At 69.9% G+C, this 57671-nt stretch carries 49 protein-coding genes, 1 tRNA gene and 2 pseudogenes (2 of these 52 running past the window's edge); 26 read left to right on the top strand and 26 right to left on the bottom strand.

Annotated elements, in window-relative coordinates; all coding sequences use genetic code 11:
• Positions 1-1202, bottom strand: the 5' portion of a protein-coding gene (locus C7C45_RS16500; protein ID WP_110564538.1) for a CehA/McbA family metallohydrolase. 310 nt of this gene lie to the left of the window's left edge; only the first 1202 of its 1512 coding nucleotides appear in the window; the start codon lies at positions 1200-1202; the stop codon falls past the left edge of the window.
• A gap of 1099 nt (positions 1203-2301) precedes the next feature.
• Here C7C45_RS16500 and C7C45_RS16495 point away from each other — a divergent pair.
• Positions 2302-3300, top strand: a complete 999-nt coding sequence (locus C7C45_RS16495; RefSeq protein ID WP_110564537.1) for an aldo/keto reductase — start codon at positions 2302-2304, stop codon at positions 3298-3300.
• 45 nt (positions 3301-3345) lie between these two features.
• Here the strand turns inward: C7C45_RS16495 and C7C45_RS16490 are convergent, their stop codons facing one another.
• Entirely contained in the window at positions 3346-4095 is a 750-nt protein-coding gene (locus C7C45_RS16490) for a thioesterase II family protein (protein ID WP_167454732.1), read from the bottom strand.
• A complete protein-coding gene (locus tag C7C45_RS16485) occupies positions 4092-5357 on the bottom strand; it encodes a cytochrome P450 (protein WP_244200412.1) in 1266 nt (421 codons plus the stop codon). The genes C7C45_RS16490 and C7C45_RS16485 overlap by 4 nt, the downstream gene beginning before the upstream one ends.
• 347 nt (positions 5358-5704) lie before the next feature.
• On the opposite strand from C7C45_RS16485, the gene C7C45_RS16480 reads away from it, so the two are divergent.
• The 10 genes and pseudogenes from C7C45_RS16480 to C7C45_RS35710 form a co-directional block, all read left to right on the top strand.
• Positions 5705-7102: a condensation domain-containing protein gene (locus C7C45_RS16480; protein ID WP_280101382.1), complete on the top strand. Its 1398-nt coding sequence runs from the start codon at positions 5705-5707 to the stop codon at positions 7100-7102.
• Positions 7099-7443 (top strand): acyl carrier protein, encoded by a 345-nt coding sequence (locus tag C7C45_RS34455; protein WP_208641186.1) that lies wholly within the window; start codon positions 7099-7101, stop codon positions 7441-7443. The genes C7C45_RS16480 and C7C45_RS34455 overlap by 4 nt, the downstream gene beginning before the upstream one ends.
• Positions 7444-7554: 111 nt before the next feature.
• Complete coding sequence (locus C7C45_RS16475; RefSeq protein ID WP_208641185.1) at positions 7555-10944, top strand: non-ribosomal peptide synthetase; 3390 nt, start codon at positions 7555-7557, stop codon at positions 10942-10944.
• On the top strand, positions 10937-12091 hold the full coding sequence (locus tag C7C45_RS16470; RefSeq protein ID WP_110564534.1) for a cytochrome P450 family protein: 1155 nt from the start codon (positions 10937-10939) through the stop codon (positions 12089-12091). Before C7C45_RS16475 ends, C7C45_RS16470 begins: the two co-directional genes overlap by 8 nt.
• Positions 12088-15729: a type I polyketide synthase gene (locus C7C45_RS16465; protein ID WP_110564533.1), complete on the top strand. Its 3642-nt coding sequence runs from the start codon at positions 12088-12090 to the stop codon at positions 15727-15729. Before C7C45_RS16470 ends, C7C45_RS16465 begins: the two co-directional genes overlap by 4 nt.
• A gap of 16 nt (positions 15730-15745) precedes the next feature.
• Positions 15746-17023 (top strand): MFS transporter, encoded by a 1278-nt coding sequence (locus tag C7C45_RS16460; protein ID WP_167454731.1) that lies wholly within the window; start codon positions 15746-15748, stop codon positions 17021-17023.
• Positions 17020-18294, top strand: a complete 1275-nt coding sequence (locus C7C45_RS16455; RefSeq protein ID WP_110564531.1) for a cytochrome P450 family protein — start codon at positions 17020-17022, stop codon at positions 18292-18294. The genes C7C45_RS16460 and C7C45_RS16455 overlap by 4 nt, the downstream gene beginning before the upstream one ends.
• Positions 18295-18311: 17 nt before the next feature.
• The gene (locus C7C45_RS16450; RefSeq protein WP_110564675.1) at positions 18312-19022 is read left to right on the top strand and encodes a thioesterase II family protein; all 711 of its coding nucleotides are present in this window, start codon (positions 18312-18314) and stop codon (positions 19020-19022) included.
• Positions 19006-20826 (top strand): amino acid adenylation domain-containing protein, encoded by a 1821-nt coding sequence (locus C7C45_RS16445; protein WP_110564530.1) that lies wholly within the window; start codon positions 19006-19008, stop codon positions 20824-20826. Before C7C45_RS16450 ends, C7C45_RS16445 begins: the two co-directional genes overlap by 17 nt.
• 126 nt (positions 20827-20952) lie before the next feature.
• A pseudogene (locus C7C45_RS35710) lies at positions 20953-21093 on the top strand (transposase); the annotation flags it as partial.
• Positions 21094-21177: 84 nt separating this feature from the next.
• On the opposite strand, the pseudogene C7C45_RS35705 reads toward C7C45_RS35710, so the two are convergent.
• Together C7C45_RS35705 and C7C45_RS16430 are read right to left on the bottom strand one after the other, a co-directional pair.
• Positions 21178-21851, bottom strand: a pseudogene (locus C7C45_RS35705) (nucleotidyl transferase AbiEii/AbiGii toxin family protein).
• Positions 21852-21853: 2 nt separating this feature from the next.
• Positions 21854-22420: a hypothetical protein gene (locus C7C45_RS16430; protein WP_110564529.1), complete on the bottom strand. Its 567-nt coding sequence runs from the start codon at positions 22418-22420 to the stop codon at positions 21854-21856.
• Positions 22421-22882: 462 nt separating this feature from the next.
• Here C7C45_RS16430 and C7C45_RS16425 point away from each other — a divergent pair, with 462 nt between their 5' ends.
• Together C7C45_RS16425 and C7C45_RS33630 are read left to right on the top strand one after the other, a co-directional pair.
• Positions 22883-23512, top strand: coding sequence for an RNA polymerase sigma factor (locus C7C45_RS16425; protein WP_244200409.1), 630 nt, complete (start codon positions 22883-22885; stop codon positions 23510-23512).
• A complete protein-coding gene (locus tag C7C45_RS33630) occupies positions 23509-24300 on the top strand; it encodes a hypothetical protein (protein WP_146247334.1) in 792 nt (263 codons plus the stop codon). The genes C7C45_RS16425 and C7C45_RS33630 overlap by 4 nt, the downstream gene beginning before the upstream one ends.
• Before the next feature lie 46 nt (positions 24301-24346).
• Here the strand turns inward: C7C45_RS33630 and C7C45_RS34450 are convergent, their stop codons facing one another.
• Positions 24347-24907: a hypothetical protein gene (locus tag C7C45_RS34450; RefSeq protein ID WP_208641184.1), complete on the bottom strand. Its 561-nt coding sequence runs from the start codon at positions 24905-24907 to the stop codon at positions 24347-24349.
• Between the two features lie 428 nt (positions 24908-25335).
• On the opposite strand from C7C45_RS34450, the gene C7C45_RS16400 reads away from it, so the two are divergent.
• The gene (locus tag C7C45_RS16400) at positions 25336-26526 is read left to right on the top strand and encodes an IS110 family RNA-guided transposase (RefSeq protein WP_110564527.1); all 1191 of its coding nucleotides are present in this window, start codon (positions 25336-25338) and stop codon (positions 26524-26526) included.
• 403 nt (positions 26527-26929) lie between these two features.
• Here C7C45_RS16400 and C7C45_RS16395 read toward each other — a convergent pair whose 3' ends face one another.
• The 5 genes from C7C45_RS16395 to C7C45_RS16375 all read right to left on the bottom strand — a co-directional run bounded on the left by C7C45_RS16395 (position 26930) and on the right by C7C45_RS16375 (position 32884).
• On the bottom strand, positions 26930-28192 hold the full coding sequence (locus tag C7C45_RS16395; RefSeq protein ID WP_110564526.1) for an ATP-binding protein: 1263 nt from the start codon (positions 28190-28192) through the stop codon (positions 26930-26932).
• A gap of 221 nt (positions 28193-28413) precedes the next feature.
• A complete protein-coding gene (locus C7C45_RS16390; RefSeq protein WP_244200408.1) occupies positions 28414-28962 on the bottom strand; it encodes a hypothetical protein in 549 nt (182 codons plus the stop codon).
• Between the two features lie 288 nt (positions 28963-29250).
• On the bottom strand, positions 29251-31989 hold the full coding sequence (locus C7C45_RS16385; protein WP_244200407.1) for a helix-turn-helix transcriptional regulator: 2739 nt from the start codon (positions 31987-31989) through the stop codon (positions 29251-29253).
• Positions 31956-32150 (bottom strand): hypothetical protein, encoded by a 195-nt coding sequence (locus tag C7C45_RS16380; RefSeq protein ID WP_110564524.1) that lies wholly within the window; start codon positions 32148-32150, stop codon positions 31956-31958. The genes C7C45_RS16385 and C7C45_RS16380 overlap by 34 nt, the downstream gene beginning before the upstream one ends.
• Before the next feature lie 299 nt (positions 32151-32449).
• On the bottom strand, positions 32450-32884 hold the full coding sequence (locus tag C7C45_RS16375; RefSeq protein ID WP_110564523.1) for a VOC family protein: 435 nt from the start codon (positions 32882-32884) through the stop codon (positions 32450-32452).
• A gap of 855 nt (positions 32885-33739) precedes the next feature.
• Here C7C45_RS16375 and C7C45_RS16370 point away from each other — a divergent pair.
• Positions 33740-33812 (top strand) — tRNA-Arg (locus C7C45_RS16370).
• 82 nt (positions 33813-33894) lie between these two features.
• Here the strand turns inward: C7C45_RS16370 and C7C45_RS16365 are convergent.
• Positions 33895-34830: a quinone oxidoreductase family protein gene (locus C7C45_RS16365; RefSeq protein ID WP_110564672.1), complete on the bottom strand. Its 936-nt coding sequence runs from the start codon at positions 34828-34830 to the stop codon at positions 33895-33897.
• An 81-nt stretch (positions 34831-34911) separates the two neighbouring features.
• Between C7C45_RS16365 and C7C45_RS16360 the strand changes: the two genes are divergently transcribed.
• Positions 34912-35352, top strand: a complete 441-nt coding sequence (locus tag C7C45_RS16360; RefSeq protein ID WP_110564522.1) for a MarR family winged helix-turn-helix transcriptional regulator — start codon at positions 34912-34914, stop codon at positions 35350-35352.
• Positions 35353-35445: 93 nt separating this feature from the next.
• Here C7C45_RS16360 and C7C45_RS16355 read toward each other — a convergent pair whose 3' ends face one another.
• The 4 genes from C7C45_RS16355 to C7C45_RS35700 all read right to left on the bottom strand — a co-directional run bounded on the left by C7C45_RS16355 (position 35446) and on the right by C7C45_RS35700 (position 38135).
• Positions 35446-35796 (bottom strand): DoxX family protein, encoded by a 351-nt coding sequence (locus C7C45_RS16355; protein WP_110564521.1) that lies wholly within the window; start codon positions 35794-35796, stop codon positions 35446-35448.
• 250 nt (positions 35797-36046) lie between these two features.
• Positions 36047-36817, bottom strand: coding sequence for a hypothetical protein (locus C7C45_RS16350; protein WP_110564520.1), 771 nt, complete (start codon positions 36815-36817; stop codon positions 36047-36049).
• Between the two features lie 85 nt (positions 36818-36902).
• Positions 36903-37502: a ClpP family protease gene (locus tag C7C45_RS16345; RefSeq protein WP_110564519.1), complete on the bottom strand. Its 600-nt coding sequence runs from the start codon at positions 37500-37502 to the stop codon at positions 36903-36905.
• Between the two features lie 135 nt (positions 37503-37637).
• A complete protein-coding gene (locus tag C7C45_RS35700; RefSeq protein WP_110564518.1) occupies positions 37638-38135 on the bottom strand; it encodes a helix-turn-helix domain-containing protein in 498 nt (165 codons plus the stop codon).
• A 194-nt stretch (positions 38136-38329) separates the two neighbouring features.
• Between C7C45_RS35700 and C7C45_RS16335 the strand changes: the two genes are divergently transcribed.
• The gene (locus C7C45_RS16335) at positions 38330-39343 is read left to right on the top strand and encodes a potassium channel family protein (RefSeq protein WP_110564517.1); all 1014 of its coding nucleotides are present in this window, start codon (positions 38330-38332) and stop codon (positions 39341-39343) included.
• 36 nt (positions 39344-39379) lie between these two features.
• Here the strand turns inward: C7C45_RS16335 and C7C45_RS16330 are convergent, their stop codons facing one another.
• Positions 39380-39862 (bottom strand): MarR family winged helix-turn-helix transcriptional regulator, encoded by a 483-nt coding sequence (locus C7C45_RS16330; protein ID WP_110564516.1) that lies wholly within the window; start codon positions 39860-39862, stop codon positions 39380-39382.
• A gap of 82 nt (positions 39863-39944) precedes the next feature.
• Between C7C45_RS16330 and C7C45_RS16325 the strand changes: the two genes are divergently transcribed.
• Positions 39945-40589, top strand: a complete 645-nt coding sequence (locus C7C45_RS16325) for an FMN-dependent NADH-azoreductase (protein WP_244200406.1) — start codon at positions 39945-39947, stop codon at positions 40587-40589.
• A 65-nt stretch (positions 40590-40654) separates the two neighbouring features.
• On the opposite strand, the gene C7C45_RS16320 is transcribed toward C7C45_RS16325, so the two are convergent.
• From C7C45_RS16320 to C7C45_RS16310, 3 genes are all read right to left on the bottom strand, one after another.
• A complete protein-coding gene (locus tag C7C45_RS16320) occupies positions 40655-41689 on the bottom strand; it encodes a 2-oxoacid:ferredoxin oxidoreductase subunit beta (protein WP_110564514.1) in 1035 nt (344 codons plus the stop codon).
• On the bottom strand, positions 41682-43529 hold the full coding sequence (locus C7C45_RS16315) for a 2-oxoacid:acceptor oxidoreductase subunit alpha (RefSeq protein WP_110564513.1): 1848 nt from the start codon (positions 43527-43529) through the stop codon (positions 41682-41684). Before C7C45_RS16315 ends, C7C45_RS16320 begins: the two co-directional genes overlap by 8 nt.
• A 333-nt stretch (positions 43530-43862) precedes the next feature.
• Positions 43863-45311, bottom strand: a complete 1449-nt coding sequence (locus C7C45_RS16310) for a hypothetical protein (RefSeq protein ID WP_110564512.1) — start codon at positions 45309-45311, stop codon at positions 43863-43865.
• Positions 45312-45440: 129 nt separating this feature from the next.
• On the opposite strand from C7C45_RS16310, the gene ndhC reads away from it, so the two are divergent.
• Entirely contained in the window at positions 45441-45818 is a 378-nt protein-coding gene (gene ndhC / locus C7C45_RS16305; RefSeq protein ID WP_110564511.1) for an NADH-quinone oxidoreductase subunit A, read from the top strand.
• Positions 45819-45885: 67 nt separating this feature from the next.
• Here ndhC and folP read toward each other — a convergent pair whose 3' ends face one another.
• Positions 45886-46755 (bottom strand): dihydropteroate synthase, encoded by an 870-nt coding sequence (gene folP, locus C7C45_RS16300; protein ID WP_110564510.1) that lies wholly within the window; start codon positions 46753-46755, stop codon positions 45886-45888.
• 156 nt (positions 46756-46911) lie between these two features.
• Between folP and C7C45_RS16295 the strand changes: the two genes are divergently transcribed.
• From C7C45_RS16295 to C7C45_RS16280, 4 genes are read left to right on the top strand one after another with little or no spacing between them, the layout of a single operon-like run.
• On the top strand, positions 46912-47520 hold the full coding sequence (locus C7C45_RS16295) for a DivIVA domain-containing protein (RefSeq protein WP_110564509.1): 609 nt from the start codon (positions 46912-46914) through the stop codon (positions 47518-47520).
• A complete protein-coding gene (locus C7C45_RS16290; RefSeq protein ID WP_110564508.1) occupies positions 47517-48014 on the top strand; it encodes an SRPBCC family protein in 498 nt (165 codons plus the stop codon). Before C7C45_RS16295 ends, C7C45_RS16290 begins: the two co-directional genes overlap by 4 nt.
• Positions 48015-48057: 43 nt before the next feature.
• Positions 48058-48627: a DNA-3-methyladenine glycosylase I gene (locus C7C45_RS16285; RefSeq protein WP_110564671.1), complete on the top strand. Its 570-nt coding sequence runs from the start codon at positions 48058-48060 to the stop codon at positions 48625-48627.
• Positions 48628-48651: 24 nt separating this feature from the next.
• Positions 48652-49275 (top strand): hypothetical protein, encoded by a 624-nt coding sequence (locus C7C45_RS16280; RefSeq protein WP_110564507.1) that lies wholly within the window; start codon positions 48652-48654, stop codon positions 49273-49275.
• Here the strand turns inward: C7C45_RS16280 and C7C45_RS16275 are convergent.
• The 4 genes from C7C45_RS16275 to C7C45_RS16260 are packed head-to-tail and all read right to left on the bottom strand — an operon-like array spanning position 49272 to position 53500.
• Entirely contained in the window at positions 49272-50513 is a 1242-nt protein-coding gene (locus C7C45_RS16275; RefSeq protein WP_110564506.1) for a DUF1501 domain-containing protein, read from the bottom strand. The genes C7C45_RS16280 and C7C45_RS16275 overlap by 4 nt on opposite strands.
• A 14-nt stretch (positions 50514-50527) precedes the next feature.
• Complete coding sequence (locus tag C7C45_RS16270) at positions 50528-51826, bottom strand: DUF1800 domain-containing protein (RefSeq protein WP_110564505.1); 1299 nt, start codon at positions 51824-51826, stop codon at positions 50528-50530.
• Between the two features lie 59 nt (positions 51827-51885).
• Positions 51886-52677: an enoyl-CoA hydratase-related protein gene (locus C7C45_RS16265; RefSeq protein ID WP_110564504.1), complete on the bottom strand. Its 792-nt coding sequence runs from the start codon at positions 52675-52677 to the stop codon at positions 51886-51888.
• Between the two features lie 4 nt (positions 52678-52681).
• The gene (locus C7C45_RS16260; protein ID WP_110564503.1) at positions 52682-53500 is read right to left on the bottom strand and encodes a PaaX family transcriptional regulator; all 819 of its coding nucleotides are present in this window, start codon (positions 53498-53500) and stop codon (positions 52682-52684) included.
• Positions 53501-53690: 190 nt separating this feature from the next.
• Between C7C45_RS16260 and C7C45_RS16255 the strand changes: the two genes are divergently transcribed.
• Positions 53691-53858 (top strand): DUF3117 domain-containing protein, encoded by a 168-nt coding sequence (locus tag C7C45_RS16255; RefSeq protein WP_007455245.1) that lies wholly within the window; start codon positions 53691-53693, stop codon positions 53856-53858.
• 147 nt (positions 53859-54005) lie between these two features.
• On the top strand, positions 54006-55481 hold the full coding sequence (locus C7C45_RS16250; protein ID WP_110564502.1) for a leucyl aminopeptidase family protein: 1476 nt from the start codon (positions 54006-54008) through the stop codon (positions 55479-55481).
• Positions 55482-55486: 5 nt separating this feature from the next.
• Here C7C45_RS16250 and C7C45_RS16245 read toward each other — a convergent pair whose 3' ends face one another.
• Positions 55487-56059: an O-methyltransferase gene (locus C7C45_RS16245; RefSeq protein WP_110564670.1), complete on the bottom strand. Its 573-nt coding sequence runs from the start codon at positions 56057-56059 to the stop codon at positions 55487-55489.
• Positions 56060-56670: 611 nt separating this feature from the next.
• Here C7C45_RS16245 and C7C45_RS16240 point away from each other — a divergent pair.
• Positions 56671-57671: the 5' portion of a S1C family serine protease gene (locus C7C45_RS16240; RefSeq protein ID WP_110564501.1), read on the top strand. It continues 289 nt past the right edge of the window; the window shows 1001 of its 1290 coding nt (coding positions 1-1001); its start codon is at positions 56671-56673; its stop codon lies beyond the right edge, outside the window.

Here is a 57671-nt window from a genome sequence, read left to right as displayed (position 1 = left end):
GAGAGCTGCACGGCCGAGGACTCGGCCAGCCACGAGCGGCCGGCCTTGAGGCCGGCGAGCAGGTGCTCCTTGCGCAGGCTGTCGGCGAGAACCACGGTGTGTGGCTTGCCGACCACCTGGTCCGAGTTGTGCGCGTCGGAATTGCCGATGGCCGGGATGAAGCGCCCGCCGCGCAGCAGCCCGTCCCAGTGGGTGACCGACGCCTGGTCGTCGTCGGTCCACGGCCCGTTCCAGACCTCGACCAGGTCGGCGATCTCGTAGGCGAACTCGTAGGTGCAGCCGAAGCAGTTCGCGAACGGGTGTGCGGCCGTCACCAGCCCGCCGAGCTTGTGCACCCGGTCGACGAAGTGCCGGAAGTCAGCAGGGTCGCCCGCCCGGTAGCGCCAGTCGATCCACTCGCCGGCCGGCAGGCCGATCGCCGGCCAGTGGCCGGAGCGGGTGGTGACCTCCTCACCGTTGATGATCAGCAGGTCGTCGGTGGCGTAGTTGCCCCACTGGAGGTGGGCGCTGGGCGTGTTGTGCTCGGTGGACACGACGAAGTCGAGGCCGGCGGCGCGCGCGTCGGCGACCAACTGGTCGGGGGTTCGGCGGCCGTCGGAGTGCACGGTGTGCAGGTGGCAGTCGCCGCGGTACCAGCTGCGACCGCGCTGCTTGGCCGGGGCGCTGGTCGGGGCGGGGTTGGCGCGGAAGGGTGCGCCCTGCGGGCCGAAGTGCAGGGTGATGGTCACCGAGTAGTTCAGGCCCTGCGGCGCGACCGTGTACGGGCCGAGGATCACGTGCCAGGTGCCCGGCTTGATCGGCCCGGCCAGGTAACCGGGAGTCGCCTCGGTGGCGCTGATTGAAAACGAGTTGCGGAAGCCGCCCGACCAGCCCCGGAAGCCCTTGGCGTTGCCGAGGTCGTGCCCCTCCGGGCCGAACATGCCGATGTCGCAGGCGTTGCCGCGGGTTCCGGCCGGTACGGCGGGCTTGTCGTACGTGTAGCTGACGTCGATCTGGTTGACGCCTTTCGGCACCTGCACGGGCAGGTAGAACCAGTCGGAGATGCTCGGGGTGAAGGTGCCGGTGACGGTCTTGGTCTGCTGGCCGGTACTGGACGGCGGGTTGGCGAACGCCACGCCGGGCAGGAAGTTGACCGCGGCGCCGGCGGCAACGACCCCGCCGGCCCGCAGCAAATTACGTCGGGTCAGATCGAAATTCGACATGCTGTCCTCCGCTTAGGTGGTCGGCCCCGACGCTAAGCGGGTCAAGCGGACAGTCAAACCACGGCGCGGTGAACAGTAACTGTGCGTTACATATAATGTTGATCTTGAGTATTCATGGCGAACGAGCAGCTCAACAAGGTTGCGTCGATGTTCCTTGGCAACCCGCGCGCTGCCCCGACGTGCGGTCAGTCGACCGTCTGCACCACGTTGCCGTCCTCGTCGCGAATCCGCGAAACCTCGATCTCCACGACGAGGTTTCGGGGCGCCCAACACGAGCCGCGTCTCGTCACCGGACCGCTCCCAGCGGAACCCCGCCACCGCGCGCTGCCGGCCCTCATCCACCGCGCCGGCGACCGCCGGATCGTCCGTCAACGAGCGCCGGTCCAGGTCCGTCAGCGCGATGACAGGTCCAGCCGCACGTGCTTACGGCGCGTCTGCCGTCCTCACTGATCTTGCTGATGTGTTCGCGGTTTGGTCCCAGGCCAGAGATACCGTGCCCATACCGCCCATCCCGACCTTCTTGTCGAGCATCTCGTAACGAGACCGGGAGGTGTCAGGGGCGCCCACACTCGGCCGGGCCAGCGTCTCCGGCTCCATCGAGAGGTTCAGGCGTTCCGTCAGCGCGACCAGGCGGGCGCCGCGGGGAAGCCGGGCCTGTACCGGGGCTTCTAGCTACGCAGCGCACCACGGGGGAGGCGGTGCCCAGCCGGGGAAGCGGCTAGCCCGGCATGATCATCGATGATGTGCGCGGTGTGTGCTCCCCCAGAACGGCCCCGACTCGGCGCGGTGTCGGCCGTCCATCGTCGCCGGTCGCCCGGACCCGGCCCGCTGAACCCGACTGGTCGGCATCGCCCGGGCGGTGGTCGGAGACGCGTCCCACCGGACCCGGGGTGGCAGCCAGCAGCCGTCGCTCGTCGGTTCGCTGTCCGGTTTCGGAATCGTCCTCGCCGCTCTGCGTCCCCTCTACCAGATGACCTGCCGGATCAGGTTGATGAGGGCTCATTCTCCGACGATCCGCGGTCAAGCGTGCGAGATCAGAAGCATGGCTCTCCGGTATAGTGACGACGACTATCGATCAGACAGCGGGGGAGGCTACTGGATGCGATATCGGACGATCGGCCAGACGGCGGCACGGCTAGAGGTGAGCGTCCTGGCCCTCGGCGCCATGCGCTTCGGCACAGAGACCGACGAGGAAACTTCGTTCGCGATCCTGGATCGGTATGTCGAGGCCGGAGGCACGTTCGTCGACACCTCGAACAACTACTCCTTCTGGATCAACTCGACTCAGGGCGGGGAAAGTGAGGCGCTGCTCGGCCGGTGGAGGCGCAGCCGCGGCGTGCAGTCCGAGGTCGTGATCGCGACGAAGCTCGGCGGACGGCCGGTCGCGGCCGGGTTGGATTTCGCGGAGACCGCCAAGCAGGAGAACATCGAGGGGCTTTCTGCCTCCGTGATCCGTAAATCCGCGGAACGGAGCCGCGAACTGCTCGGGGTGGACAAGATCGACCTGCTCTACGCGCACGTCGAGGACCCGAACACCCCGGTCGAAGAGACGGTCCAGGGCTTCGCGGACCTCGTCGCGGAGGACGTGGTCGGGCTGCTCGGCGTCAGCAACCACTGGACCTGGCGCGTCGAACAGGCGCGGGCGACCGCCGCGAGCGCCGGGCTGCCCGGCTACGAGGTTCTCCAGTACCACCACAGCTACCTACGTGCCCGCACCGACATGCCTGGGCGCCGATCGGTCGACGGCAACCAGGGGTTGGCCACCGGCGAGGTGCTCAGCTACCTCCGCGCCAACCCGGCTCTCACGCTTGTCGCCTACACCCCACTGCTGTCCGGTGCGTACGTCCGCGACGATCGGCCTCTCGGCCCGGCCTTCGACCACGCCGGCACCGAGCAGCGGCTGGCCGCGGTGCGTGCGGTCGCCGAGGAGACCGGCGCTACCGCGAACCAGGTCGTGCTCGCCTGGCTGATGGGCGGTGACCTGCCGATCATCCCGCTCGTCGGAGCTTCCTCGATCGCTCAGCTCGACGAGAGCCTCGCCGCCGTGGACCTCAAACTGACCGGCGACCAGCGCGCGAGGCTGGACGCGGCCCAGTAGGTGACGCTGACCGGGCGTTGGCGCGGTGCGTCAACGCCCGGTCAGTCAGGTCAGCAGGTCAGCGCTGATGATCCTCATCATCCGTAAGGTCTCCGCCTCCGGGAAGAAGTGACTGCCCGCCAGGGTGGTCAACTCGAACTCCGCGTTGGTTTCCCGCGCCCAGTCGCGCATCCGTGCCGGAGGGGCCTCGACGTCGGCATCCCCAGCGAATGCCCGGATCGGCACGTCGAGCGGCGTCGTTTCCGCGATGGGGCAGGTGCCGACCACGCTCAGGTCGGCCCGTAGGGACGGCAGGAACAGCGCCAGCAGACCCGGGTTGTCAAACAGCTCCGGTGGTGTGCCACCAAGTTCACGTAGGTAGGCGACCAGACCCTCCTCCGGTTCGTCCCAGCCGCGGACCAGCCGGCGTAGCGCGGGTGCCGCGCTACTGGCCACGAACAATCGCTTCGGCGCGGGAAGTCCCCGATGGCGAAGTTCGTGCAGCAGCGCCAGCGCGACCCTGGCGCCCATGCTGAACCCGTAGCAGGCGTACGGCTTGTCCAACAGCGGCGACAGCACGTCGGCGAGGTCGGCAACCAGCGGCGTCATGTGTTCGTACGCCGGCTCATCGAACCGGTCGTCGCGGCCGGGAAGCTGGATGGCGACCGGCTCGATCTCCTCGGGCAGCGCGGTGTGCCAGGTGCGGAAGACCGACGCGGAGGCGCCGGCGTACGGGAAACAGAACAGCCGCACGGCCGCGTCGGCCCGCCCCTCGTACGTACGCGTCCAGGCGCTGTTCAAGCCCGCGCTTGTCACGCGCCCGACCTCGCACGCACGGATGCCGTGATCGGGACGTGCTTGTAGCCGCAGGCGAAGTTGGAGATCAGCCGCTCCGGTGTGCCGGCCAGACTGAAGTCCGCGTAGCGCGTGAACAACTCTTCGAACAGCACTCTCAAGGTGACCCGGGCGACGCTGTGGCCGATGCAGTAGTGCGGCCCTGCGCCGAACGCGAGGTGCCGGTTCGGCTTGCGCCGTAGGTCGAAACGCGACGCGTCGGGAAAGGCACGGTCGTCCCGGTTGGCGGCACCGAGCCAGGCGACCACAGCGTCCCCGGCAGCTATCCGGGTGCCCGCCACCTCGACGTCCGTCGTGGCGTACCGGAGGAAGTGGTGCACCGGCGACGCCAGCCTGAGCGCCTCCTCGACTGCGGTCGGACCGACCTGCGGGTTCGCCGCCCATTCCTCCAGCACACCGGTGCCGGTGTGCTGCGCCATCATGTAGTTGGGGGAGTGTGGCGTGGTGACCAGCGCGCCGAGCAGCACGCTGTAGCAGTTCGACAGAATCTCACCGAGGGACATGTTCCTGCCCTCGAAGGGCGTCGTGACCAGCACGCTGATCAGGTCGTCGCCGAGGTTGTTCCGGCGGCGGCGGACGAGCTCCTGGAAGTAGCCCAGCAGTTCCTGGTGCGCGAGCGTCAGCGTCATCGACGGGTCGTCGGGGTCCTGGAAGTCCGGGTCGTCGTAGGCGACACACGCAATGTTCATCCGGGTCAACCATGCCCAGTCGTCTTCCGGCAGGTCCATCATCATGCCGATGACCGCGATCGGTAGCTGCAGCATCGCTTGCCCGAAGTCGAAGACACCGCCGTCACCGAGCGGTGCAAGCAGCCTGACGATCTTGTCGCGAATCATGTCGCGCTGCCTCTCGATGGCCTTGATCGCGAGCGCCTTCTTCAGCCGACCCTGCATCTCCGTGTGCCGAGGAGGGTCCGTGACGGCGAGTTGGGTGCCGCCCGCCGGGTCGTCCGTGCCGAGCAGGTTCAGCAGCGTGCCGCGCTCGGAGGTGAACAGTGAATAGTCGCTTAACACGAGGTCGACGTCGGCATACCTCGCGGTGGACCAGAAGCCTCGTTTCTCGTCCACCTGATGCCAGAGGAGCCCGTCGTGGTCGCGCATCCGCTGCCACACGGCATAAGTGTCGTCACCCGAGTACAACGTCGGGCCGACGAGGTCAACCATGTTGTCGGAGTTGGCGCGGTGCATTGGACATGACGAGATAGCGGTGTTGTGCGTGGTCACTGCGGATCCCCCTGTTCCACAAGCGATGAATCAACCTGGCGGCACCTGGAAGACCGAAGGAATAGCATGCATCGAGCGCAGTCGTCGACTGGCGGTTATTCCCCCGCGCCCTCGACCCTACCTGCCGCCGGCTCGGCAGGTAGGGACACCAACATCAATCCGTCGGATACACGGCCTCTGTCCGTTATATCCTTCGTCAATTCATATTGGTTGGAGGGTCGGCTCCCAGAAGCCCCTGCCAGGCAGCTCGCGAGAGGGTTGGCGCCGCTCGGATCGGCTGCCGGCGAAGCGGTGTTGACAAGATTGCAGCGCCTCCCTTACGGTCTGTGTCAGATCGATTAGCGGGGATGTCCTGCCGGAGCTCGGTGAGGACGTCGCTGGCTAGCGCTTCGGCATTTTATTTTCGGGGGAAATCAAAATTGCCGCATATCCTTAAGCGTACGCGACTGTGGTATTCGGCAACGCCGGTGCAGCAGGGTATCTGGGTGCTCGACACGGACGAGCGATTACGTCCGACGTATCTCATTCCGTCCGTGCTGGAATTCGCCGGACGCGTCAATCATCAAATTCTCGTCGACGCGGTGCGACACGTGGTGTCACGCCATCCGGCGCTGAGGTCGCGGTTTCGGCTGAACACCGCGACGGGCGAGGTGGAATACCGGACCGACGGCGAGCCGGGGCACGTCGGGCTCATCGACGCGCGGGCAGAGGGCTGGACCGGGGAGAAGCTCGACCACCTGGTCGAGGTGCTGTGTTGGACCCCGTTCGACCTGGCCCACGAGGCGCAGGTACGCGCCGAGGTCATCCACGTCGATGAGCACCGCACGTTGCTGGTGCTGACGATGCACCACATCTCGTTCGACGGCTGGTCACGCAACCTCCTGGTACCCGAGATCGTCACGGTGTACCGGGCCCTCCTGGCCGGCGAGCAACCGACCCTCGCGGCTGCCGTGCACCCCGCCGACGTGCCGAGCACGGTTCGACAGGAGCGTTCACCGGAGCGGGTCGCCCAGGTGCTGGAGCGCCTGCGTGGTGCGCCGATGACGGTCGACCTACCGTACGACCGGCCGCCGCCAGCGGCGGAGCCGGAGTCGATCGTCGCGGAGAACCTGTCGATCACGCTGGACCACGAGCTGAGCGCCAGGGTCCTCGCCACGTCCGGTCAGGAGGGGTGCACGCCGTTCATGATGGCGGTCGTGGTGCTGACCGGGACGCTGTGCCGGATGACCGGTCAGCGGGACTTCCTGATCGCATTCGGTTGGCCCGGACGTGACGACCCTGCCACCTCGGAGGCGATCGGCATGTACATGGCGACGCTGATGCTGCGGGTCACGTTCGACCACGACACCACGTGGCGCGACCTCCTTCGGATCACCCGCCGCTCCGCCATGGCCGCCTTCGTCGACTCTGACGTGCCGTTGGACGCCATCGCTGCGGCACTGAACCCCGGGCGGCGTCAGATCTGGCCACCGCTCACTCCGATTCTTGTCAACGTCGACGACCTGCCGTCGAACATCGAGCTGACACCGACGGTGTCCGGCCACTACTGGCCGATGAGAAGCGTCTACGGCAAGTACGACCTCGACCTCTTCGTACGCGTGGACCGCGATGCTGGCGGCGACCGAATCACGTTCGCTCTCGATTTCCTGGTCGAACTGTTCGACCCGGCCACAATCGAGAGCATTCTCGGCAAGCTGCGACAGAGCGCGGCCGAGCTCGCACACTCATCGGAGGTAAAGCTGTGACCGACCCGTCTGCCGTCGATTTGTCCAACGCCGATCAGCGGCGTGAAATTGTCCGCTCGGTCTGGCAGGACGTACTGCAGATCGCCGAAGTTGACGACGACAGCACTTTCTTCGATATGGGCGGCGACTCGCTGCGGCTGGCCTTACTCGTTGAGAAGCTGAACCAGCGAACCGGCCTTTCGTTGCGTACCGTCGACCTGTTCCGGGCCGGCACCGTCCGCGGCCACGCCGAACTGCTGGTCGCCCCCGCGACGCGGACGTCGGGTTCCCGCGGATACAGCCGGGAAGAACTGCTCGAGTCCGCCCGGTCCGGGCAGGGATCTCGATTCTCCCGCCCCTGACGCCTGTCACGTGGGACGCATCTCCGTCGCTTCTCCGATTCTCTTTCCTCACCTCGCCGACGCATGTGCCTAGGAGGACGAACGGTGTCATTGGTCGAGTATGCGAGAACCGTGCTGGATACGGTGATCACGCCGGCGACCCTGTCGGCCCGGTCGTTCGTGGACCTCGGTGGTGATTCGCTGCGGGCCATGCGCTTGGCGGCGCTCGCCCAGCAGCACTGTGGGGTCCGGCTCCCGGTGGCCGACCTGTTGTCCGACGCGCCGTTGAGCGACGTGCTGGCGAGGTACACCTCCGCGTCCGTGCCCCCCGCTGCCGGTGCGCGCAGGACCGTGGCGACGCCGAACCCGCCCGACCGGGTGTCCCCCAGCCAGCGGGGCATGTGGTTGACCGAACGGGTGCTCGGCGGCTCCCCCTACAACCTCGTGTTCACCTGCTTCGTCGAGGAAGGCACGCTCGACCGGTCCCGCTTCGAGCGGGCGCTCGCCGCCACGGTCGCTCGGCACCCCGGCCTACGCACGGTCTACCAGGAGCAGGACGACGAGGTCGTTCCGGTTGTCGACCGGGCCTACCGGCACCAGGTCGACGACATCCAGCACGACGGCACGCGGGAGGAGTTCGCCGCGTTCGTGCGCGTCACCGCGGCCGCGCGCGGCAGGCTTCCGTTCGACCTCGCCGCCCGCCCCGCGTACCAGTTCCTGTTTGTCGACGACCCGTTCGGACAGCAGGCGATCGTGCTGGTCGCCCACCACATCGTCCTGGACGCGTGGTCCATCGGCCTGGTGTTCAAGGAGGTGTTCGACCGGTATGCGGCGCTCGGCGACGGCACGCCGCCGTCCACGACCGGGGAAGGCCACGACATCGCGGTCCTGCTGACCAAGCAGGCCGCGGACCGCGACGCCGGTGTGTGGAACGAACAGGCGCAGTTCTGGCGTGAGCACCTCGCGGACGTGCCGAGGGTTCTCGAGGTACCGGGAGACCGGATCCGCCCCGCTGTCCAGGACCCGGCCGGGAAGCGACTGTCGGTGGACCTCGGCCCGGAGGTCAGCCCGCGGGTGGCCGCTGCGGCCGGCGCGGCCGGGGTCACACCGTTCACCGTTCTGCTCGGGGCCTACGCGCTGACCCTCGGTCGGTGGACCGGGGCCCGGTCCATGGTGATCGGGGTGTCGTTGCTGGGCCGGGACACCGAGGAGCTGACCGAACTCGTCGCGGTGACCGGCAACCTCGTGCCCGTTCGCGTGGACATCGACGATGACCTGGTGGTGACCTCCTACCTGCGCGGGGTGCAGGAATCGCTCGCGAAGAGCATCGACGCCGGCGCGCTGCCGTTCGAGGAGATCGTCAACCTGCTCGGCGTCGAACGCGATCTCGGCGCCCATCCCCTGGTGCAGGCCAGTTTCGGCATGCACGACGCGCTGATCCCGCACCGCATCACGGCGGGCGACGTCACCGTGCGGGTCGAGGAGGGCCACGGCGGCGGTGCGCAGTTCGATGTTTCGCTTCTGTTCGGCCGGTCGGAACCGACGCTGCTCGGTCAGCTCGAGTACGCGACGAGCGTGTGGCAGCGCAGCGAGGCCGTCGCGTTCACCGACGACTACTGGGCGGCCGTCGCAGAGCTGACCCGCGACGTGGCCGGCGGGCTGACGAACGTGCGCTGCGTGTCGCGAGAGCGGCTCGCGCTGCTAGACGAGCTCAACCGAACTCGAAAGGAGTTTCCCCGCAAGGCCCTCGGAGAGCTGTTCGCCGAGGTGGTCGACCGGGTTCCGGACGCCGTCGCCGTCCGGGAGGGCGACCGCGAGCTGACCTACGCTCAACTCGCAGCCGCGGCTGGTCGCCAGGCTGTGCTGCTGCGAGAGTTGGGTGTGCAGCCGGGTGACCGCGTGCTGGTCGGGCTGGAGCGCTCCGTCGGTGAGATCATCGGGGTGCTCGGCGTGGTGCTCGCAGGCGCGGCGTACGTCGGCATCGAGCTGAACCAGCCCGGCCCGCAACTCGAGGCGATCCTCGCCAAGGCAGCGCCTCGCGCGGCCTTGGTCCCCGAGTACGCCGCGGCGCAGCTCGCCGCCACGGGCATACCGCTGTGCGCTTCGTGGGCACCGGACTGGACCACCCAACCGCTGGCCGCCCCGGCGTACCCGACGGCGGGGACGGACGCCTCGCTGGCCTATGTCGCGTTCACCTCCGGCTCCACCGGACTGCCCAAGGGGGTGTGCGTCCCACACCGCGCAGTGGTCCGGCTCGCGCACGAACCCGACTTCGTCACGCTCGCTCCCGGTGACCGGATGCTTCGGCTGTCGCCGCTGGCGTTCGACGCGTCGACGCTGGAGATCTGGGCCACGCTGCTCGGTGGTGCCACGCTGGAGATCTACCCCGCCGGCACCCCGTCGCCGAGCGAGCTCGGCGCGTTCCTGCGGGACCGCGAGGTCACCGTCGCGTGGCTGACGGCAGGGCTGTTCCGGTTGGTCGAGGAGTTCTCCCCGGAAGGCTTCGCCACCATGCGCCAGCTGATCACCGGTGGGGACGTCGTGCCGCACGAGCACGTCGCCCGGGTGCTGGCCCGACACCCGGGCCTGGTGGTCACCAACGGATACGGCCCGACCGAGAACACCACCTTCACCCTGACCTACTCGGTGCGCTCCACGGGCGAGGTCGACGGCCCGTTGCCCATCGGTACGCCGGTGCCCGGAACCCGGGTGTACGTCTTGGATGAGCGGTGCCGGCTCGTCCCACCCGGCGGGGTCGGTGAACTCTTCTGCGCGGGCGCAGGTCTGGCCGACGGCTACCTCGACGACCCGGCGGAGACCACGAAGATGTTCGGGCGGTTCTCCCCGGATGTGCCGGAACGGCTGTACCGTACCGGTGACCTGGTGCGGCTGGACACCCAGGGACAGGTCCGGTTCCTCGGTCGACGCGACCACCAGGTCAAGCTGCGCGGCTACCGGATCGAGCTGTCGGCGGTCAGCGACGCGCTCACCGAGAGCACCTCTGTCAAGGACGCGGTCGTGGTCGTCACCGACGCGGACAGCGCCGAGAAGCGCATCGTGGCGGCCGTCGTCGCCGCCGACGACCAGGTCACCGCGATCATGCTGCGGGACCAGCTCGCCGAGCGGCTACCCGTGTACATGGTCCCCACCCTGTGGGCGTTCGTCGATCAGGTGCCGCTGACGGAGAACGGCAAGGTCGACCGCAAGGCGATCGTCGCACGCGCGTTGCCCGTCGGCGCCGCGTCCAAGCGGCGGGCCCCCGCACCGGGGCCCGTCGCCGTGGAGGCGATCGATGTGTCATCGGTGATCCCGTTGTTCGTCAAGGCGCTCGACGATGCGGAGACCGAAGTCGTCGCCGACACCGACTTCTTCATCAGCGGGGGAAACTCGATGGGCGCGGTACGGCTGATCCGGCTCGTCCGCGAACAGTTGGGCGTCAGCGTCCGGCTGCGCGACTTCCTGCTGACGCCGACACCGAGCGGGCTCGCGGCGCTCGTGGACAAGGCGGGCCCCCGTGCCTGACGGACTGAGCTGGGACGACGGGCTGGAGAGCTGGGTGGTGTCCGACCGGGCACTGGCCAGGCAGGTGCTCGCCGATCCCGACTCCTTCTCCTCCCGGACCTCCGTCCGGCTCGGCGAGCTGTACATGACCGACCAGTCCCGCGCCGAGTACCGGGCGCTGACCGAGTTCGTCCAGCTGTGGTTCGTGCACGCCGACGGGGACGAGCACACCTCCCGTCGTAGACCGGTGCAGCGCATGTTCTCCCTCGCCGCTGTGCGTTCGCTGGAGGAGCGCGTCGTGGCGATCGTCGACGAGTGTCTCGACGACCTGGCCGCCCAGCAGGCGCCGGACTTGATCCCCACGGTCGCCGAGGGGGTGTCCGGTCGGGTCATGGCCCACGTCGTCGGTGTCGGCATCGAGCCAGGCGTCCTGCACACCTGGTCCCGGCACCTGTCGGCGTTCCTCGCCGCGATGTACCGGCGCGACCACGCCGAGAAGGCGACCGACGTGATGCGGGAGATGTCGGCATGTCTCACCGGTTCCGCACTGTGGTCCCGGTTCCCGACGGACACACCCCACGAGCGGGCGGTCACCACCGCCACTCTGTCCATGATCCTGTTCGGCGGGCTGGAGACGACTGCGGCGCTGCTCGGCTCGTGCGTGTACACCGCGTTGGGTGACCCGGCGACGTGGGCCATGCTCAAGGACGCGGCCGAGCACGACGACCCTCGCGTGCCGGCCCGGTTCGTGGAGTCCATACTCGCCACCCGGCCGCCGCTGCGCAACGTGGCCAGGGTGGTCACGAAGGACACGACGCTGGCCGGCGCCCGGCTTGCGGCCGGTGACCTGGTGTTCGTCCCGCTCGCCGATGGCGCCACGGTATTCACCGAGTCGTCCGCGATCGACGGGATCGCTGAGGACGGTACCTCCGACGCCGACGGGGCCGGCGAGCGGACCGGGCGGCACCTCGCGTTCGGGCTCGGCGCGCACTACTGCGTCGGCGCCTCCCTGGTCCGGCTGGAGGCGGCCACCGTGTTGCGGCGACTCGCCATCCGTTTCCCCGATGCGCGGCTGGCGGCGACCCCCGCCGTCTGGGGACCGAACATCTCCTACGTCGGTCTTGACCATCTGCCCCTGGAACTCGGCACCCGCGAGGCGGTGGGATGAACACGGACCAGACGGTCGCCATCGTCGGCATGGCCGCCCGCTACCCCGGTGCCGGTGACGTCCGCGGGCTCTGGGCCAACCTGGTGGCCGGATCCGACAGCATCCACCACTACTCCCGGGCCGAGCTGACCGACGGCGGCGCCGACCACGAGCAGATCAGCCGGCCGGGGTTCGTGCCCGCTCGCGGCGTGCTCGCCGGCCCCACGAACTTCGACTGGGCCTTCTTCGGCTACTCCCGCACCGAGGCCGCGAGCATCGACCCTCAGCAACGAGTGTTCCTCGAATGCGCGTCAGCCGCGATCGACGACGCCGGGATCGACCCCACTCGCTTTCCTGGCTGGATAGGGGTCTACGCGGGCGCTGACGTCGTCGACGTGCGCGTACGTAGTGGCCAGGGCGAGTTGGCGACCGTCATCGGCAGGGAGAAGGACTTCCTGGCCACCCGGGTCGCGTACAAGCTGGGCCTGCGTGGGCCCGCGCTCACCGTGCAGACCGCCTGCTCGACCTCGCTGACCGCCACCCACACGGCCGTCCGCGCCCTCGTCGGGCAGGAGTGTGACGTCGCGCTCGCGGGAGGTGTTGCGATCATCCCCGGCGACGAGTGGGGGTACCTGTACGAGGAGGGCGGCATTCTGTCCCCTGACGGCCGGTGCCGGCCCTTCGACGAGCACGCCGGGGGCACCGTGCCGAGCGAGGGCGTCGGGGTCGTGGTGCTCAAGCGGTTGTCCGACGCGCTGCGCGAAGGCGACCGGATCGTGGCGTTGATCCGCGGTTCGGCGATCAACAACGACGGCGCCGACAAGATCGGCTACACGGCGCCGTCGCCGACAGGACAGAGCGAGGTGATTCGCTACGCCCACCACGTCGGTGGGACCGACCCGGCCGACGTCGACTACGTGGAGGCGCACGGAACGGGAACCCGGATCGGTGACCCGATCGAGGTCGCCGCGCTGACCGACGTGCTGGCGCCGGCGGGCGCCACCGCCGGGTCCTGCGGGCTTGGTGCGATCAAGAGCAACATCGGGCACACCGGCGCAGCCGCAGGGGTCGCCGGGCTCATCAAGACGGCGTTGTCGCTGCACCATCGCCAGTTCGTGCCCACCGCGCACTTCAGGCGGCCCAACCCGATGCTCGACCTGGCGAACACACCGTTTCGAGTGTGCACCGAGGTGGAGAAGTGGCCCGACCGTGGCACCCCGCTCGCTGCTGTCAGCTCGTTCGGGGTGGGTGGCACCAACGCGCATGTGATCCTGGAGGCGGCGCCGACGCGCAGCAGGCCGATCCGGTCCGGACACCGGGTGTTGGCGGTGTCCGCAGCGACCCCGTCAGCACTGCGGCAGAGCAACCGCGACCTCGCCACCCGATTCACCGAACCCGGCGTCGACGTGGCCGAGGCCGCGTGGACGCTCGCCGGACGTCGACAGCACCGGTACCGGCACGCGGTCGTCGCGAGCATGAACGACGAGGCAGAGCAGGCGCTGCGCGCCTTCGGTGAGAGCGGTGGGGACGGCACACCGGCACGGCTCGGCACCGTCGCCTTCGTGTTCCCCGGCCAGGGCGCGTTGCAGGACAACGCCGGTGCGAGCGCGTACCGGCTGCTCGACGGCTTCCGCGGGTATTTCGACCTCGTCGCGAAGCACGTATCGGAGACGCACGGCGTCGACCTCGGCCCGATCGTGGCCGCGGCACCACCCGACGATGACTGGTTCCGGTCCACGGTGCACCAGCAGTTGGGGTTGTTCGCGCTCGGCTGGGCGCTCGGCAGACAACTGGGCGACTGGGGCGTGCGGCCTGCCGCCATGTTTGGCAACAGCGTGGGAGAGTACGTGGCGGCCACGCTCGCGGGAGTATGGAAGCCGAGGGACGCGGCGAGCCTGGTGTACGCGCGAGCCTCTGCCATGACCACCTCCCCGGCGGGACGGATGGTCCTGGTGTCCGCCCCGGCCGCCGAGGTGCTCGACCGGATCGGCACGGGACATGGCGTGACGCTCGCCGTCGACGGGCCTCGCCAGGTCGTGCTCTCCGGTCCGGAGGCTGCCGTCGACGCGCTGTTGGCCGCGGACGCCCTCGCCGGTCTCGACGTTCGGCCGCTCTCGGTTCGGCACGCTTTCCACTCACCCGCCATGCGGGAGCCCGCCGAGGCGCTCCGTGCCGCGGTCGCCGACAACCCGTCCGCCCGGCCGACGGTTCGGCTGATCGCCAACCAGACCGGTGACTGGGCCGACGAGACCCTGGTGACCGGGCCCGACTACTGGGCCGGGCAACTGCTCAACCCGGTCCGCCTGACCGACGGCGCAGGCACCCTCCTCAACGCGGACATCGCCGTCTTCCTGGAACTGGGACCGGGCACCTCGATGCTCGGCACGCTGCGCAGGCATCCGAACTGGTCGCCGGGCCCGGCGACGATTCCGCTGCTCGGCAGGTCCGGCGGCGCCGCGGGTGACGGCGACCACCGACCCGGCGGGCGGGGAGAAAGGGCGCTGCTCACGGCGATCGGCTCGCTGTGGGCACACGGCGTCGACGCGGCGATGAGTGAGCTGATGAACGTTGACGAGTCGGAGCGTCCTGTCCGATGCTCGTTGCCGCCGCACCCGTTCGCTGGTACGAGCCCGGACGACGGCCGGCCCGCATTCCGCCCCGTCGTCCCGCGTGCCGATACGCCAGCGCCCGGATCCGCCACCACCGGCCGGGTGCTGCTCGCCGAGCTGTGGTGCGGCACTCTCGGGGTGCCCTCGGTGGCCGAAGCGGACAACTTCTTCGCGCTCGGGGGCGAATCGCTCATGGTGGTCTCGCTGCTCAGCCGGCTGCGCGAGAGGACAGGACAATCCGTCTCACCCATCGAATTCGTCGCCGACCCCACGTTCGGCACCCTGCTGCGCCTGGCCGGCACCGGTGCACAGCAGCCGGCACCGGGGATCGTGGCGCTGCACACCGCGGCGGTGCCGTCGGGTAGGCCGGTGTTCCTGATGGCGGACGCGTTCGGCACCGTGCTCCCGTACCGGGAACTGGCCGCCCTGCTCGGTCGCTCGGTCTACGGTGTGGCGCCGGCGGCCGGCGACCCCGCGGCGGGCGCACCGGGCGGGCGCATCGAGCGGCTCGCTGCCGAGCACGTCGCCGCCGTCCGGTCGGTCGACCCGACCGGGCCCTACACCCTCGGCGGCTGGTCGTTCGGCGTCGTCGTCGCCCACGAGGTGGCGCGGCAGCTGGAAGCGCTCGGCGCCACGGTGGACCATCTGATCGGGCTCGACGGGTTCCCGCCCGCACCCGCCCGTCCGATCGGCGCCGACCTCGGTTACCTCGCAGGCAGCCTCCGGATGCTCGGTGACGTCGTACTGGGCACCGGGCCGCTCGGCGCGCGAGTACGCCGTGACCGGGCACTGCGGGCTCGATTCACCGCCAACATCAGCGCGCTGCTGCGGTATCGCCCACACCCCGTGAGCTGCGCGGCGACCGTTTTCCTCGTCGACACCGACGAGGCGGCACTGGCGCGCACCCGGGAAAGGCTCACCGGCACCTATTCTGGCGCCGTCAGCACCCACCACGCGGCGGGCGACCACTGGTCGATGCTGACCGTGCCGCACGTCGCCGGTCTCGCGGCAACCCTGCGTGCATGCCTGTCCGAACAACGACCCAATTGAAGGAGAGGACGCCCTAGTGTCCACCAGCCAGGACGCGTCCGTGCGGCCGGTGCCCGGTGCCGCCAACTCTGCTGTCTCGTTGCGGCGCAACAGGAACTTCCAAGCACTGTGGTCGAGCGAGGCGCTCGCGGCAATCGCCAAGGAGACCGCGGAGTTCGCCTACCCACTGCTCATCCTCGCCTCGACGGGATCGGCGCTGTGGGCCGGTCTGATCGCGGCCGCCCAGGTGATCGTCGCCGGACTCGTGTCGCTTCCCGCGGGCCAGTTCGCCGACCGATTCGACCGCAAGAAACTGCTGCTGATCTGCAACCTGACCCGGGCCGTGCTGCTCGGCGTGCTATACCTGCTGATCGCCACCGACAACGTCAACCTGTTGTTGATCCTGATGATCGCGATCTCCTCCTCGGTCTTCCTCAGCCTGTCCCAGCCTGCGGGAATCGCCGCGATCAAGGCGCTGGTACGACCGGAACAGGTCAGCACGGCGATGTCGCAGAACAGCATCCGGTTCTTCGGCGCGACGCTGATCGGCCCGCCGATCGGCGGCTGGCTCTTCGCCGTCGGACGGGCCTTTCCATACCTTGGCGCCGCGGTGACGTTCGTGGTGTCGTCGCTGCTGCTGCTGCTGATCAAGAAGCCGTTGCAAGCAGAGCGGACGGCCGACGACGACGGCAAACGCCATGCGAAGGAGGGCTTCCGGTTGATCCGACGGCAGCCGATCCTGTTCTGGACGCTGCTGTGGACGATGGGCTCCAACATGGTGTTCAACCACACCGGTATCTTCATCGCGATCGCCGCGACGGGGCAGAGTGAGAGCGACTCGTCCGCACTCATCGGCATAGCTGTCGCGTGCGCCGGCGTCGGCGGTCTGACCGGCGCATTCATCGCCGCTCCGGTGCTGAAGAAGGTCAAGCCCAGCTACATCTTCTTCTACGCCGCGTGGATCGGCCCGGTCGCCGCGCTCCTGCTCGCATTCGTCCCGAGCCTGTGGGTCATGGGCCTACTGGTCGGCCTCGTCTTCGTGCGTGGACCGGTCATGAGCGCGCTCACCCTCACCTACGTCTCGGTACTCACCCCGGACAAGGCGCAGGGGCGGGTTCTCGGCGCGGTCTTCTTCCTGTCCCTGATCGTGCAGCCGATCGGCCTGTTCGGCATCGGCGCGTTGTTCGACGCAGGCGGTCCCGCGGTTGTCTTCGGCACGGTGTGCACCGTCGCCACCCTCATCGCGCTGGTCACTCTCACCCCCACCATGCGCTCATTGCCACGCCCCGAGCAGTTGAAGGAGATCGAGCTATGACCTCAGTCGACGACGGCAAGGTTGTGTCCGTCCGAAAGGAATGGAGCCCGGGTCGAACGTTGCCCCCCGACTTCTTCAACAATCCCGGCGACGACGTACACGGTTGGGACAACGAGGTCCGCAGCCACTGCCCGGTCCACAAGATCAACCACCCGCCGGGGGCTGAGGCGTACGTGGTCGCCGACTACGAGACCGCGCTCAGCGCGTTTGGCGACCCTCGGCTGTCCAAGCAGCTCGCCGCGTCGCCGGACTGGTTCCAGGAGCAACTGAAGGACGCCAGCCCGATCCTCGTTCATCACATGCTCAACGCGGACCCGCCGGACCATACCCGGCTGCGCAAGCTCGTCAGCAAGGCGTTCACCGCACGGCGCATGGAGCGGATGCGGCCGGCTATCCAGCAGATCACCGACGACCTGATCGACGCCTTCCCGGAGTCGGGGGAGGTGGACCTGATGACCTTCGCCTTCGACCTTCCCATGAATGTCATCAGCGAGTTCCTCGCCATCCCGCCAGCGGACCGCGGCAAGGTCAAGTCAGACGTGGTCCTGCTCAGCAACGCGCCCTACCCGGACGAGGAACGTAACCGGCTGCTCAAGGCCGCGAGCGACAAGGTCGAGCAATACCTCGTCGGCCTGCTCGCCGACCGGCGCGATGACCTCGGCGACGACCTGGTCAGCGTGCTGATCAGGGCTGCCGACGAGGACGAGGTGTACAGCGAGGAGGAGCTGATCTCCAATCTCGTGCTGCTGATCATCGCCGGCCACAAGACGACCGCGCACCTGATCGGCAACGGAATGTCGGCACTGTTGGCACGGCCGGACCAGCTTGAACTCCTGAAGGCCGACCCCTCGCTGGTCGAGTCGGCGGTCGAGGAGTTCCTGCGGTTCGAATCTCCGGTGTTCCGTGGCACGCTGAGGATCAGCACCGAAGACATGGAACTGGCCGGCGTGAAGATCCCTAAGCAGAGCTTCGTGCACGTGCTCCTGGGCGCCGCGAACCACGATCCGGCCGTGTTCGACAACCCCGGCGAGTTGGACATCACCCGCCAGCCGAACCGCCACCTCTCCTTCGGGCACGGGCCGCACTTCTGCGCGGGCGCACCTCTGTCGCGCGTGGAGGGTTCGATTGTGTTCCCGACGTTGCTCCGGCGCCTTTCGGGGCTGCGGCTCGCGGTGGCCCCGTCCGATCTGGAGTGGGCGTTCGACAACTCCACCAGCCGGGGTCTGCGCAGCCTGCCGGTCCGCTATGACGCGCTGCTGCCGCGGGAATGACCGAGCCGGGGGGCGCGATGCCGACACCGTTGATCTGTCTGCCGTTCGCCGGCGCCGGAACGTCGTATTACCACGGGTGGCGACCGCTGTGCGGTGACCGCTTCGACATTCGACCCGGGTTGCTGCCTGGCCGGGAACGGCGCATCGACGTCGCACCGTTGCGGGACGTACACGCGGCGGTCGATGACCTTCTGCCCACGCTGGCCGGTGCCGGCGAGGTGGTGTTGTTCGGGCACTGCCTCGGCGCCCTGATCGCGTTCGAGCTGGCCCACCGCCTCGTCGAGGAACCGGACGTCACCGTGGCCGCGTTGATCGTCAGCGGGGCCGCGGCACCGGGCGAAGCCCGGTCGCTGGGGGCGACCGGGCTGCCGGACGACGCGTTCCTCGACCGGGTGGCGGAGTTCGCCGGGGTTGCCGACGACGCGATGACCGACCCGGAGCTGCGCGAGCTGATTCTGCCGACGTTGCGTGCCGACGTGGAGATGTTCGAGCACTACCTGCCGGGCACCTCGGAGTTGCTGCCGGTTCCGATCACCGCGGTGGTCGGTAGGGACGATGCGCTGGTGCCCCTGGGCAAGGCGGCGGGGTGGTCCACGTCGACCAGCAAGGACTTCACCCTGCACGACCTGCCCGGGGGGCACATGTACCTGACCGACAGCGTCGAACGGGTGCTGTCGCTTATCGACGTGACGGTGCACGGAAAGGGCTCGGGTGGACCCCTCATCTGAACGGCGCGGCCTGATCCGCGACGACCTTCCCACCGCCGAGCTGATCGCGCTCGGCGAGTCGCCACGGTCGGTGGACGTCGATCCCGAGACGATCACCTCGGCGTTCGACCGGGTCGCCGCCGGCACACCCGACGCGGTCGCGGTCACCGACGGCGCCACGAGCCTGACCTTCGCGGAACTGGCAGCGCACGCCGACGAGGTGGCGCGCGGGCTGATCACCCTCGGGGTCGCCCCGGGTGACGCGGTGGTCGTGTGCCTCGACCGATCCGCCGAACTGGTCGGGGTGCTGCTCGGCGTGCTGAAGGCGGGCGCGGTGTACGTGCCGACCGACCCGTCGTATCCGGTGGGCAGGATCAACCACACCGTCCGCGACGCCGGCGCGAGCGTCGTGATCACCGGGCTGACCGGTCTGCCGGTCCCGGCGAGATGCATGTCTCCCAAGGATCTGCGCAGGCTCGCAGACCCTGGCCGCGCCACCGCTGCTCGCACGCCGGACGATCCCGCCTACATCATCTACACCTCCGGATCCACCGGGCAGCCGAAGGGGGTCGTGGTCCCGCACCGGAATGTGACCTGGCTGATCGGGGCCACCAGGGGCGAGTACCAGTTCGCCGGGAGCGACGTGTGGACCCTGTTCCACTCCAGCGCGTTCGACTTCTCCGTCTGGGAGATCTGGGGCTGCCTGCTGACCGGTGGTCGGCTCGTCGTCGTGACCGCTCTAGACTCCCGAAGCCCTGAGCGGTTCCGCGACCTCCTGGTCCGCGAGTCGGTTACCGTGCTCAACCAGACGCCGTCGGCCTTCGCCCAACTGCTCGCAGTGCCGCACGACCAGGTCGACGTGCGGATGCTGATCTTCGGCGGGGAACCACTGGACCCCCAGGTTCTGTTGCCCTGGCTCGACGCCCACCCGAGATGTCGCGTCGTCAACATGTTCGGCATCACCGAGACCACCGTGCACGTCACCGAGCAGACGATCACCCGGGCGCTCGCCGAGGCGGCCTCCCGGTCGGTTGGAAGGCCGCTACCCGGCTGGTACGTCTACGTTCTCGACGAGCACGGCTCGCCCGTCCAGTTGGGCCAGACCGGAGAGATCTACGTCGGCGGTGCCGGCGTGGCGCTCGGCTACCTCAACCGGCACAAACTGACCTCGCAACGATTTCCGCCGGATCCGTTCCGCGGCGGGATCATGTATCGCAGCGGCGACCTCGGCAGGATGTTACCCGACGGTAGCTTGGAGCATCTGGGCAGACTGGACAACCAGGTCAAGATTCGAGGCCACCGCATAGAACTCGACGAGATCCGCGCTGTGCTGCAAAGACACCCCGGCGTCAGCGCCTCGGCAGTGGTGGTGCGCATGGCGGTCGCCGACGACCCGAACACTGCCCGTCTCGACGCCTACCTCGTGCCGGCGGGCGCGGGCACGTTGGACACCGATGACGTCGCCTCGCATGCCGGCGCCTCGCTGCCCGCATACATGACCCCGGCCACCCTCACCGTACTGGACGCGCTTCCGCTGACGGTCAACGGAAAGCTCGACGTCTCGGCGTTGCCTGAGCCCACCGCCGGAACGTCCGGTCCCTCCTCGGCGGGCGGCGACCTTACCAGCCGCATCCAGCACATCTGGGCTCGAACCCTGAGCACCGACGTCGGGCCAGAGGACGACTTCTTTGTCGTCGGTGGCAACTCGGCACAAGCGGTAAGCGTCCTCGCCGAGATGCGCGCCCATGGCATCGCGCTACGACTTGTGGACCTGATGCGCAATCCGACCCCGCGCACCCTGGCCACCGCTTTGTCCAGCACCTGAGGTCCCTCCGCGGTGATGGAGCGGTGGTCGGTCATGCCCTGGAGGCCGCCGGAGCAGACCCTGAACACGTCCTCGACTGCCCTTCCCCTCGTAGCGTGGAGGCCAGAGCTTCAGGGATAGAGGTTCATGGCTGAGACGAGACGCCAGTTCGATCCGGAGTTTCGGGCGGGCGCGGTGTGCATCGTGCGTGAGACGGGCAAGTCGATCGCTCAGGTCGCCCGCGACCTGGGGATCAACAGCGGGACCCTGGCTAACTGGGTGAAGAGGAACCGCGAGACTCGCGGTGAGGGCGCTGTGTGCCGGTCGTTTTGCGGCCTTGCTGCGATCGCTTGCCGAAGATCAGCTGGAGCGCTAGCTGACGGAGCCGTCGGGTCGAGCAGATTCCTCCTCGCTGAGCAGATCACGGCGCCATTCGGCGAATCGGTTGCGGAGATCGTCCAGCGCTCGGCCGGTGACGCCGTACTGGGCGAAGTCCTCAGGATCGAGCAGGGCGGCTTTGTCCGAGGGCGTCGGCGAAGACGCGCCGGTCGAAACCGCGGTCGGCGCGCTGCACGAGGGTGAGGAGGTTTTCGCGGGTGTAGCGGCCGGATCGGAGTGTGGCGTCGATGTCGATGAAGTCCCGGGCGAACGCTCGTCCGTAGAGGGCGCTCATCTTGTTCGCTACCGCGTCGTCGGGGTGTAGTACCGGTCCGATCGCCATGAGGATCGGTTCGTTGGCACGCCAGTCCACGCCGAGTTCGACCTTGGAGACCCGCACGCCGTCGGTGACAGCCAGCCGGGCGAAGGTGTCGTACTGCCGCTCGGTCTCGACGGTCAGTCCGTCGTCGCGGTAGGCGTGCACGACGGCGGTGACTGCGGCGGTGAACTCCTTGCGGCGGGTCCCAGGCGGTGAACAGGTCGACGTCCTCGCTGGGCTGCTCCAGAAGCCCGGCGGCCTGCACCGCGTAACCGCCGGCCAGAGCGAAGCCGTACCGATCGGCCGCCCCGAGCCCGCTACGGGCGAGGCGTTCGTGGAAGGGGTCCACCGCTACGCCGCGTCGCTGCGGGTCGCGGCGAGTTCGGGGAAGGCTTCCTCCCAGCGCTGCCGGAGTTGGGGTGGCAGCCACAGGGTGGGCCAGAGCCGCCGGAGGAGGTCGGCGTCGAGCCAGGCATTGAGGTCCTCGGCCGTGCTGGCTTCGGTGAGCACCACCTTGTACATGCTGGCCAGGCGTGCGGGCCGATTCAGGTCGTACTCGGCGTGCCCGGACCAGTCGAGATGAGGCGGAAGTGTCACTGTGCCTTCGGTCGGGCCGTGCAGCGCGGTAAGGATTTCGGCCACGACGTAGGGCTTCCGGTCACCGTAGGGCCGGTAGTCCGCCGGCGGCTGGGGTGGTGTCCTGCGCCGGCTGATGTTGGTCGCCCGTCGGACTTCCGGTCGTAGCGCCTGACGGATCGTCTCCCGGCTGTACCCGGTGACCCGCTGCAGATCCACCGGCCGCCAGCCGGCCGCGTGAAACGCCCGCAGCTGCTCGTCCCGTTCGGTCAACGCCTGCGCCCGCGTCGCCTCGTACCGGGAGACAACCGCGTGCAGCTCGTCCTCGGAGAACCGACCCATGACCGTCAGCCTACTACGCTTGGCCAAGCATGCTTGGCCTCTTGCGGCATCCTCTTGCCCGTCGTGATGAGGCTACGAATCCCGAGCCCCCACGGGTGCATGCATGGTGGGGGTGGCACGTGTGTCTGGTGGGGATGGACCGCCGCCTCGGGACCGAGTGAAGCAGGTCATCCGACTTCTTCAGTGTCTGTAGGGTGATTGCCTGAAGTAGTCGATCTCTGCCCTTGTCGCATTCGGGCCTTGCGGATGCTCGCTTGCAGAAGATCAAACAAAAGTAACGTAAGCCCTGATCAGTGGGCGCGCCGGGCGGTTTAGATGCCCCTTCTGCGATCTTTCACCGCGCTACGCCAGCTCGTCGGGGTCACAAAAACCTGAGCCGGCTGTGGCGAGCACGCTGGGCGCTGGTTCAGATGTAGGGCTACCAGAAGTGGAACCTGACAGGCGCGACGGTCATTAGAGAGTGTGAGCGAGACGGCGGACATGATCCGGGCCGACGACGGCGAGCTGTGGCAGCGGGCACGCCAAGGGGAGGCCGAGTGCTTCGGTGTGCTCTTTGATCGGCACGGCGGGGCGGTCCGGGCATTCTGTGCCCGCCGGACCGGCTCGATCGACGCAGCCGACGATCTGGTCTCCATCGTGTTCCTGGAGGCGTGGCGTCGGCGGGGTGAGGTCGAACTCGTCGATGGCAACGCGCTGCCGTGGTTGTACGGGATCGCACGCCGGACGATTCAGCATCGCTGGCGGACCGCGGTGCGGCATCGACGGGCGCTGGAACGGCTGGCGCCCGCTCCCGCCACGCCCGACCACGCCGAGGAGGTCGCCGGCCGGCTCGACGACGAGCGACATCTGGCCCGGTTGCGGGCAGCCCTCGAGCGACTGAGGCCGCCCGACCGCGACGTGCTGTTGCTCTGTGTCTGGCAGGGCCTCACATATGCCGAGGCGGCAGTGGCGCTCGGCGTGCCAGTGGGCACCGTCCGGTCGCGGTTGTCGCGGGCCCGGTCCCGGCTCAATGCCGAGACAGGCTCACTGAACATCGTCGATCCCGCGACCTGCCCGGTCGCCGCCCCGACTCAGCGACAGGAGATGCCATGACTGAGCTGCGATCCCGCCTGGACCCACAGCGCCAGAGCGACGTTCGGCGAATGCTGGTTGCTCAGGCCTCGCGTGGGGCTGTGTCGATTCGGAACCGGCGTATCGCCATAGCCGGTGGCCTCACTGCCCTGACCGCGGCAGTCGGCTTCATCGCGCTCGCGGTCGACCCCGATCCGCCGCCGCAGAATTATGCCGCTTGGACGCCCGTCCCGCAGGCCGCTCCACCACTGACCGCCTCGGATGAAGACATCGAGGGCTGGGCTTCGAAATGCAGCGACCTCGGCGTCGGCGGAGTGGGCGTCGGAGGCGTCCCGGCGCGCCCGGAGGCCGCCGCCCGACGGGAGGTGCTGGTCGATCGACGCGGCGGTTTCACCTTTTGCGTCGATGTCTCAATGGGTAGCGGCACCTCCAGGGACCCCTTGATCGCTCTGTCTGGTCTGAAGGCCGACGGGCGCAATGGGCTCAACCTCATGGCGGCCACCGTCTCCGACAAACCGTTCACCAAGCCGCAAGACAGTGCCGTGCTGGTGCTCGGCGGCGTTTTGCAGAAGCAGCCAGAGGGCGGCATTCAAGCCTTCCAGATGTTCGGCCTGAGCGGTGCCGCGGTGACTGGCGTCGACGTGGTACTGGCGAATGGACTTCGAGTGAGCGCCACGCTGAGGAACGGCATCTGGGGTGTGTGGTGGCCCAGCGATCGTGGCGAATTCGCCGGCAGCAAGCTGCACGTGCGTACTGCCACCGGCGTCACGCTCGTCGACCCGTCTATCGTCCGGCTACCGATCCAATAACCAGAGGTTCGCGAACCTGTGGACCGGCTCGGTCCTGGTTCGGTCGTCACTCGCGGACCAGTCCTGCTGGCAGCGCGTCCTCGTCGGGTCGGACCTGGCGGGCATTGGCAACGGGGTCGCGTTCGAGGGCGTGGATCACGGGTGTCGGGCCGCCGATGCAGGTCCAGGTGTCGTCCCAGAGCGCGGAAACCAGCCATGACCGGTCGGCGGGGAAGAACAGGTCGGGGAGCGCGCCGTGCGGGTGGCGGATGTGCCCACCGGTGCGCCAGGTGAGGGCTTGCTCGGGGCCGGCCTGAACCAGCACGTAGGGCCAGTTCCAGTAGAGGAACACCCTCGGGGCGTAGGGGAAGACGACGTCGTGGGCGCCGGTGTCGAGGTAGGCCAGCCACCACGGCTGCTCTGGGGTGTGCGCGATGAGGTCCTCGACCAGGGCGTGCTCGTAGGCGGCGGCGGTGACGTCGTAAGCCTGGTACGTGGTGGCGTAGGCGTCGAAGACCGGCGGGATGGCGGTGGTGATCGAGACGCCGGCAGTGGTGTGCCCGGCGATCCAGCCCACGTCGGCGGCGGCGCCGATGCGCCAGTCCCGCCCGCCCCTGTTGACCTGCACATCGCTATTCAAGCCGCTGCCGCGACGGTTGGCGTGTAATCAGGCTAGTCGCGGAACGGCGGCCGGCTCAGGGTTGCCGCGCCCGCAGGGCCGAGGGTGGGGATGGCTGAAGTGTGTTCCGCCGTGATCGTGGCTGAGCCTCAAGGTGCCACCCACATCTCGCTCCGCGGGCGGGCCGGGTTGAGCGGGCGCGGCACCGGAAGCCGTAGCCCCTGATGCCCGGGAGCGGTGGGTATGGCTGCGTGTGTTTCGTCGAGATCGCTTGGCTCACGGTAGGAGATGCCACCCGCCGATTCGTCGTCTGCGAGATTCGGTAGACCGCTGATGGAGATCTGCGACCTGCGTTCGCCTCCTAAGAAGGTGCCGGCAAACCGAATCCACAGACGACGGGCCGACCGAGAAACCCGACCAAGTGAAGGAGCGCGAGGGTGGCGAAGCTGTGGATCGGCGTGGACATCGGCAAGGCCCACCACCATGTCGCCGCCGTTGATGGCGACGGCCGGCTGGTCGACTCCCGTCGGGTCGCCAATGAAGAGACCGCACTCCTGACTGTCATGGCCGAGGTGTCGACGCACGGCCGCCCGGTGTGCTGGGCGGTCGATGTCACCACCGGTCTGTCGGCGCTGCTGCTGACCCTGCTCTGGCGGCGTCAGGTCCAGGTTCGCTACGTTTCCGGAACCGTCGCGTTCCACATGGCAGCCGTGTTCGCCGGGGAGAACAAGACCGATGCCCGCGACGCGGTGGTCATCGCACAGACCATCCGCATGCGCCCCGACATCCCGATTCTGGAACCGTCTGACCGGCTGCTTGCCGAGCTGACAGTTTTGACGGGCTACCGCGCGGACCTCGTAGGGCAGCGCGTCGCCACCCTGTTTCGGGTGCAGGAACTGCTCACCGGGATCAGCCCCGCCCTGGAGCGCGCGGTCGACCTGAACCGCAAAGCCCCGATGATGGTCCTGGCGTGCTGGCAGACACCGGCCGCGATCCGGCACGCCGGCGTCGACCGGATCACCGCCCTGCTCCGCCGCGGGCACGTCAAGAACGCCGTCCAAGTCGCCGAGGCGATGGTCACCGCCGCACGACAGCAGACCGTAAACCTGCCCGGCCAACGTGCCGCCGCCGTGGTCGTCGGGCAGATGGCCACCGAGATCCTCGCCATCGAACAACGCATCGCCGCCGTCGACGACCTCATCGCCGAACAGCTCGACCAGCACCCGCTGGCGCCGATCATCGGGAGCCTGCCAGGCATGGGTCCCCTGCTGACTGCGGAACTGCTCGTCCATACCGCTGGCATGACCGAGTACGACAGCCCGGCGAAACTCGCCGCCCACGCCGGCCTGGCACCCGTTTCCCGCGACTCCGGCACTGTGTCCGGGAACCATCGGCAGCCCCGCCGATACCACCGCAGGCTGCGGCACATTCTGTGGATGGCCGCTTTCACCGCCGCCAGGGAATGCCCAACCTCGCGTGCCTATTACGAGAGGAAAGGCGCCGAAGGAAAGAACCACCGCCAGGCCATACTCGCCCTCGCCCGACGACGCGTCGACGTCCTGTGGGCACTTATCCGCGACCGCAAGACCTTCACCCGACCCGCACCCACGGTCCGCGCCGCAGCTTGAACCGGACCGCTCTCCGCCGACGCGACCAGGTCCCGCCGGCCACTCCACCCTGCCCACCAAGATCAACCGGAGTCACCTGGAGACTCGAGCTGTGGTCTTGGGCTGGGAGAACGGCGGTCCGGGGAACGTGGGTGAACGTGGGCCACTCCCTGCCACGCCAGGTGAACCCCAGGTCGCTAGACTGGGCCCTCGCGCCCCCGTAGCTCAGGGGATAGAGCATCGGTTTCCTAAGACGGTGCTCGATCAACTGCCGCAGGCTTCCTGCCTGCGGCTTCTTCATATCCTCTGTTGAATTCCGGTCGCGGTGGTACCTTGCTGTGCTCGATTGCTAAAGATCAGCAGGCCAGGTCGCTCGTGATCGGTGAGCGCTCATCTGACGAAGCGACCTGCGGAAAGAGCAAGGTCAGTCTGCTGTCGGGGCGGAAACCTGCCACAAGGCGCTGACGGGCAGCGCGCGGAGTCTGTCGCCGAACGGCAGCGTGGAGGCTCCGGTGTAGAGGACGATGCCGGCGATGAAGTCGTCGCCGAGGCGGTCGGCGAGTCGGCGTAGCCCGCGGAAATCCTCGGGTCCGACGGTTGTGGCTGCTTTGACTTCGATCCCGACGACGTTGCCGGATCTGTTCTCGAGCACCGCGTCGACCTCGTACCTGCTCTGGTCGCGGTAGTGAAACAGGTCGACGAACTGCTCGGACCAGGTGAGCTGGCGGGACAGTTCGGACAGGACAAATGATTCGAGCAGTGGGCCGAACGGTGCGCCCGGCCGGAGCAGCGCCCGGGAGTCGGTCGCGATCTCGTTGGCGGCAATGCCCGAGTCGACAAAGATCAGTTTTGGAGCGGCGGTGGCGCGGGTGCCCAGGTTGCGGGACCACCCGGGGATCCGCTTGACCAGGAAGATCTCCTCCAGGGCCTGGAGGTAACGTGCGATCGTTGGCCGGCTCAGTCCGAGGGCGGATTCGAGGGAGTTGGCGGCGATGATGGTTGCGGATCTGGCCGCGAGTAGGCGTACCAGCTTGCGTAACTCGCCCTTGTGCTGGATGTCGGACAACTGCCGCACATCGCGGTCGATGAGCGCCTGGACGTAGGCGTCGAGGAACCGTTGGCGGCGGCGTGGGTCGGTGCGGGTCGTGGCCTCGGGCAGGCCGCCCCGTACGATCCTGGCCGCGTAGTCGGCGCGGGTAACGCCCGACTCGTGTCGCACGTCGGGGCCGAGCGCGAAGACGGCGTCGACGAATCTGTCCGGTGCTCCGTCAAGTTCGCCTTGGGAGAAGGGCCAGAGCTCGACGGTTTCCATTCGGCCGGGGAGCGCGTCTGGGGCGGCCACCATGCCGAACAGCCGTGATGACCCGGTGAGCAGGTACCGACCGGGACGGGGATCCTCATCGACGGCTGCCTTGATGGCCAGCAACAGTTCTGGAGCGCGCTGGATCTCGTCGATGACCAGGAGTTCGGGCGAGTCCACGAAGCCGACCGGGTCGGCGAGCGCCGCGGCCCGGTCCTGCGCCCGGTCGAGATCACGGCGCTCGGCACGCCGATCACCGGCAACGATGCGTACCAGGGTGCTCTTGCCTGCTTGACGTGCTCCGTTGATCAGCACGACGCGGGTGTCAGCCAGGGCGGCATTGACCTGCGCGGCGGCGCGGCGGGGGATCAGGTGCGGTGTGGGCACGGCGCCATGATAGCTGACAAGGTTTCGATCTGCGCGAAGATTCGCTTTCGATTTGCGGGCCTATCCGTGTTCGGAATGCGGTTGCTCTGTGTTCGATTTGCGGGACCCGAGGCGGTCGTGCCAGCACTGCGGGCACGCGCGGTCGACCTTGCGGGCGGGATGACGGGTCCTCGCGTGCTGGCAAGCTCCGGCCCCGGTCCGGCGCGCCGGCGCAGACCAAATCACCGCCCTGCTGCGACGCGGCTACGCCGCAAGTGGGTGAACGCGGGCCGCTCCCATGTTCTGGTGAAGCCGAGGGCCCGGTATCCGGGCATGCGGCGTGGGAGTGAGGCGGCAAGGATGGGTGTGGCCGGGTCGTGGTAGTCGTGAACCTCGGCGAGGTCCTTGCCGGGCGCGGCGCGGGGCTGGAATGTGGTCTCGTGGGTGAACAGCGTTCGACGGGGTCCGGCGTCGGGGTGCATCGCTGCCGCGAGGGTGCCTTGTTCCTCGTCGGTCAGGGTGTGGCGGACGGGTCCGAGTTGCCAGGTGACGAGTTGGCCGAGGCCGTCGCGTCGGTCGGGTGTGGCGGTGAGGCCGAGCCAGAACTGTGCGGCGATCCGATTGACCGAGTGCTCGTACGCGGCGGCGCCGAGGTGGTGACCGACTCTGACCGGCTGCGCGCCGTCCTGCCGGTCGCTGAGGTGCTGGGTCCGGCGAGCCTGGCCTATCTCGATGAGCGCGACCTCCGGCCGGCCGGACTCGATACTGTGGATGTGGTCCCTGGAGAACATGCCGATCTCGCCACGCTTCTGGCCTCTGTCATTGCCATCAGTGTCGGGATCACGGCGATCCGCCCTTCGCTGCTCCCAACATACGCTCATCGGCCGGGCGTCCGCCCCACCCCGCGACGTCACGGAACGGGGCGCCCGCTCGGCGGCAGATGAGGGCATGGGATCAAGCCATCGTGGGCGCCGTCGGCGCGGTGGACCCGGGCAGGGCCGGCGACCCGAGGCGCCGAGCCGGAAACGCCACCGCCGGCGGTGGTTGAGCTTCGCGGAGGGCTGCGCTGGCGGTGGCGGTCAGTGCTGCCCGACGAGGTGGCCCACCTCGGTCCGGGACGAGACGCCCAGCTTCCGCAGGATGTTCGAGACGTGAACGGCGGCGGTTTTCGGTGAGATGTACAGGCGTCGGGCCAGCTCGGTGTTGGTCAGCCCGTCGCTGATCAGTACTGCCACTTCCCGCTCGCGGGGGGTTAGGGCGGTCGGGCCGGTTACCGCAGGCGCCGCGTCGACCGGCGCCATACCCAGCTGAGCGCGGACCTGGGCGAGCTGGGCCACCCGCCAGCCACGCCACTCGGCCAGCAGGGGTGCGGCCGCCTCCACCTGCGCGGTGGCCTCCTCGCGCCGGTCGTTTGCGAGCAGACAGCGGGCGGCGCCGACGCGTACGGTGCCGCGGGTCGCCGGCCCCAGGATGTGGGCCTCGGCGATGGACAGGTAGCCGGCCAGTGCCTCGGCGTACTGGCTGCGCGCCTCCGCGAGTTGGGCGTCAACGAGTGTCCGGTAGGCGTCCCAGACGTCGGCGTCGAGTAGCGCGGTGGCCATCTGGTCGAGCCGGTGCGCCGGCAAGCCGATATGAAGCGCGGCAGAGATCAGGTCGTGGGCCTGTTCATCGCTGCGCCACGGCTGCTCGAGTAAGGCCGCGATGAGTTCCTCCAGGCTCGCTTCGGCACGCGAAAGGTCGCCGCGACGGCAGGCGAGGTGGAACGCGAGGCCGGGAATCGTCGCCGGCCAGTTGTCGGGCAGCGCTGCCAGGTCGGTGACGAGCTGCTCGACCTGGTCCAGCTCGCCGACCTCCAGATAGAGCCCGGCGAGGAAGACCCCGTGGTAGTCGGCCCAGCGGCCCCGGCGCCGGTAGCTGCGGTCCTGTTCGCGACCCTCCTCCAGCGCCGCGATCGCGGCGCGCAGGTCGCCGGCCCGCACCGCGAGCCGGGCTCGGCCCTGGAAGTACGTGGCCACCGCGAGTGACTCGAAGCCGGCTCGCTCGGCGTTGACCCGCATCCGTTCCAGTGTCTCGGCGTGCTCGGCCGGCGAGGTGGATGGCTCGCCGTGTACCAGGTCGTTGAGGGCACGGGCGGCCAGCACCCACTCGCCCGCCTTTTCGGCCTCGTCAACGAGTGCGGACAGGATCTTGCGGCCGGCGGCGGCGGTCTGCGGGCGCTCAGTGAGCGTCGAGCCCTTCTCGATCAGCGCCGCCAGGCGGACGGCCGGCAGGTCGAATTCGTCCGCCAGCGCCAGCGCGCGGTCGGACCAGAGCAGTGCCGCGTCGAGGTCGTCGCGCAGGTACGCCGACTGCGCGATCGCGGTCATCGCCCGCGCCTGGTCGGCGCCGGGGGGAAGCTGCGCGATCAGGGTCCCGATGTCGTGCGTCAGGGCGCGCATCTCGTCGGTCTCACGGGACTCCCACGCGATGCGGACCAGGAGGTACAGCGACTCAGCCCGGTCGGTCGTGGTGCAGGCGACGTCACGCCAGCGCCGGCCGTACCGCAGGGCGTCATCCAGCAGGCCGGCCAGCCACGTCGCCCGGGCGGCGCCGGCAAGCAGGCCGGTGTCGTCGGGCACCTCGTCGAGGCCCATCTCCGCCAGCTGCAGGGCCTGGTAGGCGGAGCCGATGGAGAGGTAGAGCGCAGTGCCGCGGCGGGCCGCGGCGATCATGTCGTCGTACCGGCCGGCGCCGCGGGCGTGGTGCGCCACCATGGCTGGGTCGGAGGCACCACCTTTCAGGAGTACGTCGAGTGCTGTCTCGTGCAGCCGGCGCCGCTGCCGGCCGAGCATCTGGTCGGCAATCGCCTCGCGCACCAGCGCGTGCCGGAACGCGAACTCGTCATCGCCGGACTCGACCAGCACGCCCCGGGTGACCAGGTCGCGCAACACGGCGATGAGCTCGTCCTCGCCCACACCGGTCACGTCGGCGAGCAAGTCGAACGGGATGCGGTGGCCGAGCACGGTAGCCGCCTCGACGACGCGGTGGCTGACCGGGTCGAGGTCGTCGACCTGGCGGCGTAACACCTCGGCGAGGCTCCACGGCAGCGGCTGCTCGACCAGCGCCTCCACGTCGTACCCGGGCAGCGCGCGCAGCAACTCCTCCAGGAAGAACGGGTTGCCGCCAGTGCGGTGGTGCAGTGCCGCCACGGCGCGCAGCGGCGCCGGAGCGCCGGTGGCCGCCGCCAGCAACGCCGCGGTCTGCGAGGGGATGAGGCGATCCAGACGTACGTGGGTGACGGTGTGCCGGCGTTCCATCCGGGCCAGCAGGCCAGCCACCGGTTGGCGGCGGGTCACCTCGTCCGGCCGGTACGTTCCGATGAGCAGCCGCGGCCCGCGCTGGTCGGCGATCCGCTCGAACAGCGCCGCGCTCTCCGAGTCGGCCCAATGTAGGTCCTCGAAGACGATGACCGCGGGGGAGTCGCCGATCAGGTCGGCCAGGATGGCGAGGCCGGTGTGCAGGCGCTCGACCGGGCTGCGCCGCGAGTCCGCGAGGGCCGCAAGCTGCTCCTCGTCGCTCTCTGGACGGCCGTCGATAGCGTCCAGGAGCACCTCGTACGGCCGAGACAGCGAGCCGGGTTCCGCCTGGCCGACCAGCACTACGGTCTCCGCCGACACGGTTGTCAGCAGCTCGTGCACCAGCCGGGTCTTTCCGATGCCCGGCTCGCCCGCGATGAGCGCAACCGCCGGCTCACGCGCCGAAGCGAGCTGCGCCAACCGGCGCAGCTCGCTTTCCCGCCCGATCATCATTGGGCTGGCACCGCCGCGGATGGTTCGCACGACGTGAGGGTACCGTCGGGCTGTCCACGGACGGCCAGGGCGTTACGGGCCAGGCGGGCCCGGCGGGCGCTGGTGAGTAGGCGCTCCCTGTCGGCCTCGGCGATCAACTCGCGGCGACGATCGTTCGCCAGAGCCAGCATCGTGCCCGGGTCTATCAACATGGCTTGTCTCCTTGTCAACCGCTGATGGATCAATCTTCGGTTGACAAGAGTGCTGCCACATCGGGCAGCGCTTACCTATCTTCACTGCTCAGCGGGGTTTAGCGGAGTGCGCGGGCCGCCTAGGCATACCTAGTGCCTGCAATCTTCAAGGGCGTCCACCAGTAGAGGTCACCGGATGCGGGGGGCATCGGGGGCGAGGGGTGGTTCTGGATCAGGACCGTTGGCGCGCTGCGGGACGGCGACCCTCGCGGTGGTGAACTGCATCAGTCGACTCGCGAAGGTGCCACGTTCGCGGCCACTCAGGCGAGACAGAACTCGTTGCCCTCGATGTCCTGCATCCCGAGGCACGACTCGTTGTCGCCATCGGCGCGCAGTAGTCGCCCGCGTACCGCGCCGAGCGCGACCAGTCGTGCGCATTCGGCCTCAAGTGCGGCCAGGCGCTCCTCACCCACGAGCCCGGTGCCGACCCGCACGTCAAGATGCACCCGATTCTTGACGACCTTGCCTTCGGGAACGCGCTGGAAGTACAGTCGCGGACCCACACCTGAGGGATCACTGCAGGCGAACGCTGAACCCTGACGCTCAGGCGGCAGCGTGCGATTGAAATCGCCCCAACTAGCAAACCCCTCCGGTGGCGGCGGTACGACGTACCCCAACACCTCGCACCAGAAGCGAGCGACGCGCTCAGGATCTGCGCAGTCGAAGGTGACTTGGATCTGTTTGACCGATGCCATCGGCCCACCATAGAGGCGGGGTCTTTCGTCGTCTCCACGGGCCCGAGGCTAGCTGCGCCACCGCGCCCCGATGAAGCGCCAGACCCGCGAGGATGAGCACCTGCCCGGGCCCCGGGCCCATGGCCTGTCGTACGGCGGTACGCCTCGCACATTGCGTTGAAGGCCTCGGGGAGCAGGGCGTCCAAGCCTTCACCCGCCGCCAGCCGCTGCCGCATCGTCGCCGCCAGACCGGGCAGATCGACGTGCTGTCCGCTGGCCAGGTGTGAAGCGTGCCGCGCGATGGCCCGTAGCAGCAATCGATCCCTGTGCGCCATCGAGCCGAGCATCGTTAGCCCATCGCCGAACGGCTCACACCATCGTACGTCGCTGAAGGCATAAGTCACTCCGTCAATGTCCTGCTGCCTGGGGCGGGTCACGCCGGTGTTTTGACCAACCGGGCCGTCCCAGTCGTACTCACGGTCCTCCGGGGCATGTTTACCAGCACATGATCGGGTGCACTGTCATCGTCATGAGCGGACGCCCGGTGGGGAACGTCGTAGTCGGCATCACGGCGGAGTCCGAGCGCCCCGGGGTGAGCGCCCCATGGCCCCCTGGCGGCGACGACGAAGGCGCTGTATGGACGCTACGTTGTTGATCTTTGATGACGTGCTCGATGTGTGCTCTCCAGCGGATGCCAACCCGGGCGAACCGGTGCCAACGCGGGTCACCGCGGCCGACCGCCGGTCGCAAACCGGGGCTCGTGTGCTCGAGGTGTGGTCCTGGGCTGCGCGAACGGCGGTCCGGGTGACGTGGGTGAACGCGGGCCACTCCCTGCCACCCCAGGTGAACGCCCAAGTCGCTAGACTGTGCCCTCGCGCCCCCGTAGCTCAGGGGATAGAGCATCGGTTTCCTAAACCGTGTGTCGCAGGTTCGAATCCTGCCGGGGGCACCTCGAAGATCAGCGGAAATGCTTCTTGACCTGCGGAAAAACGTCCGCCTCGATCGGTCGACCTGTCAGTAGAGACCGTCGCTCAGGGGCGTAGGACGACCTTGCCGAGATTGACGCGAGCTTCGATGATCTCGTGCGCCGACGCGGCATCGGTCAGCGGAATCTCGGCGTGCACCACGGGGCGCAACTGTCGTGACTGGTGGAGTTGCCACAGTTGCTGGTGGTGCTGCTCGTAGAGCTTCGGCTCGGTGTTGGCGAATCGGGCCATCGTCAGGCCGGTGATGGTCTTCGAGCCGGCGAGCAGGTCGAAGGCGGGCACCGTGCCACCGCCCGAGTTGAAGAAGATCAACCGCCCGCCCGGTCGCAGTGCTGCCAAGGCGCGCGGCAGCAGGTCGCCGCCGACCCCGTCGAGCACCACATCGACCGGTTCTCCCCAGTGTTTGTTGTCGTAGGTGACGACTTCATCCGCCCCGAGCCCGCGTAGGAAGTCTGCCTTGCCGGGCGAGCTGACGGCGGCCACGACCCGTTTGATGCCGTGGATTTTCGCCAGTTGGACCGCGAGATGTCCGACGCCGCTCGCCGCACCCGTGATCAGCACGGACTCGGTTGCGGTCGGCCGGGCGGTGGCGAGGGCGGCAAGGGCGACGTGCCCGCTGCGGACCAGTGCGACGGCTTGTGTGCAGCTGGCACCGTCGGGTATCCGGCTCGCCATGAAGTCGGGCGCGAGGACCAGGTCGGCATACGAACCGGTGAAGGTCAGGGAGGTTACGCGGTCCCCTGCCGCGAACGATGACACCCCTGGACCGACGGCAATCACCTCGCCGGCGATCTCCCCGCCGAGGACTCCGGGTAGCGGTGCGCGGCCGCCCTCGCCCCGAACTTTCCGTACGGACGGCAGGGTCACGCCGATCGCTTCGGTGCGCACCAGCAGTTCGCCTGGCCCGGGCTCTGGGGGCGTGGCCTCCTCGAGGCGAAGGACCGCCGGGCTGCCGTACTCGTAATAGCGGATCCGGCGCACGGGCACCTCCATGTCGTTGGGATATCCCCACCATATCGCAGACTCGTTGGGATACCCCAATGACTTTGGTACGCTGCACGGATGGACGAGGTTCCGTACGCTCCCGCCCGGATCCGCGCCTTACCGAGCTGGCTTCTCGGCCGCGCTGCGGCTCGCGGGCACCGCCTCGTCGCAGAGTCCCTGGCCCGCGAAGGTATGCGGATGATGCATCATGCGGTCCTGTCCACCGTCGCCGAACTGGGCCCGGTGTCCCAGGCGGATCTTGGCCGGGCTCTCAACGTCGACCCCAAGGACATGGCTGCGCTCGTTCGCGACCTGCTCGCCGAGGGCCTGGTCATACGCTCGCCGGACCCAGAAGATCGGCGAAAGAACGCCATCTCCATGTCAGCCGCCGGGCGGCGACGCCTGCGCCGCACCGAGCGACTCGGCGATGAGGCCAACGACGAGCTGACGGCCGCCCTCACGCCGGCAGAGCGCGAGCAACTCGTCACCCTCCTGGCCCGCATGGTCTCGCCGAAGTAACCAACTCGAAGAGGTGCGAGCACCCCGCTGATCTTCTCGGTAGGGGGCAGACTACCCAGGATCACCGATCTCCATGACCGATGTGCGAACGGGTCACCAGTGGTAGCCCAGGTTCACCGCCAGCGCGGCCACCACGGTGGAGAAGAACACCGCCCACCCCACGAGCTGGCGGGAACCCACCCGCAGGTGTGCGATGAGCGCGCCGACGAAGTAGAGCACCAGGCCAGCGGCGGCGAGCGTCCCCAACAGCGGCACGGCGAACCCGGTCAGCAGCCCCAGAGAGCCAGCCGCCAGCACCATGCCCAGCCACGGCACCCACGACCGCGGTATCCGCTTCATGTCCGCCTGGGCCTTCGGGTAGTCGTGGCCGATCAGGTAGGTGACGGCGGCGATGCCGGTGAAGACCGAGGCGAGGATGGTGACCGTGACGTATGCGGCGAACATGTGCCCTCCTTGGTGGCTGTCTGCCTCAAGGACGGGGTGGCGCTGCGGAATGTTGCCTGCGCTGCTGTGACCTGCGGCACTGTCTCGCCGCGCACCGAACCAAGCCGCACCGAACCAAGCCGCACCGAACCAAGCCGCACCGAAACCGAGCCGCACCGAAACCAAGCCGCACCGAAGACAAAACCAGAGCGTGGGCCACGGAGAACCGCAGCCCACGCTCGACGGGCGACGCCCCGGACGTGCCGGTGCGTCAGAAGTACTTGTACATCTCCGCGGAGGCCGCCTCGGTCTCGCTGGCGGGCGGTGCTTCCACCGTGACCGGCTTGCCGAAATCGCTCATGTGCATCTCGGTGACGAGGTCACCGATCGACTTCGTGGCAACCGTGTAGGAGAGCGCGGTGAGGTGCCCCTCGGCGTCGAGAGTCGCTTCGAACGGGATGGCCGTCGGGTCCTTCGCCAGCTTGGCGGACGACTCGAGCCCATCCCGCATTCCGGCGTCGGTGCTGGCGGCCTCGGCGGCCTTCCCCAGGTCGGCGACGCCGGTGTAACGGCCCTCACCCACCTCCTGGGCGGACACGATGCCGCCGATGATGCCGGTCTGCGCCTTCATGTCGAAGGACTGGCGCAGCGCGCTGTTCGGCTTGAGCTTGGTGAGGTCGAGCTTCATCCACGGCTTCTTACCCTCGAGCGATTCCGACTTGAGGTAGGCGGCGTCGCCGATCAGCCGCGCCTCCAGCGGTTCCGGGGCCTTGCCGGTGATGTGGAACATGCGGGCCGCAGGGTCCATCTTTCCGTTGAGGGTGATCGACTGGGTGCCGGCCTTGACGGAGGCCTCCATGGCGAGCTGGCCAGCGAGGCTGCGGTCCATGCCCTGCTTGACGGCGGCGACCGGCTCAAGTTTGGACGTTGCCGGGGCGGCGGCGGAGGGAGCGGACGCCCCCTTGTCGTCGGAGTTGGTGCCGCAGCCACTGACGAGGGCGACGGCGAGGGCGATCGATAGGGTAGGGATCAGTCGGCGCATAGACGCGACCCTAATAGGCGACCGCCACCGAATTTCCGCCAGTGGTGGTACTGCCACAGAGGACTGGGCCGGGCGGCCATCCGCTTCAGGTCGACGGTAGCTGTTCGGCTCGGGTGAGCACCTCATCGATCAGGCCGTACTCCCGAGCCTGCTCGGCGGTGAACCAGCGATCCCGGTCCCAGTCCTGCTGGATCTCGTCGAGGGTCCGTCCACTGTGCTGGGCGATCAGCTCCTGCATCGTCCGCTTCACGTGCAACATGTTCTCTGCCTGGATGGTGATGTCGGCGACGGTTCCGCCTATCCCACCGGACGGCTGATGCATCATGATCCGCGAATGCGGCAACGCGTACCGCTTGCCGGCCGCGCCGGCACAGAGCAGGAACTGCCCCATCGAGCCGGCGAACCCGAGCGCCAACGTCGCCACGTCGTTGCGGACGTAACGCATCGTGTCGTAGACCGCCATCCCCGCGCTCACCGACCCGCCCGGCGAGTTGATGTAGAGAAAGATGTCCCGGTCGGCGTCCTCGGCGGCGAGCAGCAGAATCTGCGCGCAGATCTGGTTGGCCGACTCCTCCGTCACCTCGGTGCCGAGAAAGATGATCCGCTCCCGCAACAGCCGCTCGAACACCTGGTCGCCGAAGGACGGCTGCCCGTCGACCAGCATCCGCACGTCGTACCCGATCATGTGCCGCCGCCTTCCATCACGCCGGCGGGCGGTGGGACCGCCCGGTGGACCGGCCCCTCCAGCGTGCGTGCAACGGCGGTGGCTGGCCCAGGGGTTCTGCCGCCGGCAGATCCGCCGACGGCAGAACCGCGCGGCCTACGCGGCGGTCAGCTGCCGCAGGCCCAGGCGGGTCTGCGCGCTGTCGGCCAAAGCGGCGGTACGCGGACCGGGGTGCGAGCCACCGGCGGAGGCCATCGCGTCGACGCTGAGGGTGGGCTCGCTCACCTCCGGCTCGCGGTGCAGGACGAACCCGCCGATGCGTGGACCCACCAGCAGGGTGGCGTTGCCGATCTCGCGTCGAGTCGCATCGACCCGCTCCAGGTGGGTCAGCACGGCGCGCGGCGCGGACGGGAGGCGAGGCTCGACCCTCCGCATGTCGTCGCGGGCCTCCCCGAGCAGGTCGGCGAGGCTGATGCCGAGCGCCCGGCAGATCGCCGCGAGCACCTCCGACGACGCCTCCTTGCGACCTCGCTCCACCTCCGACAGGTAGGGCACCGAGACGTCGGCCGACGCGGCCACCTCCCGCAGCGTGCGGCCCTGGCGCTGGCGGTGGCGACGCAGCACCCCGCCGATCACTCGTCGTAGTAACGACATGGGGACCTCACCTCGCGGTCGTCGTCCGGGGAACACTCCCATCATGCCCGCTGCCGGACCGGCCGGCGGTCCCGTGGGGGTCCGCCGCCGTTTCGACCGGTGCCGGTCGTCCGGTGTGCAACCCGGACGTGCCGGGCATGACGTACCCGCTATGTTGTGGGCGTGCAGGCGACGGTGGCGGAACAGGTTCGACGGTGATCCATTTTCCCGCGCAGCGCCGGGGCCCGCTGAGCGCGCTGAGCCTCCGGCTCGCCGCTGCCCTGGGCCTGGTCTTCGCCGTGGTCGCCGCGGTCTACCTGGGCCGGGACGGCTACCGCGATGTCAACGAGGACGGCCTCACCCTGCTCGACTGCTTCTACTACGCGGTCGTGTCGCTCTCGACCACCGGCTACGGCGACATCACCCCGGCCGCGCCGTCGGCCCGGCTGGTCAACGTCCTCTTCATCACCCCGGCCCGAGTGATCTTCCTGATCATCCTGGTCGGCACCACCCTGGAAGTTCTGACCGAGCAGTACCGGACCGGCCGTCGCCTGTCGCGGTGGAGGAGAGCCGTGAAGGACCACGTCATCATCTGCGGCTACGGCACCAAGGGGCGCAGCGCGGTCTCCGCCCTGATGGAGAACGGTCTGGACCGCTCGCGGATCGTGGTGGTGGAGCGCAGCGCCACCGCCCTGCGGCAGGCCACCTCCGCCGGGCTGGTGGCGATCGAGGGCTCGGCGACCCGCTCGTCGGTGCTGAACGAGGCCCACGTCAAGAACGCGAAGGCAGTGATCATCGCGACCGACAGTGACGACGCGTCGGTGCTGGTCGCGCTGACGGTGCGTCAGCTCACCGCCGGGCAGGTCCGCATCATCGCGGCGGCGCGGGAGGCGGAGAACGCGCCACTGCTCAAGCAGAGCGGTGCGCACCACGTGATCGTCTCCTCGGCGACCGCGGGCCGGCTGCTCGGCCTGTCCACCTCGGCGCCGCCGCTGATCGACGTCGTGGAGGATCTGCTCACGCCGGGCCAGGGCATGGCGCTGGCGATGCGCTCGGCGGAACGGGACGAGGTGGGTCGCTCGCCGCGCGAGCTGGAGTCACTGGTGATCGCCCTGGTGCGGCGGGGCAAGGTGGTCACCCTGGCCGACCGGGCCGGCGCGGTGATCGAGACCGGCGACATGCTGGTGCACGTGCGCGACGACCGCCCGCAGTCGGCGACGACCGCCTGACCGTTCCACCGCCGCCCTGGTTGGCAGATTGCGGCGTCAGAGCGGTTCGTCGCCCGCGCAGATCACCTCGGTGCAGTTGATCGGCGAGGTGGTGGCTGCGGCCCGCCGAAGCAGCTCGTAGAGCGTCTCCCGTTCGTTGGGGTCCAGTGCCCCGAGCACTTCGTCCTCCGCACCGGCGAGGGCGCATTCGGCCTCGCTGAGGCGTTTTGCCCCGTCTTGGGTGAGTTCGACGACGTGTCGGCGGCGGTCCTCGGGTGAGCGCCGCCGCTCGACCAGTTGCTCCGCTTCCAGGTCGTTGAGCAGCCCGACGATGTTGGTGCTGTCCATTTCCAGGATGGTGGCGAGCGCCTGCTGGCTGGTGCCGCCACCGGCGCGCAGCACGGTGAGCGCGACCAGATGCCGGGGGCGTAGGCCCAGCGGCGCCAGCACCGTCTCGGACCGCAGCCGCATCCGCCGGGCCAGATGGTCCAGGAGTGCGCCCGAGCGGTGCTCCGAGGGGTCGAGCGGCGGGGCGGACATGTGACCCAGTCTACCGAGCTGCCGGAACATCTGCCTGGTATAAATAGTTGGTGCTGCACAGACGATCCTTGAAGGAGGAATAATGCATCTGCTGCATATCGACTCGAGCATTCGGGGTGACTGGTCGGTCAGCCGGCGGCTCACGGCCCGCGCGGTCGCCACGTGGCGTGCCGCCCATCCGGACGGCACGGTGACCTACCGGGACCTGGGCGCGGAACCACTGCCGCACCTGGACGCGGCGGGCGGACTGGCCCGGATGACACCGCCGGACCAGCACACCCCGGCGCAGCGTGCATCCTGGGAGCTCAGCGAGCGCCTGGTCGACGAGGTGAAGCAGGCCGACGTCGTGCTGCTCGGGCTTCCGCTCTACAACTACGGTGCGCCCAGCAGCGTCAAGTCCTGGGTCGACCACCTGATCGTCGCCGGCCTCACCTACGACCCGACGACGCAGGAGGGCCTGCTCGCCGGCCGCGAGTTCGTCGTACTGGCCACCCGGGGTGGCGGCTACGGCGAGGGCACCCCACGCCACGGCTGGGACCACGCGGAGCAGTGGCTCCCGCACGGCCTGTCGATGACCGGCCTGGAGCCGCGCTTCATCAGCACCGAGCTGACCCTGGCCCCCTCGGTCCCGGCGATGGCCGAGCTGATCCCGCTGCACGAGGCGAGCCTCGCGGCGACCGAGAAGGAGATCGACAACCTCTGGACGCCGGCCTCGGCCCAGCGCTGAACACCGATACGACGAGAGCGGCCGCCCCCGGTCCGGGGACGGCCGCTCTCGTCACGCGGTACGGGTCAGAGGATCGTCCAGGTGTCGCCGCTGGCCAGCAGCCCGGCGAGCTGCTGCTCGGGGGTCTCGGTGACCGTCGCCTTGGCGGCGGCGAGTTGTCCCTGCACCACGCTGTCGTAGGACGGTCGGTCCACCGAGCGGAACACTCCGATGGGAGTGTTGCGCAGGTCCAGGCCGGGCAGCCGGGACAGCGCGAAGGCGTACGCCGGGTCGGTCACCGTGGCGTCGTGCACGACGATCTCCTCCGGGCGGACCGAACTGGTCTCCCGGACCTCCAGGCCGAACGCGCCCGGCGGGTGCACCACGCAGAACTGCCCGTCGGCACCGAAGGTGATGGGCTGCCCGTGCTCCAGGCGGATCAGGTAGTCGTCCCGGGTAGCCGGATCCTTGAGCTGCTCGAACGCCCCGTCGTTGAAGATGTTGCAGTTCTGGTAGATCTCCACGAACGCCGAACCCTCGTGCTCGGCGGCGGCCCGCAGCACCGACTGCAGGTGCTTGCGGTCGGAGTCGATGGTCCGGCCGACGAAGCTGGCCTCCGCCCCGAGGGCGAGCGAGAGCGGGTTGAACGGGGCGTCCGCCGAGCCGGCCGGAGTCGACTTGGTGACCTTGCCGACCTCGGACGTCGGAGAATACTGACCCTTGGTCAGACCGTAGATCCGGTTGTTGAACAGCAGGATCTTGAGGTTGACGTTGCGCCGCAACGCGTGGATCAGGTGGTTGCCACCGATGGACAGGGCGTCACCGTCGCCGGTCACCACCCAGACCGACAGATCCGGCCGGGACACCGACAGGCCGGTCGCGATCGCCGGGGCGCGGCCGTGGATGGAGTGCATCCCGTAGGTGTTCATGTAGTACGGGAAACGCGACGAGCAGCCGATCCCGGAGACGAAGACGGTGCGTTCCCGGGGGATGTTCAGCTCCGGCATGAACTGCTGGATGGCCGCCAGGATGGCGTAGTCACCGCAGCCGGGGCACCAGCGCACCTCCTGGTCGGACTTGAAGTCCTTCGCGGTGAGCTTGAGGGCGACGGGCTCAGACATTCTTCAGGACCTCTTCCAGCGTCGTCTCCAGCTCGGCGGCCGTGAACGGCAGGCCGCGGACCTGGTTGTAGCTGATCGCGTCGACCAGGTAGCGGGCCCGGATGACGTGGGCGAGCTGACCCAGGTTCATCTCCGGGATGACGACCTTGTCGTAGGAGCGCAGCACCTCACCGAGGTTCGCCGGCATCGGTGCGAGGTGCCGCAGGTGCGCCTGGGCGATGGAGAGGCCACGCTGGCGGACGCCGCGGCAGGCGGCGCCGATCGGCCCGTACGTCGAGCCCCAACCGAGGACCAGCACCCGGGCGTCGCCGTCGGGGTCCTCGACCTCGATGTCCGGGACCGGAATCGTCTCGATCCGGGCGGCCCGGGTACGCACCATGAAGTCGTGGTTGGCCGGGTCGTAGGAGATGTCGCCGGTCTTGTCGGCCTTCTCCAGACCACCGATCCGGTGTTCCAGCCCTGCCGTGCCGGGGATCGCCCACGGGCGGGCCAGGGTCTCCGGATCGCGCAGGTAGGGCAGGAAGGTGGTGCCGTCCGCACCGTTGGGCTCGGTGGCGAAGTCGACCCGCAGATCGGGCAGCGACTCCACGTCGGGCAGCAGCCACGGCTCCGAGCCGTTCGCGACGTAGTTGTCGGACAGCAGGATCACCGGGGTGCGGTAGGTCAACGCGATCCGGGCCGCCTCCAACGCCGCGAAGAAACAGTCCGACGGCGACCGGGGCGCGATCACCGCGACCGGTGCCTCACCGTGCCGACCGTAGAGGGCCATGTTGAGGTCGGCCTGCTCGGTCTTGGTCGGCATACCGGTCGACGGGCCGGCGCGTTGCACGTCCACGATCACCAGCGGCAGCTCCAACGCCACCGCGAGGGAGATCGTCTCGCTCTTGAGTGCCACGCCCGGGCCGCTGGTGGTGGTCACCCCGAGCGACCCGCCGTAGGAGGCGCCCAGCGCCGCACCGACCGCGGCGATCTCGTCCTCGGCCTGCATGGTGGTCACGCCGAAGCGCTTGTGCTTGCTCAACTCGTGCAGGATGTCCGACGCTGGCGTGATCGGGTACGCGCCGAGGAACACCGGCAACCCCGAACGCACCCCGGCAGCGACCAACCCCAGGGAGAGTGCCGCGTTGCCGGTGATGTTGCGGTAGGTGCCCGGCTTCATCTTCGCCGGCTTGACCTCGTAACGAACCGCGAAGTCCTCGGTGGTCTCGCCGAAGTTCCAACCCGCCTTGAACGCGGCAACGTTCGCCGCGACCAGCTCCGGACGGGCCGCGAACTTGCGCTCCAGGAAGCGCAGCGTCGACTCGTACGGCCGCGAGTACATCCAGGAGAGCAGGCCCAGGGCGAACATGTTCTTCGATCGCTCGGCGTCCTTCTTGGACACCTCGAAGGCGGCCAACGCGCCGACTGTCATCGAGGTCAACGCCACCGGGTGCACGACGTAGCCGGCCAGCGAGTCGTCGTCCAGAGGGCTGGCCTGGTAGCCGACCTTCGCGAGGTTGCGCTTGGTGAACTCGTCGGTGTTGACGATGATGTCGGCGCCGCGAGGCAGGTCGGCGAGGTTGGCCTTCAACGCCGCCGGGTTCATCGCCACCAGCACGTTTGGCGCGTCGCCCGGGGTGAGGATGTCGTAATCGGCGAAGTGCACCTGGAAGCTCGACACGCCCGGCAGGGTGCCGGCAGGAGCCCGAATCTCGGCGGGGAAGTTCGGCAACGTGGAAATGTCGTTGCCGAGCTGCGCGGTCTCCGAGGTGAACCGGTCACCGGTCAGCTGCATGCCGTCGCCGGAGTCACCAGCGAACCGGATGACCACCCGGTCAAGTTGACGGATCTGCTTGGTCACTGTGCCACCTTCGTTCGCGACTGCGGGGCTCGCAAAACCGGCTCACTCCTCGCGCTCACGCCCGCACCTCGCTGCGCGTGGTCGCGCGGGCGGCTGAACCTGATGGTGACCTCGCCTTGCCCGGCCACGGGACCTCCTTGACGCAACGTTTAACCGCACCGCCCCAGGCTGGTCCGGCCGCTGTCGTTCCTCATCTGAGAGCCTACGTCCAAGCAGCCCTCAACCCTCCCCGGAGGTCCGCCGACTGGGACCCCGCTGGGCCGAAAAATGCCCTTGTTTGCGCTCTTACGCCCTGCCCGCCGTAATTCAGATCACCGCCGGGTCGACCGTCGATCAGTCGGCGGGGTCGGTAACGGGCTGGGCGGCCGGGCCGGAGAGCCGGCGGCGCAGCGAGGTGGTGGCCAGCGTGAGCGCCAGCACCATCAGCAGCGCGGAGACCACGATCAGGATGATCGCGGTGCGCTGCACCGAGGTCATCCCGCCGTCGCCGTCGGCGGCGCCGCCCGGAAGTACGCCCTGGGAGCCGGTCGGTGCGGGCGGTGAGACCACCGGTGTGGCCAGCGCGGCCGCCGCGGTGATCCGGAAACTCATCTGCACCTGTCGGGTCTGACCGCTGCGCGGGTCGAGCTGGCCGATCACGGCACCGGACAACGGCGCTTCCCGCTGAGCCTGCGGTGTCGCCTCCACCGGCAACCGCAACTCGGCGGTCTTGCCCGCCAGCACCGGGCCCGTGTCGCAGCGGGTCCGGGCCTCGTCGACCGCCGCGCAGCCGGGCGGCGGGGTCGGAACGGTCACCCCGGCCGGCAGGACGACCTCGACCCGGCCGGCGGCGTCCACCGGCCCGGTGTTGCCCAGCCGAAGCGTGAGGTTGCTCGCGGCGCCGCTGATGTCGAACGCCACCTCGTCGGCGGCCAGTGCGATCCCGGGCACCGGCGGACCGGGTGGGAAGAGCACCGCGAAGCCCTGGTCGTCGGCCGCTTCCCCGGGCACGCCCGGAGCGTCAGCGACGACCTGGACGGAGCCGGCGAGGGGCATCCGCCTCCACGCGGTGCCGTCGACCCGCAGGCGGAGCAGAGCGCTGAACCGGACCCCAGCCTCGGCCGTCCAGGCCCCACAGCGGTACGCGCCGCCGCCGGCGGCGGCGCAACCCTTCGTCCCGGCGTCGGTCAGCCCGGCCGGCAGCGTGTACGAGAGCCGGATCCGTTGCGCGGCCGTGCCGGTGTTGTTGACCGTGACCTGCAAGGTGGTGTCCGTGCTGGCCGCGTTCCAGTACGCGCCGGTGAGGGTGACGTCCTGGGTGGTGACCTGTACGCCCAGCGGATTCGGCGCCGGTGTCGGCGGTCCCGGGGCGGGCGGGCGGACCGGCGGGACCGGGGGAGCGGGCGGCACCGGGGGCGTCGGGGGCGCCGGTGTGGGCGGCCCGCCCGGCACGGTGGTGGTCGGTGGCGGCGGCACCTCCGGGGCGGTGGTCTCCGGTGCCGGCGGTGTCGTCTCCGGCGGCGGCGCGGTGGTCTCCGGTGCCGGGTCGGTCGGCACCGGGCTGCCGCCAGGCTCCTCGGTCGGGGGCGGTTCCTCCGACGGGGTGGGCTCGGGGTCACCCCCGGGTTCGCTCACCGGGTCGGTCAGCGACACGATCGGGTCCGCGTCCGGCATTGCCGCGCCGGCCCAGGCCGGCCCGACGGCGAGCGCCGCGAGCAGGCCGAGCGCGAGGGCGGTCGCCAGCAGGGGCGTGGAACGCCGCCCCTGCGCCCGATCACCGGGCGATGCCTTCACGCGGGCCATCTGTCCTCCGGTGACATTGGTGGGTGTCCAATGGTCGGTAACAGTTGCCCCAGCGCACTAGTCCCGTCCGGAAACAAATCCGTAACGTGTTTGGGACGGCCCTTCCGGACGGACGGTAAGCTCCCGGCTGTGACCGGATACCTGGGCTCGTACGCGACGCTCGGGCTCCTGCTGCTCGCCAGCGTTCTGTTCTTCGTTACGGCGTTCTCGGCCAACCGGGTGTTACGTCCCGCGCGTCCGGCCGATCCGCCCGGCAAACGGGCCAGCTACGAGTGCGGGCTCGACCCGGTCGGTGCCGACTGGGCACAGATGCAGATCCGCTACTACGTGTACGCGTACCTGTACGTGCTGTTCGCGGTCGAGGCGGTGTTCCTCTTCCCCTGGGCGGTGGTCTTCGACCGGCCGGGCTTCGGTCTGGCGACGGTGGTGGAGATGGCGGTGTTCGTGGCGGTGCTCGCGCTCGGCATTCTCTATGCCTGGCGCAGGAACATCCTCCGCTGGACCTGAGCGTCGCGACCTCCGGCGATCGTGCCGGTCGGTACGGCCGTTCGCGGTCGGTTGCGGCGACGACCGGTCAGGCCAGGCCCCGGCGGGTCGCCGCGGGCGGCCGATCGCCTCGGATCGAGGCCACCATGTCCAGTACCCGGCGGGTCGGGCCGACCTGGTGGGCCCGGAACACCCGGGCGCCCAGCCACGCCGAGACGGCCGTCGAGGCGAGGGTCCCCTCCAGCCGTTCGGGCACCGGCAGGTCCAGCGTCTCACCGATGAAGTCCTTGTTGGAGAGCGCCACCAGCACCGGCCAACCGGTTCCGGTCAACTCGTCCAACCGTCGGGTGATCTCCAGGGAGTGCCGGGTGTTCTTGCCGAAGTCGTGTGCGGGGTCGATGAGGATGCCGTCGGGGCGTACCCCTGCCGCCACCGCGCGCTCGGCGAGCCCGGTCACCGTCGCGACCACATCGGCGACCACGTCCTCGAAGGCCGCCCGGTGCGGCCTGGTCCGTGGGACCAGGCCGCCGGCGTGCGAGCAGACCAGGCCCGCGCCGGTCTGCGCGGCCACCCCGGCCAGGGTCGGGTCGGCGCCCGACCAGGTGTCGTTGAGGAGGTCGGCGCCGGCGGCCACGGCCTCCGTCGCCACCTCGGCACGCCAGGTGTCGATGGAGATCACCACCTCCGGAAACGCGGCCCGGACGGCGGCGATGGTGTCCACCGTGCGGCGGATCTCCTCGGCGACGCCCACGTCCACCCCGGGGCCGGCCTTGACCCCGCCGATGTCGATGATCGCCGCGCCTTCGTCCACGGCCCGCTCCACCGCGCGCAGTGCGCTGTCGGCGGCGAAGGTGGCCCCCCGGTCGAAGAACGAGTCCGGTGTGCGGTTGATGATCGCCATCACCACCAGCTCGTCGGGGGCGAACGTGCGCCCACCCAGCCGAAGCGCCCCGGCCATGCCCGCCTCCTGAGAATCCGCACCGCCGCCGCCGCGTCGGCCGATCCCGACGCTAGTCCGTCGGCTGGCCAGGACTCCGGGCGGGCGTCGGTACGGATCCTGATCGGGACGGGTGGCGGGGTCGCTCCTGGCCGGCTGCCATGCCACGATCAGTACATGGGTCAGCTTCTGCTCCTTCTGGTCGTGGCATTGACCGTCGCGGCGGTGATATTCGGTGTGACGGTGCTGGTCAGCGGCCGTGATCCCGGCCTGGCGCCCGCCGAGCCGGATTCGCAGGCCGTGGCGTTGCCGAGCGACCGGCCGTTGCGCGAATCCGATGTGGGTGCGGTCCGTTTCGACACCGGGTTGCGCGGGTACCGGATGGCCCAGGTCGATCAGGCGATGCGCCGCGCCGCCTACGACATCGGCTACAAGTCGGAGCTGATCAGCGTGCTGGAGTCGGAGGTCATCGCGTTGCGTGAGGGCCGCACCGACGACGCGGACGCGCTGCGCGATGCCCGTGAGCAGTCGATCCGCAAGGTGACGAACGCCGACGCGGCGGAGCCGGGCGCGGAGGTGTCGCCGGCCGACAAGGCGGACGCCCCGGTCGGCTCGACCGACGCGGGCCCGCTGCCCGGCGCCAGCTCGTCCCCGGCGGATTCCGACGGGGTGGCACCGGCAGTCGTGCCCGCTGGCGGCGAGCCCGCCGATCGTGAGCAGACCGACGGCACGCCCACCGACGGCACCGGGCAACACGGCGCGGCGGTTCGGTCGGAGTCGGCGTGACCGGTCCGGGTGGCGCCGACGATCTTCGTGCGGCCGCCCAACCCGGTGCCGGTGAGGTAACTGCCACGGTGATCGTCGACGCCCCGGCGGAGCGGGTCTTCGCCGCGCTGCTCGCCTGGGAACGTCAGTCCGACTGGATCCCGTTCACCCGGGTCCGGGTGGTCGAGGGCGACGGCCGCGAGGGCAGCCGGATCGAGGCCGTGACCGCGGTGGGTCGGGCCACGCTGCGCGACGAGATGCGGGTGGTCCGGGTCGACGAGCCGTACGAGATCGGCGTGGTGCACTACGGCCAACTGCTGCGCGGCCCGGGCGTGCTGCGCTGCACCCAGCTGGGTCGAGCCCGCACCCAGGTCGTCTGGCACGAGTGGTTCCACCTGCCGGGCGGGCGGGCGGGTCGACTGGCCTGGCCGGTGCTCTGGCCCGGCTCCAAGCTCGGCCTCACCCAGGCGCTGAAGAGGTTCGCCCGTCTGGTCGAGCAGGGCCGGCTGCCCTGACCACGCCCGGAGCCGGCTCCCCGCCCGCACTAACGTGTACGAGGTGACTGACCTGGTGATCGGCGCGGACGGGCTGGCCCGCTGCGCCTGGGGGTCGAGCACCCCCGATTACGCCATCTACCACGACACCGAGTGGGGGCGGCCGCTGCGCGGCGACGACGCGCTCTACGAGCGGATGACGCTGGAGGCGTTCCAGTCCGGGCTGTCCTGGCTGACCATCCTGCGCAAACGCCCGGCGTTCCGGTTGGCCTTCGACGAGTTCCACATCTCGACCGTCGCCGGCTACGACGACGCCGACGTGACCCGGCTGCTCGCCGACGCCGGCATCGTCCGCAACCGGGCCAAGATCGAGGCGGCGATCGTCAACGCCCGCGCCGCACTGGAGCTGCCGGAAGGGTTGTCCGACCTGCTCTGGTCCTTCGCGCCGGAGCCGCGACCGGCACGCCTCGCCTCGTTCGCCGAGCTCGCGCCGATCACCCCGGAGTCGACGGCGATGGCCAAGGCACTCAAGAAGCGGGGCTTCCGGTTCGTCGGCCCGACCACCGCGTACGCGCTGATGCAGGCCACCGGCATGGTCGACGATCACATCGTCGGATGTCACGTCACCCTCTGACCGTCGGCATGATGGGATGCAGGCATGACGACCGAGACCGCGTACCGGGCCGGTGGGTCCGGCCGTGCCGACGGCGTGGGCACCTGGGCCGTGCTGCTGCCAGCCGAGCGGTACGAGGCCGAGCGGCTCGTGCACCACGACACGCTGGAGCTGACCGGGCTGGCTGACGCCGCCCGACCGGGGCCGGGAGACCAGGTTGCGGTGCTGGTCGACGCGCCGCCGCGGCTGGTGGCGCTCGGTCGGGTCACCGCGCCGGGTCAGCGCCACCGCGAAGATCCCGACGACCCGCAGTCCCCGGTCGAGCCGGGGACGCTCGTCGTGGCGTACACCCGGCGGGCCTTCGACGAGCCGGTGCCGGCCGACCTGCTGACACTCGACGGGCCGGTCACCGCGCTGGAGTCCGCCGCCTTCCGGGCGTTGGCCGACCAGCTCGGCCCGCCCCCGGCACGGCGCACCTGGCTGGTCAGCCTCGACCTGCCGATCGAGGCCGGCACGCCGGCGGAGGCGGTCCGGCTGTTCTGGTCGTACGTGCAGGAGTTGGGCCCGCGTGAGCTGCCCGCCTTCGTCTCGCCGGCCGGCGACGAGCTGGCCATGCAGGCGTTCGTGCTGGGTGCCGAGGCCAACCAGGACCCGGAAGAGGACGACTAGAAAAGTCCGTCCACGCGGCCCTTCCAGTCGGCGAGCACCGGGCCCGGGTCGGTGCCCAGCACCTGCTCCAGCAGCGTGGCGTAGACGTCCCGGAAGTCGGTGGTGTACTTCAGGTCGCCGTCGTCGAGGTCGGTGAGGCTGGGCGCGTCCCCGTGCCAACCACCGCGTACGCCCGCACCGAGCAGCAGCAGGTCGGAGGCGGTGCCGTGGTCGGTGCCGTCCGAGGCGTTGGCCCGGACGCGGCGGCCGAACTCGGAGTAGACCGCCACCACCACCTTCCGGCCCGCCTCGGTGCGGCTCATCCGGTCGGCGAACCCGGTCAACGCCCGGTCGAGCTGACCCAGCAGGACGGCCTGCAACTGCTTCTCGTCGGCGTGGGTGTCGAAGCCGCCCAGCGACACCGAGAAGGCCCGGGTGGACACTCCCGCCTCGACGCACTGCGCGACCAGGTCCAACTGCGCGTCCAGGGGTGTGCGTGCCCCGCCGGTGGCCGTCGCGGGGGCCTGCTCGCCGTCCGGGTCCGCCGTTGCCGGGTCGGCGGAGTCGCGTACCTCGCGGATCATCTCGTCCACCGACCGCAGGTCGGCGAAGCAGGCGGCAGCCCGACCCCGGGCCGCCGACTCACCCGCCTCGGCGGCGGCGAGCGCGGTCAGTGTCTCCGCGGGCAGCCCCTTGGTGGCCTTCCGGTCGCTCACCGGCACCGCGGCACCCGCGCTCCGCTCCCCGGCCAGCAGCGGCGGCAGCGCCGGCTCGAAGGAGACCGCCAGCCGGGGGTCGCCCCCCGCCTGGTCCAGCCACCGACCCAGCCAGCCGGTGTTGCCCGGCCGGTCGGGCTGCGCGGTGTGCCAGATGTCCATCGACCGGAAATGGCTGCGGTCCGGCTTCGGGTAGCCGACCCCACGCACGATCGCCAGCCCACCGGCGGACCAGCGTTGGTGCAGGCCGGCCAGTGCCGGGTTGAGGCCGAAGCCGTCGTCCAACCGCCGCACCTCCCCGTCCGGGTACGCCAGCTCGGGGCGGGCCGCCCGGTAGGCGGGGTCGCCGTACGGGATGACGGTGTTGAGCCCGTCATTACCGCCGTACAGCGTCACCAGCACCAGCGTGCGAGCCTGCGGATCGCGGTCCCCGGCGGTGTCCAGCAGGTCCCGCAGGCGGTACGCGCCGGCGCCGGCGGCCAACGCGCCCGCGCCGACCACCCCGCTGGTCAGCAGGAACCTGCGTCGGGTCTGGGTGTCCATGTCGACTCCTCCGCTCAGCTGACGGTGTATTCGGGGCTGACCAGGCCGGCGGCCAGCAGCTTGCGGGGCTCGCCGGCCAGCGGGGTGAGTGCGGCGCGGGTGCGCGCGCTCCAACCGTCGACCACCAGCAGCCGGGCCAGCGCGTCGGGCCGGCCGGCGGTGGGCGCGGCGGTCAGCCGGGCCAGCACCGCCGGTGCCGTGGCGGCGGCGAGCATTTCGGCCGTCCGCAGCCGGGCCTGCAGTGACGAGGTGGTCAGCCAGGCGGCCCCGGCCGGCCAGCCGCCCACGCTGGGCGGTCGCAGCGGCACCTGGTCCAGCGCGTTCAGACCGGCCAGCAGTTGTTTGTGTTGCTGCTCGGGCAGGGCGGAGGGTCGGATGCCGAGCTGCCGCAACGCGCCGACCAACCACTCCACGGGTTGCTTTACCAGCGTGCCCCGGGTCTGCGCGAAGGCCGGCGACGAGAAGATCGCCCGCAGGGTCGCGATGGTGTCCGGGCCGGCCAGGCCCTGCGGTGCCGGGACGTCGTTGCCGGCGTAGCGGAACCAGAGCCGCCCGGCCACGAACGTCGTCGCCGCTGGCTGGGCGGCCAGCAGCCCGGCGTACGCCTCGGCGTCGAACCGGCCGCTCTGCCCGAGGATGGTCTTCTCGCCGGGGTCGTGCCGGCGGGCCTCGAAGCGGGCGGCACCGGTTCGGCGGTCGACGACCCAGCCGGTCAGGGCCCGCGCGCCGGCCTTCACGTCGGCCTCGGTGTAGGTGCCGATGCCGAGGGTGAACAACTCCATCAGCTCGCGGGCCAGGTTCTCGTTCGGCGCCTTGCGGGTGTTCTTCTGCCCGTCCAACCAGACGATCAGGGCAGGGTCGCGCACCATCGCGGCGACCAGCGGGCGCAACGGACCACGTCCGTGCCGGCGCAGCGTCTCCAGTTGGCCCTGCATCATCCGGGCCGACTTGACCTTCTGCACGCTGGTCGCCCAGTGCCCGTGCCAGAAGAAGAGCAGCTTCTCGGTCAACCCGTCCTCGGCGGCCACCATCCGGTCCAGCCACCACGCGGTGACCTGCTGGACCTGCTTGCGCCGCTCCGCGTTGGCCTGTTGCCGTTGCTCGCGGGTCGACTCGCCGGTCAGCTCGGCGTACGGGTCCGCGGCCAGCACCGGCGGCGGTGTGGCCGCCGCGCCACGGTCGGTTCGGGCCGGGGTGAGCAGGTTGTCCAGGGTGGCCGCCGGCCCGGCCCGCTCGGCGGCGTCCACCTCGTCTGCGGTCGGCCCGAAGGTGGCCCGGCGCAGCAGGTGCGCCACCGCTTCACGATCGCTCATACGCGCCGACGCTAGGCGACCCCTGTTCGAGGACGGTAAAGGCGGCGTGCGAATTGCGTTCAGCGTCCCTCGAAGACCGGTTTCTGCTTGCCGACGAACGCGAGCGTGGCCGCCCGGTGGTCAGCGGTGGCGCCGCAGATCGACTGGGCCTGCGCCTCGGCCGCGAGGGCGTCGGCGAGGGTGCCGGCGTCGGCGATGGAGAGCTGCCGCTTGATCGCCCCGTACGCGACGGTCGGGCCGGCGGCGAGGCGGGCGGCCAACTCCTGGGCGGCCGGCAACACCTGCTCGTCGTCGTCCACCAACCGGTTGAGCAGACCCAACCGGCAGGCCTCCTCGGCGCGGACCGGCTCCGCCAGCATCAGCAGCTCCACCGCCTTGGCGTGGCCGACCAGCCGGGGCAGCGTCCAGGAGGCGCCGGTGTCGGCGGCGAGGCCGACCTTGGCGAAGGCCATCAGGAAACTGGTGGTGGGGCCGCCGATGCGGATGTCGGCGAGGAATGCCAGCGACGCGCCCGCCCCGGCGGCCATTCCGCGGACCGCGGCGATCACCGGCTTGGGCAGGTTGGCGAGCCGGGCCGCGATCGGGTTGTAGTGCGTCCGCACGGTGCCCAGGGGGTCACTGGCGGAGTTTTCCAGGGTGGCCACGTGCTCGCGCAGGTCCTGACCGGCGCTGAACGATCCGCCGGCCCCGGCCAGCACGACCGCGCGGCAAGACCGGTCGGTCTCCAACTCGGCCAGGGCGTCCCGCAGCGCCTCCTTGAGCGGCACGTCGAGCGCGTTCATCGCGTTCGCCCGGTTCAGCGTGAGGGTGACGACGGCGTCGGTCCGGTCGACCAGCAGCGGCTCGGTCACGTGTCTAACGACCCTTCTGTCGGACGATGCGGTTGCCGGCGTCGAGGCACTGTTCGACGTACCGGTCGGCGGCCGGACGCAGGCGGGCCGCGTGCCGGTCGAAGAAACTGGCCGCGGCGGTGCCGGGCCAGCGTTCGGGCAGCAGCGCCGGGGGCAGCTGCGGGTCCCGGAAGAGGAAGGTACGCCACGCGTGCACGAGCCGGAACCGGGTCGCGTACGCCTCCTCGTCGCTGCTGCGCACGGTGACGGCGGCGAGTAGTGGGCGCTGGTCGGCGACGAAGCGTTCGTAGGCTTGGCCGATCTCGTTCAGATTCCAGGCCCGGCGGACCACGCCCATCGCCCCGGGTGTGCCGGAGAAGTGGGCGGCGGTGAACCGCTCGAATTGGATGCCGGCCTCGGCGAGTAGCAGGTCGACGTCCTCGGCGGGGCGGGTGGCGACCCAGGTCTGCTCGTCGAGCGTGCCGTAGCCGAGGAAGGTCAGGTTGGCGGCGAGCCGTTGCCGGTCCCGGCGGGACCCCGGAGCCTCCAACACCAGCAGATCGAACCGGCCGTCCCAGGTGACCCGGCCGGTCCGGTAGATCCGGGCCGCTGCCTCGTCGAGTCGCCGGGCGGCTTTTGGTGTGATCGAATATCCCGGTCCGGAGGCCAACCGGAGTGGTTCGAGCCAGCCTTGACGCACCATCCGGGACACGGCGGTGCGAACGGCGGGCGGTGCGATTCCCAGCGGCGCCAGTAGCTTGACCAGGGCGGCAACCGGTGCGCGGCCACCCTTCGGACGGAGGTGGTCGCCGTACAGGTCGAAGAGTGCCGACCGTGCCTGCATGACCGCACATTGTGACAGGCCTTCTCAAGATAAGCTAGATGCTGTTACATCAATGCTGCTCCGGTTTGGGTCCGGCGGTGTTCATCAGGGAAAATCGTTGGTCGACACCCCCGCGACCGTTGCGGGTGGTCGTGACGAAGTGGCTGTGGGGCAACCCACCGACCCTGGTGTAGGTCTGAGGGGAGACAACATGGCGGCGATGAAGCCGCGGACGGGCGACGGTCCGCTGGAAGTCACCAAGGAGGGGCGGGGCATCGTCATGCGGGTCCCGCTGGAGGGCGGTGGCCGGCTCGTCGTCGAGATGACTCCCGACGAGGCCAACGCGCTCGGTGACGCGTTGAAGGCAGCGGCCGGCTGAGTAAGGAGTGGTCCGGGCGGCTCAGGCCGCCCGGAACGTTCTTCGGACCCTGAGTCACCGGTATCGCCGGTGGCTCAGGGCCTTCATCGGCGCGGGCAGGCGGGTTGGCTTCCGCTCCGCGACACTTCTCTGGAGGTACGGTTCCGCGTGCTCGCCATCCGTCTGATCGCCGAGCCCGACCGGCTCGACGTCCTCGTCCTGCCTGTCCGCCCCGCCGATCCGGCAGCGGCGGATGACATCTCGGCCGAGCCCGTGGCGACCGCCGTGGCACCCCCCGGCGGCACCGCCGACGAGGCCGCCGCGTTGGTTCCGGCGGCCCGACTCACCGGCCGGGCGGGCGAGATCCACACCCAACTACGCCCCGGGGCCACCCCCGGCCGGCTCCTGCTGCTCGGCATCGGCGACGGCGACGAGGCGGCCTGGCGGACGGCCGGTGCGGCCCTGGCCCGCTCCGCAGCCAGTGAGACGCATATCACCATTGCCCTGCCGGCCGAGGTGACCCCGGCTGCGGTACGCGGGTTGGCCGAAGGGCTGCTGCTCGCCCCGTACCGGTTCCGGATGACCACCGCGGGCGACGCGCCGGCGCTCAGCGATGTCGATCTGCTGCTCGCCGACCCGGCGGCGTTCGAGGCCACCGTAGCCACCGCCCGGACCACCGCGGCGATGACCAACCTCGCCCGTGACCTGACCAACACCCCCTCCTCGGTGAAGACCCCGCAGTGGTTCGCCGACGAGGTGGCGTCCGCCGCGGCCGACCTGCCGGACCTGCGACTGCGGGTCCGTGGCCCGGACGAGCTGGCCGCCGAGGGCTTCGGCGGGATCCTCGCCGTGGGCGGCGGCTCGGCCAGCGGCCCCCGGCTCGTCGAGCTGGACTGGCATCCGGCCAACGCGCGCACGCACGTGGTGCTGATCGGCAAGGGCATCACCTTCGACACCGGCGGCATCTCGATCAAGCCGGTGCCGGCGATGAAGCTGATGCGCAAGGACATGGCCGGCGCGGCTGCGGTCGTCGCCGCCACCCTCGGCGCCGCCGCGCTGCGGCTGCCGGTCCGGGTCACCACGCTGGCCCCGCTCGCCGAGAACATGGTCAGCGGCTCGGCGTTCCGCCCCGGCGACGTCGTCCGGCACTACGGCGGAATGACAAGCGAGACGACCAACTCCGACGCCGAGGGTCGACTGGTCCTCGCCGACGCGCTGGCGTACGCGGTGCGGCAGCTCGAACCGGACCTGCTGCTCGACCTGGCCACCCTCACCGGTGCCAACGCGGTGGCGCTGGGCAAGCGCACCGCCGCCCTGTACAGCGAGAACGACCAACTGGCCGCTGACGTGCTGGCCGCGGCCGAGGCGGCCGGCGAGTCGGCATGGCGGATGCCCCTGCACGGTGACTACGTCGAGTACCTGGGCAGCGAGATCGCGGACCTCTACAGCGCACCGACACAGGGTGCCGGCTCGGTGCTGGCCGCGCTCTACCTCCGCGAGTTCACCGGCGAACTACGGGACCGCTGGCTGCACCTGGACATGTCGGCGCCGTCCTGGGCGGACGGCGACCACGCCGAGGTCAGCCGCGGCGCCACCGGCTGGGGCGTCCGGTGGTTGCTGCGCTGGCTGGCCAGCGTCGACTGACCAGGTCAGCACTTCACCGCGGCGAGCACTCCGTGCCCGACCGGCAGCAGCGCGGGGATCCAGTGCTCCGACTCCCGCACCGCCTTGATCGTCTCGCGGACGGTCACCGTCTCCGCGTCCCGGGCGGCCGGGTCACCGATCCGGCCGCCCGCCAGCACGCCGTTGAGCGCGAGCACGCCCCCCGGGCGCAACAGCCGCAGCGCCGCTTCCACGCAGGCATGGAAGCCGGTCGCCTCCGCGTCCACGAAGACCAGGTCGTACGCGCCGTCGGCGAGCCGGGGCAGCACGTCGAGCGCACGACCGGTGATGATCCGTGTGCGGCCGGCCGCGAAACCCGCCTCGGCGAAGATCCGCCGGGCGATCCGCTGGTGCTCCACCTCCAGGTCGATGGTGGTCAGCACACCATCGGCGCGCATGCCGCGCAGCAGCCAGACTCCGCTCACCCCGGTGCCGGTGCCGATCTCCACCACCGCGCGGGCGTTGCCGGCGGCGGCCAGCAGCCGCAGCGCGGCTCCCGCGCCGGGGGTGACGGCGTCGAGGCCGACCTCCCGAGCGAGGCTGCGGGCGGTGCGGAGCACGAGATCCTCGGTGACGTAAGACTCGGCGAACTGCTGAGCCTGGGCCGTCGAACTGCCGGAACCGGCGACCGTGGCGATGGGGCACCTCCGGGGGCGGTGCGTGGTGCGGGGGCGGGTTGGCACTGTGAGCGTAGAGGCGACCGTCGCGGGGCGCAGCCGCGCCTCCGCCTGTTGCGATCACCGGGGCAACCGCTGACCCCACCGCGTACATCCGTGCAATCCTGGAGGCGGTATCCCGTCAGCCGCGACCAAACCGGCCCGTGGCCGGGCGACGCGGCGCGGGATCCGGGGACGGACTGGGAGGCACCGACGTGACCGACGGCTGGGAGTGGCGCCGGGGCGGTGAGACTCCGGCTGCGGCGCGACCGCCCGGGGCAGGGGCCCCGCCGGGATCGCCGACCACACCAGGGGCCGGCAGCACGCCCGCTGTGCCGCCCGGCAACCCGCCGATCGCTCCGCCCGGCAGCACGCCCGCTGTGCCGCCCGGCAACCCGCCGATCGCTCCGCCCGGCAGCACGCCCGCTGTGCCGCCCGGCAACCCGCCGATCGCTCCGCCCGGCAGCACACCTGTTGTGCCGCCTGGCAATCCGCCTGTCGCGCCGCCCGGCAGCATGTCGACATCCGGGTACCCGCCGGTGCCGTCCGTCGGGCCGTCGCCGGGCTGGCCGACACCGGCGGCGGGCGGGCCGGGCGCGGAGGGTGCTTCGCCCTGGTGGTCGGACGCGCTCGCCGACCCATGGCGGGACCCGGCGGCGCCGGCCGCGGTGGTGGTGCCCGGGGCGGTGGCGGCCGGCACCGAGCCCGAGCCGGTCACCGATCCGGACGCGCCGGGCCGGCCGACGCTGCGCCACCTGTTGCTCATTCCCGTGATCACCGCGCTGCTGGCCGGCACTCTCGGCGGCGCGCTGGGTTACGCGTTCGCGGTGCGCGGCGGCGCTGGTGGGGTGGTGCTCGGCGGTGCGCCGGCGGAGGCTCCCGCGCTGGCCCAGCGCAAGCCGGAGTCGCTGGCCGGTGTCGCCGAACGTGTCCTGCCCAGCGTGGTCACCGTCCGGGTGAGCAGCCTCGGCGGGACCAGTGAGGGCTCCGGCTTCATCGCCACCGCCGACGGCCATGTGATCACCAATGATCACGTGGTGGCCGGTGGCAGCGGCAAGGCCTCGGTGGTCTTCAACGACGGCACCACCGCGTCGGCGACCATCGTCGGTCGGGACCCGGAGTCGGACATCGCGGTGATCAAGGTGAGTCGTCCCGGGCTGCGGCCGGTGGAGTTCGGTGACTCCGACGCGCTGGCGGTCGGTGACCCGGTGCTCGCCATCGGCTCGCCGCTGTCACTGGCCAACACGGTCACCGCCGGCATCGTGAGTGCCCTGGACCGGACGATGCAGGCCGGCGAGCCGGGTGGCCCCGTGCGCTACTACGCGGCCATCCAGACCGACGCCGCGGTCAACCACGGCAACTCGGGCGGCCCGCTGGTCGACGGCGCCGGGCGGGTGGTCGGGGTGAACTCCACCATCAAGTCACTGGTCGCTGAGGGGCAGGAGGCGGGCAACATCGGGCTCGCCTTCGCCATCCCGATCAACCAGGCCAAACGGGTGACCCAGGACATCATCGG

It is taken from the genome of Micromonospora arborensis (assembly GCF_003205615.1).
In the GTDB taxonomy this organism is placed as follows: domain Bacteria; phylum Actinomycetota; class Actinomycetes; order Mycobacteriales; family Micromonosporaceae; genus Micromonospora; species Micromonospora arborensis.
Note: the sequence above shows the minus strand (reverse complement) of the source record. Positions and strands in the feature narration are given on the sequence as shown.

Excerpts from the sequence above, each read along its gene's own strand:
- C7C45_RS16345 (WP_110564519.1), bottom strand. The coding sequence starts at position 37,502 with ATGATCGGGTACGACGTGCGGATGCTGGTCGACGGGCAGCCGTCCTTC.
- C7C45_RS16350 (WP_110564520.1), bottom strand. The coding sequence starts at position 36,817 with ATGCGCCGACTGATCCCTACCCTATCGATCGCCCTCGCCGTCGCCCTC.
- C7C45_RS16330 (WP_110564516.1), bottom strand. The coding sequence starts at position 39,862 with ATGTCCGCCCCGCCGCTCGACCCCTCGGAGCACCGCTCGGGCGCACTC.
- C7C45_RS16360 (WP_110564522.1), top strand. The coding sequence starts at position 34,912 with ATGGACGAGGTTCCGTACGCTCCCGCCCGGATCCGCGCCTTACCGAGC.
- C7C45_RS16310 (WP_110564512.1), bottom strand. The coding sequence starts at position 45,311 with ATGGCCCGCGTGAAGGCATCGCCCGGTGATCGGGCGCAGGGGCGGCGT.
- C7C45_RS16280 (WP_110564507.1), top strand. The coding sequence starts at position 48,652 with ATGACGACCGAGACCGCGTACCGGGCCGGTGGGTCCGGCCGTGCCGAC.
- folP (WP_110564510.1), bottom strand. The coding sequence starts at position 46,755 with ATGGCCGGGGCGCTTCGGCTGGGTGGGCGCACGTTCGCCCCCGACGAG.
- C7C45_RS16320 (WP_110564514.1), bottom strand. The coding sequence starts at position 41,689 with ATGTCTGAGCCCGTCGCCCTCAAGCTCACCGCGAAGGACTTCAAGTCC.
- C7C45_RS16465 (WP_110564533.1), top strand. The coding sequence starts at position 12,088 with ATGAACACGGACCAGACGGTCGCCATCGTCGGCATGGCCGCCCGCTAC.
- C7C45_RS16380 (WP_110564524.1), bottom strand. The coding sequence starts at position 32,150 with ATGTTGATAGACCCGGGCACGATGCTGGCTCTGGCGAACGATCGTCGC.
- C7C45_RS33630 (WP_146247334.1), top strand. The coding sequence starts at position 23,509 with ATGACTGAGCTGCGATCCCGCCTGGACCCACAGCGCCAGAGCGACGTT.
- C7C45_RS16495 (WP_110564537.1), top strand. The coding sequence starts at position 2,302 with ATGCGATATCGGACGATCGGCCAGACGGCGGCACGGCTAGAGGTGAGC.
- C7C45_RS16260 (WP_110564503.1), bottom strand. The coding sequence starts at position 53,500 with ATGCAGGCACGGTCGGCACTCTTCGACCTGTACGGCGACCACCTCCGT.
- C7C45_RS16255 (WP_007455245.1), top strand. The coding sequence starts at position 53,691 with ATGGCGGCGATGAAGCCGCGGACGGGCGACGGTCCGCTGGAAGTCACC.
- C7C45_RS16355 (WP_110564521.1), bottom strand. The coding sequence starts at position 35,796 with ATGTTCGCCGCATACGTCACGGTCACCATCCTCGCCTCGGTCTTCACC.
- C7C45_RS16455 (WP_110564531.1), top strand. The coding sequence starts at position 17,020 with ATGACCTCAGTCGACGACGGCAAGGTTGTGTCCGTCCGAAAGGAATGG.
- C7C45_RS16270 (WP_110564505.1), bottom strand. The coding sequence starts at position 51,826 with ATGAGCGATCGTGAAGCGGTGGCGCACCTGCTGCGCCGGGCCACCTTC.
- C7C45_RS16325 (WP_244200406.1), top strand. The coding sequence starts at position 39,945 with ATGCATCTGCTGCATATCGACTCGAGCATTCGGGGTGACTGGTCGGTC.
- C7C45_RS16295 (WP_110564509.1), top strand. The coding sequence starts at position 46,912 with ATGGGTCAGCTTCTGCTCCTTCTGGTCGTGGCATTGACCGTCGCGGCG.
- C7C45_RS16480 (WP_280101382.1), top strand. The coding sequence starts at position 5,705 with ATGTCCTGCCGGAGCTCGGTGAGGACGTCGCTGGCTAGCGCTTCGGCA.
- C7C45_RS16390 (WP_244200408.1), bottom strand. The coding sequence starts at position 28,962 with ATGTTCTCCAGGGACCACATCCACAGTATCGAGTCCGGCCGGCCGGAG.
- C7C45_RS16450 (WP_110564675.1), top strand. The coding sequence starts at position 18,312 with ATGCCGACACCGTTGATCTGTCTGCCGTTCGCCGGCGCCGGAACGTCG.
- C7C45_RS16275 (WP_110564506.1), bottom strand. The coding sequence starts at position 50,513 with ATGGACACCCAGACCCGACGCAGGTTCCTGCTGACCAGCGGGGTGGTC.
- C7C45_RS16430 (WP_110564529.1), bottom strand. The coding sequence starts at position 22,420 with ATGGGTCGGTTCTCCGAGGACGAGCTGCACGCGGTTGTCTCCCGGTAC.
- C7C45_RS16375 (WP_110564523.1), bottom strand. The coding sequence starts at position 32,884 with ATGGCATCGGTCAAACAGATCCAAGTCACCTTCGACTGCGCAGATCCT.
- C7C45_RS35700 (WP_110564518.1), bottom strand. The coding sequence starts at position 38,135 with ATGTCGTTACTACGACGAGTGATCGGCGGGGTGCTGCGTCGCCACCGC.